The sequence below is a fragment of the Rhodoluna miladensis (SeqCode) genome, assembly GCF_965234705.1.
GTDB lineage: Bacteria > Actinomycetota > Actinomycetes > Actinomycetales > Microbacteriaceae > Rhodoluna > Rhodoluna miladensis.
The window spans coordinates 1,086,750-1,144,420 of the sequence record NZ_OZ248465.1 but is presented as its reverse complement, the minus strand read 5'-3'; the positions used below and the strand labels follow the sequence as shown (position 1 = coordinate 1,144,420).

Sequence of the window (57,671 nt, the reverse complement as noted above, 5' to 3'; positions counted from 1 at the left end):
CATGGAACCGGCGAGCTTTTGGATCTGAGTCAATCTCTGGCTGGTTCTTTCAGCGCTTTCGCGCTCGATGGTAGTAATCCCTACCTCCAGAAGCTTTCTAAGCAGCAAGGTTCGTTGGCCAGCAAGCTCGGGCCAGATCTTCTCGGCCTGAGCTAAAGCTTCAGATAGCTGGTCGGTCTCGGTGATCATGTGTCTTGCTCTGGTGGTTGGCATGGTCTAAGTGTAGCACCTTAGTCTTAGGTGCTACACCGACATTAAGACCCACAAAAATCGGCGAGAATAAAGGTAGCTTTAGAGCAGTCTTGACCAGGAAACCCAAGTCAAATAAGGGAACTTACCTAAGGAGTATCGTGTCGCTAATTGGTGTCATAAAGGAACAACAGGCCGAGTCCAGAGTTTCCGCAACCCCGGAAACAGTCAAGGTTATTGTTTCCCTTGGCTACGAGGTAATTGTTGAATCCGGTGCTGGCCTAAAAGCTTCCTTCCCAGATGCTGCCTACGTATCTGCCGGAGCAAAGATCGGTTCCGCCGAAGCTGCTTGGGGAGCCGACATTGTTCTAACCGTTAGTGCACCTGCAGATGCTGAAATCAAAAAGCTCAAAAAGAGCGCAGTGCTGGTTGGAGTATTGAGCCCAGCCCTAAAACCTGAACTGCTTGATGCACTAGCAGCCCAGGGAGTCACCGCGCTCGCCATGGACGCTGTCCCGAGAATTTCTCGTGCGCAGTCTATGGACGTACTTTCTTCGATGGCTAACATCGCAGGCTACCGAGCAGTTATTGAAGCAGCTCACGAATTCGGCCGCTTCTTCACAGGTCAAGTTACCGCTGCTGGAAAAGTTGCACCTGCCAAAGTTTTGGTTGCAGGAGCCGGTGTTGCCGGCCTTGCTGCAATTGGATCAGCGTCAAGCCTTGGTGCAATTGTTCGCGCCACAGATCCACGACCAGAGGTAGCCGACCAGGTCAAATCAATTGGTGGAGAGTATCTGCTAGTTGAAGTCGAAGAGAAGATGGAATCTAGCGATGGCTACGCCAAGGAAACCGGCAAAGCCTACGACCAAAGGGCCGCTGAGATTTACTCAGAGCAGGCAGCCGATGTTGACATCATTATTACTACCGCCCTTATTCCAGGCCGTCCTGCTCCAAAGCTAATCACCGCAGAAGATGTTGCCCTTATGAAGCCAGGTAGCGTAATCGTTGACATGGCAGCAGCCCAGGGCGGAAACGTTGCAGGCTCGGTAGCTGGACAAAAGATTGTGACCGCCAATGGCGTCACTATCCTTGGCTATACAGATCTTCCTTCCCGCCTGCCAGCTCAGTCTTCCCAGCTTTACGGAACAAACCTTGTGAACCTGCTGAAGCTTCTGACCCCAGCCAAGGACGGCAAGGCCGTTATTGACTTTGAAGACGTAGTTCAGCGCTCGGTGACCGTGGTCCAAGATGGGGCAATTACCTGGCCACCACCACCGGTTCAGGTTTCCGCAGCTCCGGTAGCCAAGGCAGAACCGGTTGCAATGCCTGAGAAAAAGACCATGTCGCTTAGAACTCGTGCGGCTTTGATTGCTGCTGGAATGGCAGCGCTGTTTGCTGTTGTTTCACTGGCGCCGGCTCCTCTGCCTCAGCACTTTTTGGTTTTGATGTTGTCTGTGGTGATTGGTTTCTATGTGATCGGTAAGGTTCACCACGCCCTACACACCCCATTGATGTCGGTGACCAACGCCATCTCGGGAATTGTTGTGGTGGCAGCTATCTTGCAGATCAACGACACTAATTTGCTGGTCCAGATTCTTGCGGCTGTTGGTATTTTGCTTGCAAGCATCAACGTCTTCGGTGGCTTTGCCGTCACCTCTCGAATGCTCAAGATGTTCACGAGAGGAGACAAATAATGACCGCTCAAGCTTTAGCTAACGCCGCTTATGTTGTGGCAGCACTTTTGTTCGTTATGAGCCTTGCAGGCCTTAGCAAGCATGAAACCGGTAGAACCGGTATTCGCTATGGAATTGCAGGAATGACAATCGCCATTGCGGTAACTGTTTGGCTTTCTCTTTCTGGTTCCTGGACCGAGTCAACACTTCTTGGCGTTGGGCTTTTGGTCGCTGCGCTAGCTGTTGGAGCAGTAATTGGTCTATGGCGAGCAAAGGTAGTTGCCATGACTGGCATGCCAGAACTTATTGCCCTCTTCCACAGCTTCGTAGGACTAACTGCTGTTCTAGTTGGTTGGAATGGTGCACTTCACGCCAAGGAACTATCGGCTGAGCTAGCCGGTGTTCACAGCGCTGAAGTGTTTATTGGAGTGTTCATCGGTGCGGTTACCTTCACCGGTTCGATCGTTGCTTACTTGAAGCTCTCAGCCAAGATGAGCTCAAAGCCCTTGATTCTTCCAGGCAGAAACCTATTGAACCTATTTGCTCTGCTGGGCTTTGTGGTTCTAACTGTTGCCTACGTAATCACCCCAGTTCTCGGTCTTCTGATTGCAGTGACCATATTGGCTCTTGCCCTTGGCTGGCACCTAGTTGCCTCCATCGGTGGAGGAGATATGCCAGTAGTTGTCTCGATGCTGAATAGCTACTCAGGTTGGGCGGCAGCGGCAACCGGATTCTTGCTAGGCAATGACCTACTAATCGTGACCGGTGCTCTAGTTGGATCTTCTGGTGCTTACCTTTCTTACATCATGTGCCGCGCGATGAACCGCAGTTTTGTTTCGGTTATCTTCGGAGGCTACGGAATCGAAGCTCCTTCTGAGTCAGACGAAGAAGTCGGCGAGCACACCGAAACTGACGCAGCATCGGTAGCTGAGCTTTTGAGCAACGCTAAGACCGTTGTGATCACACCGGGCTACGGCATGGCGGTAGCTCAGGCACAGTATCCGGTAGCAGAACTTGCCAAGAAGCTTCGCGAAAAGGGTGTCGAGGTTCGCTTCGGTATTCACCCAGTAGCTGGTCGTCTTCCAGGACACATGAACGTACTTCTTGCCGAAGCCAAGGTTCCATACGACATCGTGCTGGAAATGGATGAAATCAACGAAGATCTTGCCAGCACCAATGTGGTCTTGGTTATTGGAGCTAACGACACAGTGAACCCAGCTGCAACTGAAAACCCATCAAGCCCGATTGCCGGTATGCCGGTTCTAAAGGTTTGGGAAGCTGAGAACGTGATTGTCTTCAAGAGATCGATGGCTTCAGGATATGCAGGAGTTGCAAACCCTCTGTTCTATAAGCCAAATGCCAAGATGCTCTTTGGTGATGCCAAAGAAAAGGTCAACGACATTCTCAAGTCGCTGTAGGGCAATTACTCTGGCGGAGAATGGGGGATTCGAACTAACCCAATCCGGTTCCTGAATTGGACACTTCATTTCTCGAGTCTTATCTTGGAGGGGGAGGTTATCGATGAAGATTGCTGTTGCCGGTGGGGCTGGACTAGTGGGTAAGTTCGCGGTCACGGCTGCCGAAAAGCGAGGACACGAAGTTGTCTCGATTTCCCGAAGAAATGGCATTGATTTGATTTCTGGCGAGGGTTTGATAGAGGCTCTCAATGGCGTGGATGTAGTCATCGACGTCACCAATAAAACTACGCTGAGTGCCAAAGCTGCGCGAAAGTTCTTTTCAACTGTCACAGACAACCTCTTAAGCGCAGAGGCGCATACCGGGGTGAAACATCACGTGGCTTTATCAATCGTTGGTATCGATGAGATTGACGACGGTTACTACGCGGGGAAACTCGAGCAAGAGCGAACCATCGAAAGCGGATTAGTCCCGTACACCATTGCTAGGTCCTCCCAATTTCATGAGTTCGTCACCCAGCAACTGCAAAGTATGCCTGGACCAATTGCGCTTCTTCCAAAATGCCTTATGCAACCAGTGGCCGCAAGGGAAGTGGGGCAACACCTAGTGGATATCGCAGAAGGAAAACCACTTAAGCGCGTAACAGATTTGGTTGGTCCAAGAAATGAAGTTTTAGCTGATCTGGCTAGAAGGCAGATCGCTTTCGACGGCTTGAAGAAGTTGGTTCTCGAGTTTCCGCTTCCGGGGATTTTTGGAAGAGGCATGGCTTCAGGCGATTTGCGTGGCAAGGGCGAAACGCTTGTGGGGAAAACCACTTTTGATGACTGGCTAGAAAGTCAGGACCATCAAAATCCCCTCCAATAATTTCCAGGATGACCTTACTTGGTTCTGTCAATTGCACATTCATATGCACGTTAAGCAAAAACTCCCTCAATAAACGCCCCTACTGAGGCTCTAAATCAAGGGAGTTACTGGCGGAGAATGGGGGATTCGAACCCCCGAGGGCTTTCACCCAACACGCTTTCCAAGCGTGCGCCATAGGCCACTAGGCGAATTCTCCAGGTGTTTTTCGGTAGATAACCCTACGAGTTTAGCCCGAAACAAGCCTGCCAGTTTCGGGGGAAAGCGGGCCTAAAGGTCAATGAATCATTGAGGGTTACAAGGAATGTTCACCTTGTGTTAACCAAGGACTCAACTGCCCGACATCCCAAGCCTTCAGTATCGAGGCATGGCCCAAACTCCCACTGATGCACCGTTAAGGCGCGCACTCAGAGTCAAGCCAGCAACCAGAGAAGACAAGATCTTTTTCGGAGTTTCCGCGGCTGCAGGCTACTCATCTTTGGTGTTTATTGTTTTGATCCTGATATTCCTTGGCGTTCAAGCTTGGCCCACTTTTGTTGAACAGGGAGTTTTTGAGTTCGTTTTTGGAACCGGATGGTCAAGCAACGATGTTCAATACAGCATCGGTCCAATGCTTTGGGGTTCGGTGTTAGTTGCAGCCCTTGGAGTTGCTATGGCTGTGCCAATGGCAATTTCGATTGCATATTTTATTGAGTTCATGGCAACCCCGCGTATTGCTAGAGCTGCAACTTTGTTTGTTGATCTTCTAGCTGCGATCCCCTCGGTAATTATCGGCCTCTGGGGATTGACAATTTTTAGCTCGGTGGGCGCCGAATGGGGTGAGATGATTAGCAATACCCTAGGTTTCATTCCCATCTTCTCTAACGAGGCGGGCTCATTCCTTAGAACACCATTTATCGCCGGTGTCGTTATTGCAGTAATGATTGTCCCAATCATCTCTTCGGTGACTCGTGAAATCTTCAGTCAAATTGATGATGACTTAATTAAGGCCTCCATCGCATTGGGGGGTAACAGAGAATCAACCTTTAGGAAAGTTATCCTTCCGGTTTCCGCGAGCGGTATCACCGGCGGTGTCTTGCTTGGACTCGGTCGAGCTCTGGGTGAGACAGTTGCCATCTTCTTCGTTCTGAACTTGATCTACGACCAGTTCAATTGGTTCGCGATTCTCGAGCCAGCCGGTGGTGCGATTGCATCTTTGATTCTTTCAAAATTTGGAGAAGCGAGCCCTTCTGAGGTCAGCGCTCTTCTGGCTGCTGGAGTTGTGTTATTCATACTCACACTGATTATCAACTCAATTGCTGCCTTCATCGTCGCCAAAGCGCAGCCTTGGAACAATCGATGAACCTCGAGCCGGTAGCAAGACCAAAGTCCGCTGAGCCGTGGGCTCGGACAACGAACCGCGCCAGGTCGCTTCAGGTTCTGGGAAGCATAATCCCAATTGCTGTTGCAGCTGCGTCGTGGCTACTCGGTGGCGTGGACCTAATCGTCGCTGTTATTTTCATTCTCCTGCCGCTACTTTTGGTTTCAATCGGGGTCGTGGGCTTTATCCTCAAAGGCAAGCGTGGTGCTCCGGACGCGGCGTTGATTGTCGTGACGATTTTCCTCGGAACTTTTGTAATGGTGCTGTTGATGTCTGTGGTTTGGTCATTGATTGAGGCAGGATTCTCGGCCCTCAGCCCGCACTTTATTTACCAGAACAACCGCTATGTGACTCCAACCGATCCGCTCGAATTCGGTGGAGTTGGACACGCCATCGTCGGAACTTTACTTGTTGTTAGCCTGAGCACACTCATTACCGTTCCACTTGGAGTGGCAACCGGAGTGTATTTGACTGAGACGCGCTCCAAGGGACGCGGGTTTGTCCGAGTAATCATCCAGGCAATGGCTGGCTTGCCATCGGTAGTAGCTGGACTGTTTATCTACTCGATGTTCATTGTTACCGGCGTCTCTCAATATGCCGGGTGGCTGGGTGCCCTGGCCCTAGTGCCGCTTATGCTGCCAACGGTTGCGAGAGTGACCGAGGAGTCTTTGAAGCTCGTTCCGCAGGAACTGCGAAATGGCGCCCTGGGACTAGGGGCGTCATCTTGGAAGGCGTTTTTCCAGGTAACACTCCCCGCGGCTAGATCGGGCGTTGTGACAGCCATCCTGCTGGGTGTAGCCCGCGTTGTCGGAGAAACAGCACCGTTGCTTCTGACTGTTTTCCCAATCGCGGAGACCAACTGGAACGTTTTCAACGGAGGAATGGCAACCCTACCCACATACATCTACAGATTTGTGAACCTTGGATTCGATACAGCTATTGCCAGAGCCTGGGGAGCAGCATTGGTTCTGATGATCTTGGTTGGAATCCTGTTTGGTTTGGCGCGATTTGTTTCAAGACCTAAGTCACTGAAGAAAAAGAAGGTAAAGCGATGAAGAAATTATCTCTAGACACTTTTCACCTAGAGGCCAGAGACATCAACGTCTGGTTTGGTGAAAGGCATGTTCTAAAAGACGTCAATCTTCAGTTCCCAAGCAACCAGGTGACGGCCCTGATCGGCCCTTCCGGTTGCGGCAAATCCACCTTCATCCGCACCCTAAACCGAATGCACGAGCTAATCCCAAGTGCTGGTCTTGCCGGTTCCGTTTTGCTAGATGGTGAAGACATTTACGACGACTCGGTGGACCCAAGCCAGGTACGCCTAAAGGTCGGAATGGTTTTTCAGAAGCCAAACCCTTTCCCAACCATGTCAATTAGGGAAAACGTGATTTCAGGCTTGAAGTTATCTGGCCGTAAGAACCAGATCTCTGATGACCTAGTTGAGGACTCCCTGAAGCGTGCTTCGATGTGGAATGAGGCCAAGGATCGCTTGGACGAGCCAGCGCTATCGCTTTCCGGTGGTCAGCAGCAAAGGCTTTGTATTGCCAGGTCTTTGGCTATGAGCCCAGAAGTAATCCTGATGGATGAGCCATGCTCGGCTCTGGACCCAGGCTCTACCCGTCGTATCGAAGAGACCATTTTGGAATTAAAAGACACCATGAGCATTGTTATTGTGACTCACAATATGCAGCAGGCTCAGCGAGTAGCTGACAAGACTGCCTTCTTCCTAGCCGACGATAATCAGCCAGGCTACGTCGTAGAATTCGGGGACACCGAGCAGATCTTCAACCAGCCTGGGGACTCGCGCACCAACGACTACGTGAACGGACACTTCGGATAACCAATTGTTAACCTTCAATTCTCTTGGAGTTGAGATGGTAAACACCCAAGCTTTACCCCCAATTGCTGTACTTAGGTCATCTCAAGTTGAGAAACTAAACAAATCAAGGAGAAAAATGCGCAAGTTTAGCGGAATCCTGGCAGCCAGCGCGCTGTTAGCGAGCGTCGTGTTTGTGGCACCTGCCGCACACGCAAGCGAAACAATCACAGGCTCTGGTTCATCTTTCATGAACTCTTTCCAGCAGGTCTGTTCAGCTTTGTACACAACCAACAAGGCTAACTACAACTCGACTGGTTCTGGAACTGGCCGTACTCAGTTTGCTGCCGGAACCACAGACTTTGGTGGATCTGACTCCCCATACACTTCTGGTGCCCCAGCGAACTTCACTTACGTTCCGCTAGTTGCGGGAGGAATTGTTGTTGCTTACAACATCCCAGGAGTCACCAACCTACGCTTGACCCCACAGGTTATGAACGAAATCTTCACCGGTAAGGTCAAGACATGGGATGCGGCTTCAATCAAGAAGCTAAACCCGTCAGCCAAGCTTCCAAAGGAGAACATCCAGGTTGTTTACCGTGGAGATTCTTCTGGAACAGTTGAGAACTTCTCTAACTACATGATTCAGAACGTTGGGGGAACCTGGAAGACTAGCGGAACCTGGTCAACAGCTATTGGACAGTCACCTGTCGGCATCAGCGCACCACAGAACACAGGTGTTTCAGCCACAGTGGCACAGACCAAGTTCTCAATTACTATCACAGACCCAGCGGACACCAAGAAAAACAAACTTGCTGTTGCCTCAGTTAGAAACGCGCTTGGAGAGTTCATCAAGCCGACTGCTGCAAGCGCAGGTCGCTTTATGGCAGCTCAGCCAATTGCGGCTAACGGCCTAGTGGAGTTCAACTACAAGGCCAAGGTAAAGGGAGCATACCCAATCGCCCTGGTCGCCTATGGTCTAGCTCCAACAGCTTCACCTGCAACCAAGACAGCAAGGGCTGCAGCTGTAAAGGACTACTTCACCTACATGATCAAGACCTGTGGGCCACAGCAGGCTTCAGCCGGTGACTATGTCCCAATCACCGGAAAGCTACAGCAGGCTGCTCTAAAGGCGATTGCGACAATCAAGTAACACTAAGCATCAAATTGACCTCCAGTCACGAGAGCGCGGCCCTTACGGGGCCGCGCTTTTGTGCTGGAGACTGAACAAAGGGAAGACCAAAATGGTAAACGCCAGGATCTTAAAGTCAGCTGCTGCTGCGCTTTTAGTCAGCCTCTCGCTGACAGCATGCGATCCTCCAATCCCGGCCTCAATTCTTGCCGTGCAGGCAGAGCTAGAAGTTCAGTGCGAAGACGGCGATGTCTCGACAGTGTTCCCAGAGTCAATGACCGACCTGAGTTCCAACTGGTCAGACTCACTTTTGTTTGCTTGCGAAACCATGCCCGTCACTATTTTGGATAACACCGCCATCGACAGCGATATCGTTATCGCCGAGTCCTCTCTGATTGCAGGCCGCTGCACACCTTTCGCCACCGTTCCAGTTGCAATTGACGCAGCTGTTCTGGTTGTGAACATCCCAGACTTCTTTGAAATTTTCCTTTCGGCTCAGCAGATCATCGACATCTTCAACGGAACTATCACAAACTGGTCTGATCCAGCTCTTGCCGAATTCAACGGTGAGTTCCCGCTGCCTGATCTTCCAATTATTTTGCCTACCGAGGCAACTCCTTCAGCCAAGACCGCTCTAAGTGATTGGATCTCTCGACTAGCTGGTGGCGAACTGGACTTGTCAGCTGTTGCAGACACCACAGAATTCAACGAGATCTTCCTGGCGTCCCCGGCCGAACCTGGCTCTATTTCGATTGCAAGCTACGGTGCGGCTATGTATCTTGGCTCATCATTAGTGGCTGTAGTTGCTGACCCTAACGACCCACTTTCTTACGTCAGAGCTGAATACACTTCTTTGCTTTCGGCTACCACTCAGTTGACTTCATCGATTGAGGGAACAACCATGAAGGTAGCCCTTGATCCAAGTATTGAGCCTGAAGCTGAGGCGGGCCTAGACGATGCTGTTATTCCATACCAGGCCGTCTACGCAATGAACATGGCTCTTTGCGGTGAAGACACAACCTTGAAGCGCACAATGGCTCGGTACTTTCTTCGAAAAGACTCCCAAGGCGTGATTTTGTCAGCGACCCTTATGCCACTGCCGGAGGCCCTAAGAGTCGATGCCATCAGCATTGTCGTTGTTGGATTGCCTGTTCCAGCACCTGCCGTAACCGAAGAAACAGACCAGGGCTAGCCTAGGAAGTTGCTGGGAACAGGGGGGTAACGAACCCGGTCCGGCTTTCCTTGAGTTAAAATTGTCCAGGGCCAATAGCTAATTTGCCCCTCTAGGCACCAGCTACCGAAACGGAATTTCCTTTGGCAACCCTGCTCTACAAATTAGGTCTTTTTTCTGCGCGCAACGCTTGGAAAGTAATTGTTGCCTGGATTGTGCTACTGGTCATCACTACCAGCCTCGCACTTACCCTCGGCGGCAAGCTAACTACCTCAATGTCGATCTCAGGTGTTCCATCCCAGGTGGTAGTCGACAAACTTCAAACTACTTTCCCTGATGCCAGCCGCGGTTCCGGCCAGGTTGTGTTTTTCAAAGAGTCTGGTTCGTTTACTGATGCCGACAAAGCTGCAATAACTGCAGCTTTGGAAAAAGTCGAAACTCTGCCTGAAGTATCAGAAGCCGTAAATCCATTTACCGTTCAGGCTGAAATCCGCGATGGCGAAAAAGAACTAATCGACGGCAAGCAAGAACTAGTTGACGCCGAAAAGAAGATAGCTGACGGACAAGTAGAACTTGTTGATGCTGAAGCTGAACTTCTTGACGGTGAAAAGCAAATAGCCGATGGCCTAAAAACTCTTGCCACCACTAAGAAAGACCTTGAAACAAAACTTGCCCAGGTCAACGCAGGTCTCAAGCAAATGCAGGATGCAGGACTTCCAGCATCCGCCCAGGCTGAACTTCTTGGCAGCAAAGCTCAGATTGAAGGCGGTCTTGCCGAAGTTGAGAAACAAACTGCAATTGCACTTGCTTCGAGAGACAAACTAGACGCCGGCAAAATCGAGATTGCAGATGCTCGTGCCGAGCTAGTTACCGGCATCGATGAAATTGCTCAAGCCAAGATTGATCTTGCAATTGGCGAGAAGCTACTAGCTGCGACAAAGAACTACACAGTTGTATCGAGCGATGAGAACACCGCTTTGTCGACAATCAGATTTGATAAGCGTGGAACCGAGCTTGAAGAAGGAACTCGTGATTCAGTTGTTGAGTCGCTTCGCGAAGCAGATCTAAACGGCATTCAGGTTGAGTTTTCTCAGGAGCTAACACAGTCCTTTGGAGAAATTCTTGGTGTTGGTGAAATCGTCGGTTTGATTGCTGCAGCAGTAGTTTTGTTTGTTTTGCTTGGAACCTTTATCGGTATGGCAATTCCGATCTTCTCGGCAGTTGTTGGTGTTGCGATTTCAGCAACGACAGTTTTGGCACTGGCAGCTGAAATTGAAATGACTTCAACCACGCCAGTACTAGGCGTGATGCTTGGTCTTGCCGTGGGTATCGATTACTCGCTGTTTATTGTGAATCGTCACCGCAGGCAGCTTCGCGGTGGAATGAAACTCAAAGAATCTATCGGTTTGGCTAATGGCACCAGCGGTAACGCAGTGCTGTTCGCAGGACTAACTGTTGTTATTGCCCTGGTCGCACTAAACCTAACCGGCATTGGCTTTGTGGGGCTTATGGGATCGATGGGTGCAATTGCAATCGTGATTGCAGTTGCAATCGCCTTGACCGTGACTCCAGCTGCGCTTTCTCTAATTGGCGACCGCATCTTGTCCAAGAAAGAAAAGTCTGAAGTTTCGAAGGCAAAAAAGAAATCTGAAGCTAAGAAGAAGTCCGAAGCTAAGGCCGCAATCAAGCCGGTTTGGGCAACTCGTCAGCCATGGTTGGCAGTTTTTGGAACAGTAATTGTCATGGGAATCATGGCAATTCCACTAACGGATATGCGCCTAGGTCTTCCAGATGGTGGATCAGAACCTACCGACTCAACTGCTTACAAGGCCTACACAATCATCAGCGATGGCTTTGGTCCTGGCTTCAACGGCCAGGTCACAACTGTTTTATCTACCGACAGTGCTGTTTCAGAAGATGACACTCTCGAATTCCAGTCCGAGGTTGCTTCAGCTTTGATGGCACTTGATAACGTCAAGGCCGCTGTTCCTGCGGCTATTGCCGATGATCGAAAGACTTTTATCTTCCAGGTTGTTCCAACCGGTGGTCCATCTTCTGTTGAAACCGAGCAGTTGATTCACGACATCAGAGAAGTTTCTGGTTCGTTCTTGAACGCCTATGGGGCTGAAGTTGGAGTTACCGGTATAACCGCAACCAACATTGATATCTCTGACAAGATCGCCGATGTGCTGCCGCTATACCTTGGAACAGTTATCTTGCTATCGCTGTTCCTGCTCATGCTGGTGTTTAGGTCAATCTTGATTCCAGTTCTGGCAGCAGCTGGATTCTTGCTTACCGTGACTGCAACACTCGGTGCCGTTGTTGCGGTTTACCAGTGGGGCTGGTTGGGTGAACTCTTTGGTGTGACAACACCAGGACCGATCTTGAGCTTCCTGCCGATCTTCCTGATCGGAATCTTGTTTGGTCTTGCGATGGACTACCAGCTGTTCTTAGTTTCTGGAATGCGTGAGGCTTACGCTCACGGTAAAAAGCCTCGGGATGCCATCAACTTTGGTCTGCATTTGTCTAGGGGAGTAGTTGTTGCAGCTGCCCTAATCATGATCACCGTCTTTGGAGGCTTTGCCTTCTCTCACCTTGCAACCATTAGGCCTATCGGCTTTGGGTTGGCAATTGGTGTCCTAATTGATGCCTTCTTGGTAAGGCTCTTGCTGGTCCCAGCAGCAATGACCATCCTGAACAAGTCAGCCTGGTGGATTCCTAAGTGGATCGATAAGGCGATGCCGGATGTTGACGTTGAGGGCACCAAGCTTGAGCGCAAGGTGCTTCACTAGCGCCATAGAAACCAAGCCAATAAAGAGGTAACTGATTAGGGTTTAGAATTGCCAAGGACTCCCCGTGCGGCGTCACCTTGGTGAACTCCCCCAGGATCGAAAGATAGCAAGGGTAGCTGGGCTCTGATGGGTGTGCGGGGGGTCTTATTACTAAATTTGTCCGTTCGAGGAGCTAGGTTGTAATCGTGAATCAAGCCCTCTACCGTCGATACCGACCTGAAACATTTGCGGAGCTAATCGGGCAATCACAAGTCACAGCTCCTTTGATGACAGCCCTAAAAACAGACCGAGTAAATCACGCTTACCTTTTTTCCGGCCCTAGGGGTTGCGGTAAAACAACCTCTGCAAGAATTCTGGCTCGTTGCCTAAATTGCGCCGAAGGCCCAACCGATACCCCTTGCGGAAAGTGCGCAAGCTGCATTGAGCTCTCGCGTGATGGATCAGGATCATTAGACGTAGTTGAAATTGACGCGGCAAGCCACAACGGTGTAGACGATGCAAGAGATTTGCGTGAGCGAGCAATCTTTGCTCCAGCCAGAGATCGCTATAAGATCTTCATCCTCGATGAGGCCCACATGGTCACTCCTCAAGGCTTCAACGCCCTACTAAAGATTGTTGAAGAGCCACCAGCTCATGTGAAGTTCATCTTTGCAACTACCGAACCTGAAAAGGTAATCGGAACTATCCGCTCTCGCACTCACCACTACCCATTCCGCCTGGTTCCTCCAGCTCAGATGCTTGCCTACCTGGAAGAAGTTTGCAAATCAGAAATTGTCACACCGGGAGCTGGAGTATTGACTCTTGTGGTACGCGCCGGTGGTGGCTCGGTTCGTGATTCACTGTCTCTTTTGGATCAGCTCATCGCAGGCTCTGAAGTCAAGGGCGGCAAAGCCGAGATTGAGTACGACCGCGCAGCAGCCCTTCTTGGATACACCCACGCAAGCTTGCTTGATGAAGTTGTGGATGCATTTGCAACGCAGAACTCTTCATTGGTTTTCTCCTCCGTAGATAAGGTCATCCAGTCTGGTCAAGACCCAAGAAGATTCGTTGAAGACCTTCTTGAAAAACTCCGCGATCTGATTGTTGTTCTCTCCGTTGGCGATGACGCCAAAGCTGTGCTTCGAGGCATCGCAGACGACGAACTTGAGAAGATGAAGCTTCAGGCCATGAGCTTTGGCATGAGCGAACTAACTCACGCAGCCAATGCAGTTTCAGCTGCCCTTTCTGAGATGTCGGGGGCTACCAGTCCGAAACTTCAACTTGAGCTGATGTGTGCGAAGGTACTTGTTCCTTCCAGCGACAAAACTGAAGTTGGATCTTTAGCTCGCATCGAAAGACTTGAGCGTCGCGTCGGTGTTGCGCAGAGCCCTGACGCAGCTCCAGTGCAAGCATCGCCAGTTCAGGCTGCTCCAGTGAAAGCACCATCTGCTCCTGCACAACCAGTTGCACCTGTTGCAGCTAAGCCAGCTGCAGCTGCACCGGTTGCAAAACCTGCTGCTCAAGCCGCACCTTCTACTAACGGTGTCTCAACCCAAGCAATGATTGCTGCTTGGCCAGAAATTCTTAGCCAGGTCAAAGCCGAATCAAAGTCTGCTTGGGTAGTTGCATTCACGCTAACCGTGATGGATTTATCCGGTGATGTTTTGACACTCAAGTTCTTAAGTCACAAAGATCTAGATGGCTTCAAAGCTGATAGTCGCTCCACCGATGCACTTAGAAAAGCTATCTTTGCTGTTTTGGGTCTTGCGGTGAAATTCAAGCCACACGTTGAAGAATCCGATGGAGTAGTTGTTGCTGAAGCTGCAGCCGATGCTCACCCTCCAACAACTGCGATTCCAGTTGTGAAAGCCGAAGAGCCTGCCACTCCTGAAGCTAAATCCCGCAACGGAATGGTGAACGAGGAAGCTCGCTACGGTGAGTCATTGCTTCGCGAAATGCTTGGAGCAGAACCAATGCAGGACCCTAAAGCCGGTGGTCGATAGATGTATGAGGGAGTAATCCAAGAGCTTATTGACGAGCTCGGGAGACTTCCTGGAGTTGGACCAAAGTCCGCTCAGCGAATCGCCTTTTATCTGTTGCAGGCCGATGAAGATCAAGCCAAGCGTTTGGCTGAGGTTCTCACGGAAGTAAAAGAACGTGTTCGTTTTTGTGAGAAGTGCGGCAACGTTGCTGAAGCGGAGCTTTGCAATATCTGCCGCGACCCTAGACGATCCAAGGCAAGTATTTGCGTGGTTGAAGAATCCAAGGATGTTCAGGCCATCGAAAGAACTCGCGAGTTCAAAGGTTTGTATCACGTGCTCGGGGGAGCGATTTCTCCGATTGAGGGAATTGGTCCAGATAACCTTCGAATCAAGGAGCTAGTTGCAAGATTGGCTGATCCTGAAATCAAGGAAATCATCATCGCTACCGACCCCAATTTAGAGGGGGAGGCTACCGCCACCTATTTGACCCGAATGCTTTCCCCGATGGGAATTACAATTTCTAGGCTTGCTTCAGGCCTGCCAGTTGGTGGCGATTTGGAATATGCCGACGAGATTACGCTCGGTCGGGCCTTTGAGGGCAGAAGGACAGTCAGCTAGACTTGGGGTTTATCGCCTCAATGATCGAGGCAAATCCCCAAGATTTCTATCCAGGAGCTGGTGTTGGCACTCATCGTTCAGAAGTTCGGCGGTTCATCCGTCGGCGATGCTGAAAAGATCAAGCTAGTCGCCAAGCGCGTAATCGAGACTCACAAAGCCGGAAACCAAGTTGTCGTGGTTGTTTCGGCAATGGGGGACACCACCGACGAACTTCTAGATCTAGCAAACGGTGTTTCTAAAGATCCATATGCCACTCCAAGAGAGCTAGATATGTTGCTCACCGCAGGAGAGCGAATCTCAGTTGCGCTGCTTTCGATGGCGATCAACGACATGGGTGAAAAATCCAGATCATTCTCAGGCCTGCAGGCTGGAATCATTACTGATTCGACTTACGGAAACGCACGAATTGCAGAAGTGACTCCAGATCGAGTCCAAACCGCAATCGATGCCGGTGAAATTGCAATTGTTGCCGGATTCCAGGGTTTTGATCCATCCAGTGGAGACATCACAACACTTGGTCGAGGTGGCTCTGACACCACAGCTGTTGCTTTAGCTGCCGGACTAAATGCTGATCTTTGTGAGATCTACAGCGATGTGGACGGTGTCTACACAGCAGATCCACGCATGATCCCAAGCGCTAGAAAGCTTGCCGCAATCGACATCGAGTCGATGCTGGAGCTGGCTGCTGCTGGGGCGAAGATTTTGTATATCAGAGCAGTGGAGTTTGCAAGAAGACACAAGGTAAATCTTCGGGTTCGTTCAACCTTTAGCGATGATCCCGGAACTATTGTCTATTCGACAGGAGAAAACATGGAAGAGTCCGTAGTTGCAGGCGTAGCCGTAGACAAAGGTCAGTCCAAGATCACCGTGGTAGGTGTTCCGGATGTCCCGGGTACTGCTGCTGAGATCTTCACCGTGGTTGCTAAGGCCGATGTGAACATCGACATGATTGTTCAAAACATCGCCGCCTCCAAGACCCACCTGTCAGATATTTCATTTACTCTTCCAGCCGATGACTTCAAGAAGGCCGTTCAAGCACTAGAAGACGCCAAGGCGAAAATCGGCTTTGAGTCGCTGCAGCTCGATGAGAAAATCGGAAAGCTTTCCATCGTTGGTTCTGGCATGAAAACCCACTCCGGTGTATCGGCTACCTTGTTCGGTGCCCTGGCAAAAGCAGGAGTAAACATCGAGATGATCTCTACCTCTGAGATTCGCATCTCGGTTGTCACAGACATCGCTCAAGTTGATGATGCAGCACGTGTTGTCCACACCGCCTTCGGCCTTGATGGCGATGGCGAAGCAATTATTTACGCAGGAACTGGAAGATAACTTTGTCTAGAAAACCAAACCTTGCTTTAGTTGGAGCTACCGGTGCTGTAGGCACCGTGATGATTGACATCATCAACAACAGAGAAAACATCTGGGGTGAGATCAGACTTATTGCTTCCAAGCGCTCTGCCGGCAAGAAAATTACTGTTCACGGCCAAGAACTAACAGTTGTTGAACTTGCTCCTGAAGCATTCGATGGCATCGACATTGCAATGTTTGATGTTCCTGATGAAGTGTCCGTTGTTTGGGCACCAATTGCAGTCGAGCATGGAGCAGTCGCAGTTGATAACTCTGGAGCTTTTCGAATGAACGACCAGGTTCCACTGGTTGTTCCAGAAGTAAACCCTGAGCAGACCAAGAACCGACCGCTTGGAATCATTTCAAACCCAAACTGCACAACCATGACCATGATGGCTGCCCTTGGTGCACTGCACCGCAAGTGGACTCTAACTGAGTTGGTTGTTGCTAGCTACCAGGCTGTCTCCGGAGCAGGTGCTGCCGGTATCGATCAGCTTCAAAAAGAAACTGCGGCGGTAGCCAAGGATCCAATGGCTGGAACAACTTCAGACAGCGTTTCGCATGCCATCACCTCAGCAGGACTTTCTCAATCAGATTCACTTTGGGCTGTACCAATTGCGCTAAACGTTATTCCTTTCGCGGGGTCCCTAAAAGATGGCGGACATACGTCAGAAGAGATGAAGGTGCGCAACGAGTCGCGCAAGATACTTGGTATTCCGAACCTGAAGGTCGCAGCTAGCTGCGTCCGTGTTCCGGTTCAGGTCTCACACTCTTTGGCTGTTCACGCCACCTTCAAAGATCCGCTAACCGTTGCTGAGGTAAACGCGGTTCTTGAAAAAGAGCCAACAGTGGTTTTGATGGATGATCCTGCCAAGGGCATTTACCCAACCCCTGCTCACGTGGCAGGGCAGGACCCGACATTCGTGGGAAGAGTTAGGCAGTCACTGGATTTTGCCAACAGCATCGAGATGTTCGTAGTTGGCGATAACCTGCGAAAGGGTGCCGCTTTGAACACCTATGAAATCGCTGAGCTAGTTGCTAAAGAGTTTTAGTGATAACTAAGCGTCGATCTCTGGCCAAGTCCATAACCTGGCGACTAATTGCCATTGCGGTGACCTTCATTGTTGGGTTTGTCATGACCGGAAGCTGGCAGTTTGCTGCCTCGTTGTCCTTGATCTCAAACCTGATTAACTTCGTGCTTTACTACATTCACGAACGATTCTGGCTAAAGATCAACTGGGGCAGAAAATAGCCAAAAATCTTTACCCACTTGCAACAAACCTTAGGTGTTGAATCAAGGGTTTCCCAATTCGTCGGAGCTATCATCAAGGTATGAGGAAGTTCTCCCTTGGTTCCAGCGTTCTAATTGCAACTTTGTTGCTAGCTGGCTGCGTAGCGGAAACAGATAGCTCAACTCCGGTTGCCACACCGACTCCAATGATTGCCCCCGAACTAATCCCAACCGCACCTCCCGAAGAGGTTGTCGATGTTATCCCAGAGGGTTTTCTAACTAGCTACGGCGACGTAATTTTCAAAGTTGGCGATGGTCCGACCTGGTGCACCATGAGCGAGTTTGATAACTTCGTGATCTGCGAGCACCGAGAATTCGATGCCAAGTATGAACAGCTTCCACTTCCTGCTGACTGCCAATACACCTACGGCTATCAGCTTCGTCTTCGTGGCGCACCAGTGGAAGGCTCCGAGATGGCCGAGTTCACTTGTGCCAACGCCAACTGGTCAGATCCATCCGCTGCACCAATTCTTGCCAGTGGCGAAAGAATTACAACATTTGGTTTTAGTTGCTTCGTTGAGAAACAAGCTGCTCGTTGCGAAAACTCAATGGGTGACTTTATTGTGCTTGGGCCGGACGCCTGGGCAATGAGTGAGTAGCTTTGTTAGCTAATCTTTTGGTAGCAAAGTAATTAGTCTTACCTCTGGGCGACAGAAAAACCGTACTGGCGCAAAAATAGAGTTTCCCAATCCCGCAACAACGCTCAGCACCGAGGATTTACCTTCAAATTCCCAGCCTGATAAACCGAGGGCAAATTTGTTTGGCATATCTGAATTTGTAGTTAGCGCGCCAAAAAAAGGAACCCTTACTTGACCGCCGTGGGTGTGTCCGGCAAAAATCACTTGGGCTCCAAAGCCTGTTAGCTTCTCGATTGCTTCCATGTACGGAGCATGAGTTAAAGCAATTGAAAAGTGATCGCTTCTAACCAGTAGATCAAACTTGGCGTAGCCGATGTGATAATCATCGATGCCAAGAAATCGGATCCTATTTCCATTTACTTGAACATCAGCGAATCGGTTGTTTAGATTCACCCACCCTGCACCTTCAAATGCCTTGGTCAATTCCTCGGTGTTTAAGCTTTCAGAATTTGGTTTAGCTGAGGAGTGAAAGATGTATCCAAAGGGGTTTTTAGCAACGGGTGCGAAGTAGTCATTTGATCCATGAACGAAGACCCCGGGCTTGGTTAGCAGGGGACCAAGGGCATCAAGCAGTGGCTTGATGGCATTTTTGTGACCTAGGTTATCTCCGGTGTTTACAACCAGGTCAATTTGCTTTTCCCCAAGAGAGCGAAGAAATTTCATCTTGTTCTTCTGCCAGGGGGCTAGGTGAATATCGCCTATCTGAAGAACTCGAATGGCGTTAGTGCCTTGTGGCAAAACCTTTATGGATTGCTTGCGAATCACATATAGCTGTCGCTCGATAACTATTGCCCAGGCAGCCAGCCCAATTAGAACCGCTGCAACCAAAAGGCTAATTAGGGCCCTTACTGATTATCAGCAGGATCGCACCCAAACCTTCGGCTGGTGTTCCAGCCCCAGGACTAGTTCCAACAACGTTGCCCTTAGGAATTGTTGAGGAGTTTACAAAGAAAGTATTTTGGGTGGGCTGAGGCTCACTCACTGCAGAGAATCCTGCAGCTAAAAGTTTTGCTTTAGCGGCTGCAACACTGAGGCCGGAAACATCGGGAACTACAACTTCGCCACCCTTACTGATAAACAGTGTGACCATGGAGCCTCGAATCACTTCAGTTCCAGGTTCGATGTCGGCAAAGGCAATTGTTCCAATTGGGTTCAAGGACAGCACTGGAGTTGTGTCAATCTTTACTGATAGACCTGCAAGCTTGATAAATTCTTCAGCATCGGCTGGAAGCAGCGCATTCACAACAGGCATGATCACCTTGGATGCACCAAGATAAACAGCCGGTGGCTCAGGGAAAGCAGAACCACCATAGATGGAATTTGCTTCCTTCATCACTTTGCGCCAGATTTCGTGGCGAACGCCACCACCAAATAGTCCTCTAACCGAAGTGTTGTCAACCTTGATAGCTCCGGAAACGTTTCCAACCCAAGCAGCTGTTGCAACCTCGGTTGAGAAACCGGTCATCCAAGTTTGAACCGAACCATCAGAGGTTCCGGTCTTTCCAGCAATTGGAACATCATCATTAATTTGTGAACGGGTTCCGGTACCGCCGGTGATTACCTGCTGGAACGCGTAAGTTGCAGCTGCTGCCACTTCTGGGCTCATTGCCTGGGAGCACTGGGAAACTGGCACGCGCATTTGCTGGCTGGTTCCGCGAACCACAACCCTGTCAATAGCGATTGGGGAACAATAGGTGCCCTGGTTGGCAAAGCCAGCCATGGCACCAGCTAAGGAAAGTGCTGAAAGCTCATTGGTTCCAAGCACCGAAGATGGCACATAAGAAAGCTCATTGCCATCGGCTCGCTTAACACCAAGCCTTACTGCCATATCCCTGATATCGCAAAGGTCTAGCTGGGCGGCCATCGAAACGTAGGAGGTGTTGATAGATCTAGTGGTGGAGCGAAGCACGTTTTCATTGACGTACTTCTCATCGTTGGAGTTTTGAGGCTCCCAGACGCCAACCAGTCCGCCACAGCGAGCCGAGAACTCCTCTGCGTTCCATTCGCGCTTTCTGGCATCCACTCGATCCCCGAGTAGGAAACCTCTGGAAAGCCATTCGGCCAGTACAAAGATCTTGTAAGTCGAACCGGTCTGGAATCCGCTAGATCCACCGTAAGCCTTATCGGTTGAGTAGTTCACGCTTGTGGTGGTTGGGTCTTCATCGTCAACTTGACTAAAGCTGCGGTTTTGGCTCATCGCCAAAACTCTTCCGGTTCCAACTTCAACCGAAACGGAGGCCGCTCCAAGCTCCCACTCGTTGTCTACTGGCATCTCGCGCTTGACCACTTTGTCGGTGGTGGTTTGAAGATCGATGTCCATGGTTGAGTAAATCTCAAGTCCACCGCGGCGAAGTAGCGTTTCGCGATCTTCAATCGCTAGACCAAACTCAGGGGAGTTTCTAATAGTCCAAACAACGTAGTCACAAAAGTAAGCGGTTTGCTGGTTGGCTTCGCAACCGGTTGGGGCCTGGGTGATGTTTGGCACAACCGGTTCTGCCTTGTAAGCGTTGGCCTCTGCTGAGGTGATGTAGCCCTCATCGCGCATGTTGTCGATGACGTAGTCACGGCGTTCTTTCGCAATAGGAAGATTTTCTGGCTCGTCAGGCTTGTATTCGTTTGGAGCCTTTAGCATCGCAGCTAGCAGGGCCGCCTGCGGAACGGTTAGTTCCGATGCTTTGACACCGAAGTAGTAGTTGGCGGCAGCTTCGATGCCGTTGATTTGGTTTCCAAAAAATGACAGGTTCAAATAGCCGGCAAGAATTTCCTTCTTGGTTGCTACTCCCTCGAGAGCGATGGCAAGTCTGATTTCGCGAAGCTTACGCTCGATGCTGGTTTCGGTGGCCGCCGCAATTGCTTCCTCGTCCCCGGAAAGGTTCGCTGCCTCAACCAGGGAGTTCTTGACGTACTGCATTGTGATGGTGGAAGCTCCAGGACCTGAAAGACCGGAGGCGGCAACGCCCACGGTGGCTCTGGCTAGGGAGAGAACATCCACTCCACCGTGAAGGAAGAACCTAGGGTCTTCGGTGGCAACTACGGCATTTCTAATGTTTGGGCTCATCTGGTCGTAGTCAACCGAGATGCGGTTCTCGTGGTAGAAAGTGGCCACAAGCACCGGTTCGCCGTCTTTGGTGGCATAAAGGTTGGAGGCTTGGGAGGCGTTTACTGGCTTGATGTAGTCGGGTAGGCCATCAAAGATGGACACCCCAGCTGAGGCTGCGTAGCCACCAACGGCGGCAACCGGGGCCAGTAGTGCCATTGTGAGTAGGCCTGCAATAGCGCTAAGGCCAAAAAGCTTTCCAAATAGTCCGAGCATGGGGTTAGCCACACCTTTCCTTGTGAATAAGCTTTAAGAATACTTGCTAACCCTGAGAGGCACCTGACTATGACTAAGTGGGAGTACATAACCACCCCCCTGATCATCCATAACACCACCCAAATCCTCAATAACTGGGGCTCTGAGGGCTGGGAATTAGTCCAAATAGTCGTGGGCCCAGAAGGTGGCCTGGTGGCCTACTTTAAGCGTCCGGTGGCCTAGATGTCATCCGTCGAGCAAAAGATCAAGGACTTAGGTCTTACCCTTCCTGAAACTTCAAAACCTCTGGCGGCATATATTCCTGCCGTTCAAACCGGCAACTTAGTTTTCACATCCGGTCAGCTTCCAATGGTTGATGGCAAGCTCACTCACACCGGAAAAGTTGGCGCAGAGGTTTCGGCAGAGGATGCCAAGGCGCTCGCAGAAATATGTGCCCTGAATGCACTTGCTGCTATCAAGATGGTCATCGGCGATCTTGAAAAAATCAAGCGCGTAGTGAAAGTCGTTGGCTTTGTTGCTTCGGCTCCAGATTTCACTGGTCAACCAGGTGTTGTCAACGGCGCGAGTGAATTTCTAGGCAAGGTACTTGGCGATAAAGGTATTCACGCTCGAAGCGCAGTTGGGGTAGCGGTACTGCCACTCGATGCTCCGGTGGAAGTAGAACTAATCGTGGAGATTAGTCAGTAGCTCCAGCTTCTAACTTCCCGGTGATAACTGACATCACGGAAGTATCGGCAAGTGTTGTCACATCACCAATTGGTCGATCTTCGGCAACGTCTCTAAGTAGCCTTCGCATGATTTTTCCTGAACGGGTTTTTGGAAGCTCGGCAACGACCATGATCGTTCTTGGTTTTGCAATCGGACCAATTTCTTTGGCAACGTGATCGCGCAAGAGCTTACTGACATCGGAGTCGCTGCCTGCGGCAGCGACCTGGTCTGATCTTAGAATCACAAAAGCAACCACGGCTTGGCCGGTGGTTTCATCCTTTGCTCCAACCACTGCGGCTTCAGCCACGAACGGGTGAGACACCAACGCCGACTCGATTTCAGCTGTTGAGAGCCGGTGGCCAGAGACGTTCATGACGTCGTCAACTCGACCTAGAATCCAGACATCGCCGTCATCGTCGAGCTTGGCGCCATCGCCTGCGAAGTAGCGGCCCTGGTACTGCGACCAGTAGGTTTCCTTGTAGCGATCGTTATCGCCCCAGATTCCTCGAAGCATCGAAGGCCAAGGCTCGGTGAGAGTTAGGTAGCCGCCACCGGAAGTTACCTTTTTGCCTGCGTCATCGACGATTTCCATCGAGATTCCAGGAAGTGGGATCATCGCCGATCCTGGCTTGGCTGCTGTGATTCCAGGAAGTGGGGAGATCATGATGGCTCCGGTTTCGGTTTGCCACCAGGTGTCAACAATTGGAGCTTTGTTGCCACCGATAACGTCGCGATACCAAATCCAAGCCTCTGGGTTGATCGGTTCGCCAACTGAACCTAAGACCCTGATTGAACTTAGGTCGTACTTATCTGGTATCTCGCGACCTAGTTTCATGAAGGTGCGAATGGCGGTTGGGGCGGTGTACAAAATGGTGACCTTGTACTTTTCTACAATCTTCCACCAGCGTCCCCAGTCAGGGGTATCTGGAGTACCTTCGTAAATCACTTGACTTACTCCATTGGCAAGTGGTCCATAGACCACGTAAGTGTGTCCCGTGATCCAACCAACATCCGCTGTGCACCAGTAGATATCTTTTTCTGGATGGATATCGAAAACGTTTTTGTGAGTGAAGGTTGCCTGGGTTAGGTAGCCACCGGAGGTGTGCATTATGCCCTTTGGCTTACCCGTTGTTCCAGAGGTGTAAAGAATAAACAGCGGGTGCTCGGCACCAAATGCTTTGGCCTCGTGCTCACTAGATGCCGAATCAACAACATCAGACCACCAGTGATCAAGGTTTTTGTTCCAGGAAACTTCATTGCCGCCGCGCTTTAGAACAACAACGGACCTCACGCTTGGACAAGCGCCATCGGCAATTGCCTCATCAACAGCGGGCTTTAGGGCCGAAACCTTACCTTTTCTGTAGCCACCGTCAGCGGTGATGATCAACTTAGCCTCGGCGTCGTTGATGCGGCTTCGAAGCGATTCAGCTGAGAAGCCACCAAAGATCACCGAGTGAATCGCTCCTAGGCGAACAGTTGCCAGCATGGCAATGATGGCCTCTGGAACCATGGGCATATAAATCGCAACGCGATCACCGGAAACTAGTCCAAGTGAGGCAAAGGCATTAGCTGCCTTCTTTACTTCAACTAGAAGCTGCGCATAGGTATAGGTAGACGTATCGCCGTTTTCACCCTCGAAGTAAATGGCGATGCGATCGCCTCGACCTTCGATGACATGCCGATCGAGAGTGTTATAGGAAACGTTTAGCTCGCCGTCTTCGAACCAGGTGGCGAAGGGGGCGTTAGAAAAATCTAGGGTTTTGGTGAAGGGCTTGTGCCAGTGCAGGGCGTTGGCCTGTTTAGCCCAGAAGGCTAACCGGTCGGATTTGGCTTCGGAATAAAGCTCTGGCTTGGCGATAGCCTGGGCCATAAACTCAGGACTTGGCGGAAACCGCCTAGTCTCGTGGAGCAGATTTTCGATTCCAGATTGTTCAGGCATGATCATCCTTATCTTTTAAGCTCTTGGCAATAATGGCATAAATCGTAAGCGGGAGCCTAGGGGCCAGACGTAGACTTGGGCTCGTCAGCAATTCGTTGCTGACTAGTGATAGTTAGATTCCCCCAATCGCTATCACCAGGCGGCAGGTTTTCCCCCAAAACCTGCCGCCCCCTAATTTTCCACATCTTTTGTTTTCACCCCCAAACTCTTCGCTGAATCACTCATGGTTATCAGCGTGGAATCGAAAATCCCTGAAGCTCTGCTAGAGCTAATTGATGACCCTTCGGTCACGGACATCTGCCTAGCCAGCGGATCAACCCAAGTCGATTCCGGTTCGGGACTGAAGCCCGCCGAGAAGTTAGCGCTAACAGAGGCCGAGCTCTCGGCACTTGCCAAAGACCTGATTGAACTTGGCGGCCGAAGGCTAGATCAAGCAAATCCATTTGCCGATGTCTGTTTGCCTGGGGGACTTAGAGTCCACGCGGTATTGAAATCGGCTTGTACCGATTCCACACTGGTATCTATTCGCCTGCACTCAACTACGCCCATGTCTCTAGAAGCTCTTCTAGCTGGAGAATTTGCTACCGCTGCTCAAGCTGAGCTCATTCAAGAAATCTGCAGATCGCGCCAAAGCTTTCTGATAGCCGGTGCCACCGGCACTGGAAAGACCACTTTGCTTCGGGCCATGATCCAAGAAAACGATGAGCGGGTAATCGCCGTTGAGGATGTCACTGAGCTTTCCGGAGCAAACATAATTTGCCTGCAAACCAAACCAAAGAACATCGAAGGTCAAGGTGAGATCACACTTGAGGATCTTGTAAGGCAGGCACTTCGAATGCGACCGGATCGAATTTGCATTGGTGAGGTTAGAGGTCAGGAGCTAGTTCCAATGCTGCAGGCTCTGAACACCGGGCATCGGGGTGCAACCACGTTGCATGCAAATTCATTAGAACAGGTGCCCGAGCGGCTGATCTCAATTGCCGCCCAACAGCAAATCAACGAAGTAACGCTTTCTCGATTGGTGGCTTCGGCTTTTGATTGGGTCATTGCCCTAAGCGCCGAGCAAGGGACAAGAAAGATTGCGGGCATTGGAAAGTTTGAAACAGATAACGACAAGCTATTGGTTGTTTCTCAACTTCGCACACGTAAGTTGCAGCTGGCATGAGTGCGAATCTTGCAGTGCTAGAGATCTCAGCACTACTTCGAAGCGGAGCAACTAACCAAGCAGCCATCAAGGCATTCCAGGTTGAATTGCTGAGTGAATTTCAGAAAAAGCAGTTTCAGTTCATCTGGGATGTATCCCGTGACTCCGGAGGCAATCTTGCTCTGGCTCTAGATCGATTAGCCCAGGTGTTTGATTCCCAACATAAGCAATCTGCTGAACTAAAAGTTGCTTTTGCTTCTCCAAGGGCCAGTGCGAATCTGATCTTGATGCTTCCGCTACTTGCAGTTATCTTCGCCGAGCTACTGGGGCTTCCAACTATCTCTTCGGCCTTTGAAACATCCCTTGGGGCGATGGCCGTTGGTGTCGGATTGATCTTGTTGATTATCGCCAGAGTGATTTCGCTTCGGATGCTAGATAAGGCAAAACCCCGCGAAGCAGATCCCGGTGCATTTTTGGATGCGGTGGTAATTGGTCTTTCTGCGGGGCTTTCTCCAAAGGCATCTTCAACGCTTGCCCAGAACAAGTCCGTTTTGAACTTTGGGGAAAAGGTTTCAGGGGAGCAGCTATCTCAGCTGCAGGATGCGGTGAGTGTTTCTGAACAATCGGGAATCGCGCTTTCAGGGATTTTGTCAGCCAGGGCCGATGCCCTTCGGCACCGGCTCTGGAATCGCCGTCGGCAGGATTTGGCAAAGCTCTCAATTTCACTGCTTTTGCCGCTGGGTCTTGCCGCCCTTCCGGCGTTTGTTTTCCTAGCGGTTGTTCCACTTGGAATTGGGCTGTTTAGAGCTGTATAGAAAGGTATAAAAAAATGGAGTGGAAATCAGACACAGGCGCTGCCACGGCTGAGTACGCAATTGCCACAATGGCAGCGGTTGGCTTTGCAGGGCTACTGGTAGTAATCATGAGATCAGATGAGGTCAAAGCGATCTTGTTCGATTTGGTTAGATCGGCACTTAGCCTTGGCGGTAGCTAATAAAGATTCCGGCAGTGTCACTGCCGAATTGGTTTTGACCCTGCCTGCAGTGCTTTTGATATTTGGATTGGCGCTTAGTGCAATGAGTGTTCAGCTGCAACGAATGGAATTGGTTTCAGCTGCATCATCAATTGCTCGAGCGATTGCAAGAGGTGAGCCAATCGCGATTGTTGATGCGCTCGTTTCAGAACTTGGCGAGCAAGTTGGCTTTGAAATTCAAGAAGAGTTGGGAGTTGTGTGTGTGATTTTGCGCAGCGAAATTGGAATTTTTAGTATTGATCTGAGCGGTTTGGAGTTGATTGAGACGCAGTGCGCAAAAGCTCAAGGTCAATAGAAAATGACACGGGAGCTGGAACAATTCTGGCTTTTGGGCTCATAATTGGGATTCTCGGAATATTTTCAGCTACAAGTTTGTATTCCTTGCATTTGCTAGTAAATACAAGGGCTCAAGCCACTACAGAGGCCATCGCACTGGCTGCAACTGATGCACTTCGAGGTGTATCGTCCGGTTATCCGTGTATTGTGGCAAAAGATATCGCCACCAATAGCCAGCTGGTTTTGGAACGATGTCGTATTGTCGGTTTCGAGGTCTTTATTGAGACCAACTTCGAGTCTCTTGGGCTCGTGCACAAAGCACGAGCTCGAGCAGGACCCTGAAGTGAATGTATTAGGAGAAGTATGTCGGGCAACAAGTTAGTAATAGTCGAGTCGCCAGCAAAGGCGAAGACCATTGCTAAGTATCTAGGTGATGACTACACAGTCATGGCCTCGATTGGGCATATCCGAGACCTGATCGACCCGAAGAACTTGCCACCTGAAGAAAAGAAGAAAAAGGGCTCGTTAGCCAAGTTCTCAATTGACATCGAAAATGACTTTGAGCCTTACTACGCCATTTCGGCCGGAAAATCCAAGACTGTCGCCGAGCTCAAAAAGGCCCTGACGCAAGCCGACGAGCTATATCTTGCAACTGATGAGGACCGCGAGGGTGAGGCCATCGCTTGGCACCTACTTCAGGTGCTAAAGCCGAAGGTTCCGGTCAAGCGAATGGTGTTCCATGAAATCACAAAAACTGCCATCCAAGAAGCTTTGGGCAAAACCCGAGATGTTGACCAGAACCTAGTTCAGGCTCAAGAAACCAGGCGAGTAGTTGACCGTCTTTACGGCTACGAAGTTTCTCCGGTTTTGTGGCGCAAGATCAATCGCGGTCTTAGCGCAGGTCGAGTTCAGTCCCCAGCGATGCGATTGGTGGTTGAACGTGAGCGTGAGCGTATGGCTTTTGTTTCCGCGAGCTATCACGATGTAAAGGCACTGTTTACAACTGGCGTTGGTAAAGAACAAGACTTTGAAGCAAAACTTCTTTCCATTGACGGCAAGAGGATCGCTTCGGGAGACGCATTCAACGACAAGGGTGAAATCAAAGACGGCGTATTACTTCTAGATCTAGACGCTGCCGAGAAACTTGCTGTTGCGATGCGCAGCAGTGATATAAAGGTAAAAGTTGAATCGGTGGAGTCAAAGCCTTCAACTCGTCGCCCGGCTGCTCCTTTCACAACTTCTACCTTGCAGCAGGAAGCTTCTAGAAAACTTCGCATGTCTGCTAAGCAGACTATGGATACCGCTCAGTCTTTGTATCAAGACGGTCACATTACATATATGCGTACCGACTCACCGGTTTTATCAACCCAAGCTATTCAGGCTGCAAGAAACCTAGCGGTTGAAATGTTTGGCAAGGACTCGGTTCCTGATTCTCCTCGCGTTTACACCGGAAAGAGCAAAAACGCTCAGGAGGCCCACGAGGCTATTCGCCCAGCTGGCGAAACCTTCTTGCACCCGAGCGATTTACCGATGAGCATGTCTTCAAGGTCTAAAGATCTTTACGAGCTGATCTGGAAAAGAACCATGGCTTCTCAGATGGCTGACGCGAAAGTTTCAACCACCACAGCAAAGATTTCAGTGGGTCCAATCGATGGCGGCAAATCTGCTGAGTTCTCAGCATCGGGAACCGTCGTTTTGTTCAAGGGATTCATGGCCGCCTACGAAGAAGGCCGCGACGTTGAGCGCGAAGAAGAAGAGGACAGCGAAAAAGAGCTAAAGCTTCCAGCTTTGGAAGTTGGCCAGGCACTGTCCGTAGTTGAGGTCACCGCCAAAGATCACACCACCTTGCCACCTCCTCGCTACACAGAAGCTTCTCTTGTGAAGGCCCTGGAAGAAGATGGCATCGGAAGACCTTCTACCTACGCTGCCATTTTGTCCACCATCATCAACAAGGGTTATGTCGTAAAGCGCGGCCAGGCCCTAGTTCCAGAATGGATTGCCTTTACTGTGACCCGCTTCCTGGAAGAGAACTTCGTAAAGCTAGTTGATTATGCCTTCACCGCTCAAATGGAAGAAAACCTGGACCAGATTGCAGCAGGAGAGCTTGATCGAAGCGACTGGCTAAAGAAGTTCTACTTCGGAACCGAAACCGAAGATGGACTTCACGACACCGTGCAAAACGTTGGCGAGCACGACCCTAAGGCCGTGAACTCTATTTTCCTTGCGGAGAACATCACACTTAGAACCGGTAAGTTCGGGCCATACATCGAGACAATGGTTGAGCCTGGAAGCGAAGGCGCTGATGAAAACGGCCGTCGCATCGTAAACATTCCTGAAGGACTTGCCCCCGACGAACTAACTGTTGCCAAAGCACAGGAGCTTATCGATGCGCCGATTATCACTGACCGCAAGATGGGTCAGGATCCAGTTACCGGCTACGACATTTTGTTCAAGGATGGACGCTTCGGTCCTTACGTCTTATTGGAAGACCCAAACGCCGAGAAGCCAAAGACTGCCTCGCTGTTTAAGTCAATGACTCCAGATACCTTCACCTTTGAGCAAGCGGTTATGCTGCTTTCTCTACCAAGGACAATTGGTCTTGACCCAGAAACTGAAACTCCAATCACCGCACAAAATGGAAAGTTTGGTCCGTACCTAAAGAAGGGCACAGACTCGAGGTCTTTGGCTACCGAAGATCAAATCTTCTCGCTGACTCTGGAAGAAACTCTCGAGCTATACAAGCAGCCAAAATACGGTGGCCGCCGAACTGCCGCGACACCGCTGCGCGAATTCGGCGAAGACCCAGCCAGCGGCTTGCCGGTGTTTGCCAAGACTGGGCAGTTCGGTGATTACGTCACCGATGGAGCTATCAACGCCACCATCCCTAAGGATGAAAAGCTTGAGGAACTAAGCCCTGACCAGGCCTTTGAACTTTTGGCCATCAGGCGTGAGAAACTAGGGTTAGAGCCAGGCCAAGCTGCCCCCAAGGCAGGTCGAGTCTCCAGAAAGGCCGCAGCCCCTAAAAAGACTGTGAAGGCTGGCACCGCTAGAAAGAAGAAGTAATTTGAGCCACGGACTGTTCATCTCCTTTGAGGGAATCGACGGCGTTGGCAAGTCCACTCAAGCTGACTTGATGGAAAACTACCTTGCTTCAAAGGGACTACAGGTAGTCCGAACTCTAGAACCCGGTGGCACAGAGCTTGGTCAAGAGATCAGACATCTTTTATTGCACCGCAAAGGTGAAGTCTCTGCTCGTTCAGAAGCACTTCTATATGCAGCCGATAGAGCTCATCATGTGGCAAGCAAAATCTTGCCAGCACTGGAAAAAGGCCAAGTTGTCATCACTGACCGCTACCTGGATTCATCTGTTGCCTACCAAGGCGCCGGGAGAGAACTAGATCTAACCGAGGTTAGAAACCTCTCGCTTTGGGCAGTGAATAATCTCTTACCCGATCTAACTGTGCTGCTTGATTTGGATGCGGAGCTTGCAGCTAAGCGTCGCGGTCAAACCGGGGAAGCTCCAGATCGCTTAGAGCGAGAGAAGATTGAGTTTTTTGAAGCGGCCAGAAATTCCTATCTTGATTTAGCAAAAGCTGAACCAAACAGAATTTTTGTTGTGGATGCCAACCAAGCTCCGGAGAAAATCTGGGAAGCAATTGTGGTTCGGCTTGATCAAGTTCTAGAAAGCAAAGGACTTTGAGTACCGTTCTAGATTTCGAGCCAATTTGGTCTGAGCTACTCGGTCAACCAGAAGCGGTTGGTCAACTGCGACAAGCAGTTGCAACCAAAGACGAAGGACTACACCACGCGTGGCTTCTCACTGGCCCTCCGGGATCAGGTCGATCAAATGCTGCGATGGCATTTGCAGCATCTCTGCTTTGTGAAAAGGCTGGTTGCGGTGAATGTAAGAGCTGCCGCATGGTTCAATCAGGATCTCATCCGGATGTCTCAGTTTTGGCTACTGAGAAGGTAATCATCTCTATCGAAGAAATCAGGCAACTGGTTTCAGCTTCGCACTTTGGCGGATCGCTGAGCAAATACCAAATCATGATTATCGAAGATGCCGATCGAATGGCTGAGCGCTCCTCGAACGTATTATTGAAGGCCCTTGAAGAACCGCCGGCTGGAACCATCTGGTTGCTTTGTGCTCCAAGTGAAGCCGACATGCTTCCAACCATTCGCTCGCGCGTTAGACGAGTTGCCCTAAAGCAACCTTCAACTCAGACTGTTGCTGATTTACTTGTCGCTCGCGATGGTATTGAGCCAAGCCTCGCTCTGCAGGTGGCAGCTGAAGCCCAGGGTCATATCGGTATGGCCCTAAGACTTGCCACCAGCACCGATGCCAGAGCACGTCGCAAAGAAACTTTGGTTTCGGCTTTGCAGATCGATTCAATTCCTAAAGCTATGTCCACCGCTGAGCGCTGGCTAGAACTTGCCAAAAAGGATGCCGATGCACTGACAACTGAAAAAGACGGCGAAGAGCGGGCGAATCTTTTGGCAACCCTTGGTATCCCCGAAGGCGGAACAATTCCACCAGCCCTCAGGTCGGATATCAAAGCCTTGGAAGAGGCTCAAAAAAGACGTGCGACCAGAAGCCTGCGCGATGGCATCGATCGAATCTTGGTTGATCTGATGTCGCTCTATAGAGATGTAATGACTATCCAGCTGGCGGCTAAGGCCGAGCTTGTGAATCAAGATCTTGCAAGTTCCTTAGAAGAGGTAGCCTCTACTTCTTCGCCTGCGCAAACCATTGCAAAGCTTGAAGCCATGGCGCAGGCAAGAATACGGATTGGTTCAAACGTTCGAGACCTGATGGTTTTAGAATCACTTGCTATTTCACTTAGAAGGAAGATTTGAAAAACAAACTAGGCCATATGGCCATCTTGGCTTCTTCCGTTCTCGTTCTAACCGGTTGTGTTGCGGTGAGCGATTCTTCTACGCCTGAACCAATCAGCCCGGTTGCAACTGGAGCTCCAGCAGGTTTTGAGAAGTACTACGAGCAGGTAGTTGAATTCGTGAATTGCGGCGAGGGACTATTCTGTGCCGATGTTCAAATGCCGATGAACTGGGATGATCCAGCCAGTGAGCCAATTGAAATTGCAACTTCTTATCGTCAGGCCGATAAGAAAGAGCCATTGGGTTTTGTCCTTTTCAATCCTGGAGGACCAGGAGCATCCGGTTATGACTGGGTTCTAGAATCTAGTGATTTTTTGGGCACCAAGAAACTTCGTGAGAACTTCAACATTTTGGGTTTTGATCCAAGGGGTGTTGGGCGAAGCTCAGCAGTTTCCTGCCTGACTGATGCCGAGACCGATGAGTTTTTATACAACGTCACCGGCTTTGAACTCGGAAGCGATGAGGATCTTGAGTTCTCGAGAGCAGCTATAAAGGACTTTGGTGCCAAGTGTCTTGACGGAACAGGGGATTTGCTAGCCCACGTTGACACCGTCTCAGCTGCGAAGGACATGGATGTATTGCGCGCTGTGCTGGGGCAGGAAAAACTTCACTACCTCGGATACTCCTACGGATCCCTACTTGGAACTACCTACGCGACACTGTTTCCTGACCGAGTAGGTCAGTTTGTTCTGGATGGAGCAATAGACCCAACTGTCTCGGATGAGCAACAGACACTGTTCCAGATTGAAGCATTCGAAAAGGCACTGATGGCTTTCCTTGAAGCTTGTGAGCAATACACGGATTGTCCATTCACTGGATTTGTTGATGGCGATCTAGAAACCATCAGAGAGTTTTTCCTGGAGCTTGAAAGCAAACCACTGCCAACTCAGTCTGGTCGTGAGCTAACAATTTGGGCAGCCGTGACCGGATTGATAATGCCGCTGTACTCAGAGAGCTATTGGCCATACCTTGCAACAGCATTTGATATGGCTTTGAATAAGGGCCAAGGGGATGTCTTTATGCTCCTTGCTGATCAATACAACGACCGCAGTGATGATGGAACTTACTCCACCAACATCCTGTCTGCTAACTATGCCATTAGCTGCCTTGATTCACGAGCGAGCACAAACATCTTCAGCATGCGAAGACAAAACAGCGCACTTTTGGAAGCGGCTCCAACACTTGGTCGTTACTGGCAGTTCGGTGCGCTTCGGTGCGAGAGTTGGCCTTTTGAAGTCAAGCCATCACCGGTTTCATACAAAGCAACAGGTGCGCCAACAATTTTGGTTGTTGGAACTACCGGTGATCCGGCAACTCCTTATTCACAGGCTCAGGCACTGGCAGGACAAATTCTTGATGATGCATTCTTGCTCACCTACAACGGCGAGGGGCACACCATCTATGGGCAGCAAGTTGACTGCGTCGACGATGTAGTTGATGAGTTTTTCCTGACGGCCAAATTGCCAGAGACAGACCCTAACTGCCAGGCACCCTAAGAACTAAATCTTTGGAACAGGCGGGTGACTTTAGCGCTACCGGCAGTAGGAATGTTCTTATAGGGCAGTTACGTAAGCGCCGGAAATTCCACCATCAACGAGGAAGGTTGATCCAGTTATGAAAGAGCTGTCATCGGATGCCAAGAATGCAACCGCTGCAGCTAGTTCTTCAGGTTTTGCGAATCGTCCAATTGGAATGTGAATGAGTCTTCTTGCAGCACGCTCTGGATCTTTAGCAAATAGTTCCTGAAGCAAGGGAGTATTTACCGGTCCTGGGCAAAGCGCGTTTACGCGAATTCCCTGTCTAGCAAACTGAACTCCAAGCTCGCGGCTCATAGCCAACACTCCACCTTTGGATGCGGTGTAAGAGATTTGGCTGGTGGCACTGCCCATAACCGCTACAAACGAGGCGGTGTTGATGATCGAGCCAGAGCCCTGCTTGGTCATGTGCCGAAGTGCTGCGCGGCAGCAAAGGTAAACGCTTTTTAGGTTTACATCTTGAACTTTTTGCCACGCTGGCAACTCGGTAGTTTCGATTGAGTCATCATCCGGAGGTGAAATACCCGCATTGTTGAATGCAATATCTACCTGGCCGTACATCTTGACTGTTGAGTCAAATAAGTTGTTGACTTCGGCTTCGTCGGCAACGTTGACCTTGATGAAGCTGCCACCAACCTCAGCCGCTGCTGCTTCTCCAGTTACCGAGTCCATGTCACCGATTACAACTTTGGCGCCCTCGGCGGCAAAGCGCCTGGCGGTGGCAAGTCCGATGCCGGATGCGCCTCCTGTGATTACCGCTACTTTTCCAGCAAGACGCTGGGTTAGGTCCATTTTTGTGATTGTCATTTTTTGTGCTCCTAGTCAGCTGGGTAGTAAACGGTTTTTTCTTCTGTGAAGTGCAGTGGTGCATCTGGTCCAAGCTCGCGGCCAAGACCGGACTGCTTGAAGCCACCAAACGGGGTGTTGTATCTAACGGAGGAGTGGGAGTTCACCGAAAGGTTTCCACTCTCCAGAGCTCTTGATACTCGAATACCTCTTCCGAGATCGCGGGTCCAAATCGAACCACTAAGTCCGTACTCAGAACTGTTTGCAATCTCCAAAGCCTCTGCTTCATCTTTGAAGCGGTAAACCGAAACAACGGGACCGAAGATTTCTTCGGTCATGCAGCGATCGGTTAGCTTGCCAGGGGTAAGCACCGCTGGTGCCATGAAGTATCCCTTGCCGGTTGGCGCGTTGCCTCTAAAGGCAACATTTCCATCGGATAGGTACTGCTCTACGTTTTCGAAATGCTTTTTGGAAACCAGCGGACCCATTTCGGTTGCTTCGTTTGTTGGGTCACCAACTTTGTAAGCCTTGACTGATTTTTCTAGACCTTCCATGAAGCGGTCATAGACCGAGGCTTCAACCAGGATTCGACTTCTTGCGCAGCAGTCTTGGCCGGCGTTTTCGAAAACCGAGCTTGGAGCAGCTGCCGCTGCCTTATCAACATCAGCATCAGCAAAAACAATGTTCGCACTTTTTCCACCGAGCTCTAGAGTCACTCGCTTGACTTGATCCGCGGCCTTGCGCATGACTTGCTTGCCAACTTCGGTTGAACCGGTGAAGACAATCTTTCCGACTTTTGGATTGGTCAAGAATCGATCTCCAACAACTGATCCCTTTCCCGGTATGACTTGGAACAGCCCCTCTGGTAAGCCGGCTTCCAAAGCAAATTCACCGATGCGGATGCTTGAAAGCGGAGTCCACTCGGCAGGCTTCAATACAACTGCGTTTCCAGCAGCAAGAGCCGGGGCAAATCCCCAGCTTGCAATTGTCATTGGGAAATTCCAAGGTGTGATGATTCCAACGACACCAATTGGTTCGTTGAAAGTCACGGCAATTCCTCCAGCAACCGGGATCTGCTTTCCGATTAGTCGCTCGGGTCCTGCCGAGTAATATTCCAAAACGTTTCTTACGTGGGTAGCTTCCCAGCGAGCTTGGGAGATCGGGTGACCGGAGTTTCTAACCTCCAGCTGGGCAAGCTGCTCGATGTTTTGGTCGACGGTAGAGGCAAATCTGTGAAGGAGCAAGGCGCGATCGGCTGGGTTTAGACCAGCCCACTTCTTCTGAGCCTTGGAGGCTAGTTCAATCGCAGCATCGGTTTGCGCAACATCGGCGTGAGCAATTGTTTCCATCTGCTCTTCGGTTGCAGGATTGATTAGGGTGTAGCTCATTTAGCTCCTCGATACTTTCTTGCAGCTTCGATTAGACCTTCAAAAATTCTTAGATCATCCAGAGTTTGTTCGGGGTGCCACTGGACTGCCACACCAAATGGGTGATCGGTTAGTTCAACTGCCTCGATAATCCCATCCTCGGATTTGGCTGTGACCTTCAGGCCTTTACCAAGCTCGTCAATTGCCTGGTGGTGGTACAAAGCTGCGTTGGAAACCTTGTCGCCAACTAGAGAGCCAAGAATTGAGCTGGTCTCAACTTCTACATCTGCCGGAGTGAACTGCGCATTTCCTAGCTGGTAGCGATTGTCGCCAACCACATCGGGCAGGTACTGAATCAAAGTTCCACCTCGGTTGATGTTGAGCATCTGCGCCCCACGGCAAATTCCAAGAAACGGTAAGTCGGCAGCAATTGCTGCGGTCAAGATCTTTTCTTCTAAGTCATCTCTTAGCTTGTCTGGCTGCTCGGATTCAGCGTGTGGGCTTTGGCCGTAGCGAGAAGAATCGATGTCTCTTCCACCGCAAAGCATTAATCCATCTAGGGATGAAACTATGTCTTTGGCTTCAGCATCCGAAAGCTTCTGAGGAGGAAGCATGATTGCCAATCCTCCGGCTCTAGTGATGCCTTCTATGTACCACGCCGGGATCATTGCCATCTCGGTATCCCAGACGCCGGTTTTGCCTTGCTGGCGGTAAGTGGTCAGACCAATACGGGGTTTAGGTCCGCTCAAAGCCGCGCACCCGCTCCCAGTCAGTGACTGAACTATTGAAGGCCTGGATCTCGGTCCTGGCGTAGTGAAGGTAGTGATCAACTACCGCATCGCCAAAGCTAGCCCTGGCAACCTTGGAGTTTTTGAACAGCTCCATGGCTTCTTGCATGGTGGCTGGAACGTGGGGCTTATTCGAGGCGTAACCGTTTCCGGTTGTTATTTCGTCTAAGGAAAGCTTGTTCTCGATGCCGTAGATTCCGGCTGCGATCATTGCCGCTGTAGCCAAGTACTGGTTCACATCTCCTCCAGGAACTCGGTTTTCTACGCGCATACCAAGTCCTTGACCCACAACTCGCAGAGCAACTGTGCGGTTATCGATTCCCCAGGCAACTGCGGTTGGAGCGAAGCTACCCTCGACGAATCTCTTGTAGGAGTTGATCTGAGGCGCGTAGAGCAAAGCGAACTCGCGCATCAGAGCAATCTGACCGGCTAGGAAGTGCTTGAAGGTGTCTGACATTCCAAGAGCGTCAGACTTGTCAGCAAACACTGCCTTGTCATCAAGAGATCTAAATGACATGTGGATGTGGCAGGAGTTTCCCTCACGCTCGTTGTATTTGGCCATGAAGGTAAGTGACTTGCCGTGTTTTTCAGCAATCATCTTGGCACCGGATTTGTAAACGCCGTGGTTATCGCAAGTGGTCATTACTTCGTCATACAAAAACGCAATTTCTTGCTGGCCTAAGTTACATTCGCCCTTTACGCCTTCGCAGTACATTCCCGCATCGTCCATAGAGTTTCGAATTTCACGAAGCATCGGCTCGACCCTAGTTGAGGCAAGTAGGTCGTAGTCGACGTTGTAATCGGTGGATGGCTTTATGTCTTTGTAACCCTTGGCCCAGGCTTCTCTGAAGGTGTCATCAAAAACGATGAACTCAAGTTCAGTTCCCACCATGGCCTTCATGCCGAGTTTTTCTAACTTGTCGGTCTGGGCCTTAAGAATTGAACGAGGGGATTGAGGAATAACTACGTGCGAGGTGGTGTGAAGGTCGGTTGTGACAATTACGCTTCCTGGAAGCCAAGGAGCCATCCGCATGGCTTTCATGTCCGGAACCATTGCCATGTCGGAATAGCCGGTATCCCACGACGAGATCTCGTAGCCCTGGATGGTGTTGTTTTCAATGTCAACAGCAAGAAGGTAGTTGCAACACTCGGCAGCATGGCCGGCGATGTTGTCTAGGAAATGTCGGGCGGCAACTCTTTTCCCGATGAGCCGTCCCTGCATGTCGGTGAAGGCCATTATGACGGTGTCGATTTCACCAGCCTTATAAAGAGATTTGAGCTGATCCATCGAAATGTAGCCTTTGGTGGCCATAAGTTATTTCCTCTTCTTTGAGGTTGGTTTTCCAACCCTTAGATTACTTTAGAGCCGATGGCTCCCCTTATGTGAGCCCAGAACTGGGGGCTAGGGCCCATAAAGGCAGGCTAGCTTGTTCAGAAAGTAAACAAAACTCTTTTGGCCAAAGGTTGCTCCTAGCCCCCCGAAGGGGTCTAAAGTTCGTAGGGAAACAACCAATCACAATGCCGTGATGGAAGCGCCTCGATCCTCGAGGCGAAATTCTGAAGCGGCGGATAGGAAACCGAATGGCTTCGGAACACATGAAGGTCTCAGGCGTCACATATAAAAAGCCTGAAGATGGATATTTTGAAAAACGCCAGCTGACTCGCGCCGCTGGCCTTTTGGGTCTCTGGGGACTTGCAATTGCTGCAGTTATCTCAGGGGATTTCTCTGGCTGGAACTTTGGTCTAGACGTTGGTGGATTCGGCGGTCTTTTGGTCGCCTTTGGAATCTTGGTAATCATGTACTACGGTCTGATGTTCTCGATCGGAGAAATGGCTGCCGCTATGCCTCACACCGGTGGAGCTTACTCGTTTGCTAGAACTGCAATTGGTCCTTGGGGTGGTTTCATCACTGGACTTGCAGAGACTATTACTTATGTGGCAACGACTGCAGTTGTAGTTTTCTTCTCGGCAAGTTATGCCGATGGAATTGCATCCGCTCTCATTGGTGTTTCACTGCCGATGTGGGTTTGGTGGATCATTCTTTACGTGGTCTTCATTGCGCTAAATGCCGCTGGTTCACACACAGCATTTAGATTTGCAATTATCGTGGCGATTATTTCTCTTGCAATCATCGTTATCTTCTCTCTGATGGCTGCATTCTCAGGACTGTTCAGTGTTGACAAACTATTCAACATCGCACCAGAACCTGGCCAAACCGCATTCCTACCATTTGGTGTTGAAGGAATTCTTTGGGCCATTCCTTTTGCAGTTTGGTTCTTCCTAGGCATCGAGGAACTTCCTCTTGCTGCTGAAGAAGCCAAGAACCCAGCAAGAGATATTCCAAAGGCGGGACTATGGGCACGTACCACTTTGATTGCAACCGGTTTGTTGATTCTGTTCCTGAACACTGGAATCGTTGGCGCAGAAGAGCTACGAGTTGCCGGAGAGCCTCTACTTGATGGATTCCGTTTGATGGTTGGCGATCAGCTAGCTGCCCTGCTGGGTCTAATCGCGTTGATTGGTCTTCTAGCTTCCCTACAGGGAATCATGTTTGCTTACGCAAGAAACATGTTCTCCCTTTCCAGGGCTGGTTACTACCCTCGCGGCCTATCGGTCACCAACAGCAAGAACGTCCCATTGGTTGCGCTTGTTGTAGGTGCGCTAATCGGCTTTGCTGCACTTCTATCCATCGAGATCTTGACTGCGGTGGATGCTGAGGGTGCCGGAGCAGTTGCCGGAGCTATCGTGCTAAACATCGCTGTTTGGGGAGCCATGCTCGCCTACATGATGCAGGCCGTTAGCTTCCTAATCCTGCGCCGCAAGCTACCAAAGCTAAAGCGCCCATACGTTTCACCGTGGGGTGTTCCAGGAGCTTGGGCTGCGGCGATAATCGCCGGTATCTCATTCGTTGGATACCTAATCAACCCAGCGTTCCAAACCGCTATCGCAGGTATCGCCGTGATTTACCTAATCATGTTGATCATCTTCGCGGTCTATGGAAGACACAACCTGGTCCTCGCTCCTGAAGAGGAATATGCAGTAAACAACTCTAAGAAGTAAAACAAGTGATGTGAAACGGGCCGGCAACTTGCCGGCCCGTTTTCACGGATGGATTGAAATGGCTTACGTAGGAACCCTGGATCTATTCACAATTGGAATTGGTCCTTCTTCTTCCCACACCGTGGGTCCGATGCCGGAACTGCGGTAGCGGCAATGAGACTTGCATTGCTGGGTGATGGTGAGCACAAGATCTCACTCGATACCGTTATTGAAACGATGCGTCAGACCGGAGTGGACATGTCCACCAAATACAAAGAGACCTCTATGGGTGGTCTTGCTGTGAATGTTGTGGAGTGCTAGCGGCTAGGCGATTATAAGGAGACTTAAAACGATAAACCCCGCTCGAAGGCGGGGTTTATCGTTTCTGTAATCTAAAACAGAAGAGCAATTCCTAAGAATACATAGATTCCGACGAATATTGTTGGTGTGACATACCGAATTACATCAATCCAATTTGCAAACCGAATCAGCTGCATCGACAGCTTTGATTTGGTCTTGAGTGCTCTGATCTCAGCTAACACTGCACGAGCCTCAGTTGCAGTTGAATACTGGGCTAGATAGCCGAATATTCCAGATGCCAACAGGATTCCCATGGTTGCAATACGCACCTCTATGGCCGAATCTGACAGTCCATCGTTGATAAGAGCGATTGTGACAATTAGCAAAAAGGTTGGGGCAAGCTGGGAGAAAATCACCTGATTGCGGAGTTTGTTCCATATTTGGATCAGTTCGAGTTCAGTCATTGTTTCCCCTTCATTGATATTCGCCTCTAGATTATCTGCCTCAAGGCTGGTTGCCGGAATCACAATCGCAAGTCGCGAGCTTCCTCGATAAAATCGCAATGTCTTGGCAATTGGCCACCTTAGCTCAGTTGGTAGAGCAGCTCCCTCGTAAAGAGCAGGTCAGGAGTTCAATTCTCCTAGGTGGCTCCAAAATGCAACACAGAAGCTGATTTAGTTGAATTCGAATTTCACCACGCTGAACCCGAAAAAGGAACCTCCGGTTCTAAATTCTAAGAATTGTGTGTTTGACTTTCTTTTTAGGAGAGATTTTTTAGTGTCAGACAAGACAAATAACGCAGTGCAGGAATACCTATCCCTGCGCTTTCGAAAGCTACTCTCCGGAGATCCAGGCGGAATACCACCCTGGCTTGGAGTTGTTGCAGAAGGTGAAGAAGCTGGGTATTTCGTTCCCACCGATGCTCCTTGGGTAGTTCACGCGGACTTTGGAACTCTAGTTGGTGGAATCAGAGCGTTGCTCATGCAGGCTCTACACCCAGGATCTCTTACTGGAGTGAAGAACCATTCCAGGTATGAATCTGATCCACTGGGGCGACTTGCCGGAACTATTCGTTGGCTCACGGTCACAACCTTTGGATCTAAGACTGCTGTAGCTAATGAGGCTTCGAGGGTGAATCGTTTGCATGAGCGAGTAAAGGGCGAATACAAGAAAGGAACCGGCGAAAGAGTTCCCTACAAGGCCGCCGATAAAGACCTTTTACTTTGGGTCCACATCGCCTTCATGGAGTCTTTCTTGGTGTCTCACCAGATGTATTCCAGCCGCGCAATTCCAAAGGGCAACGCGGCTACGGGAGCGGATAACTACATCGCTCAGTGGAGTGTTTCAGTTGCCCCGCTCGGTTTAGAAAAATGCCCTATGAACCTGCTCGAGCTAGATAGAGAGATTACAAATCTTTACAAGGCCGGTCTTTTAGTTTCAACTCCGGATACCGAAAAAGTAGTTGCGTTTATCAAGAACCCACCACTTCCAGCTACCTCCAAGCCAATCTACGGATTGTTGTTTGACGCCGCCGTTGTTTCTCTCAGACCAGAATTTAGAGCACTACTTGGTCTTCATGCCAAGCCACGTTGGATTATTCAGCCAATTACTCGCCTTGTTCTGAAGTTCATGAGATTGGCAATTGGACCTGAGTCCCCAATTGAGGACGGGGCCATTGCAAGACTCAAGAAAATAGGCGTCCTCAACTAAGCACGCCAGTCCTTCAGGCCTAAAGTCTGCTTGGCTATTGACCTGCAGCCCGCACTCGTGACTAGTTTCAAGGGCAGGAGTATAGTTTTATTGAAATGCCAAAACTATCCAGGCTGTCTTCAACGCAGTTGATTGCAGCAGCCTTTACAGCTCTTATTCTTCTTGGCACATTCCTACTCATGTTGCCGGCGGCATCTAAAGCCGGCACAGGCACAAACTTTCTAGACGCCCTATTCACTTCTACTTCTGCAGTGACGGTGACAGGTCTAACAACTGTTGATTCAGCTACTCATTGGTCGACTACAGGGCATGTGATTCTTGCCTTCCTAATTCAAATTGGTGGATTTGGAATCATCGGATTTGCGACCCTTGTTGGTTATCTAATTGAAGGTCGAATCTCACTAAAGAATCGAATCTCTGCAACCTCAGAGTCATCCGCCACAAAACAGCCTGATGTAAAGACTTTGCTTAAGAACATCGCAAAGTTGATGCTGTTTTTCCAGCTGGTTTTATTCTTGTTTCTGGTTGTTCGCTTCTTCTTCGAATACGGCTATTCGTTCGAGAAATCTCTTGCCCACGGAGGATTTCACGCCATCTCGGCATTTAACCAAGCTGGTTTTGCTCTTTATACCGACAGCCTGATGGGGTTTGCTGGAGACATCGGGATTATTGGCCCAGTCTTCCTGATTTCAACACTGGCCGGTTTTGGATTCCCAGTCATGGCCGAATTGCGTGATCGCCTCAAGTTACGAATTTATGCACTCGTTGGCAAAGCTGCCGATTACACCATGCCCGCCCAGTGGTCTTTGAACTCGAGAATCGTTCTCTACTCCAGCTTGGTGCTCTTGATAATTGGTGCAATTGGTATTGCGGTGTCTGAGTGGTACAACCCGCGCACGTTAGGTGCCATGGATCCACTGCAGAAAATAATCTCAAGCCTCTTTGCATCTTCAATGCCTCGCTCTACCGGGTTAAACACAATCGATACCGGTTCCATGTACACAAGCACCTGGCTCGGCATTGACATCTTGATGTTTATCGGTGGAGCCAGCGCTTCAACTGCCGGTGGTATCAAGATTGGTACAGCGGTTGTATTGCTTTACATCGTCTACACCGAAATTCGTGGAGAGTCTGCGGTCAACGTTGGAAACCGACGCCTACCTCGCTCTATGCAGAGGCAAGCGTTGACCATCGTAACTTTGTATGTATTCATTATCATTGGCGCAATTTTCCTACTTAGATTTACAACCAACTTCACACTCGATGAGTTGTTGTTTGAAGTTATCTCTGCTGCAGGAACTGTTGGACTTAGCACTGGAATTACTCCTGATCTACCAGATCACGCCAAGTTCCTGCTGTCTCTTCTGATGCTCTTTGGTCGATTGGGACCAATCGTGGTTGCCACATCTTTGGCTCTAAGAAAGACCAAGCGTCACTATGAGTTCCCTAAAGAAGGGCCACTAATTGGTTAGGTCTAGGGTAGAAAACGGCTCGGGAGTTATTGTTAGAAGTGTTGATTCAAGCCCAAAGGCTCTGAATCACTTGAATGGAGAAAAAGTTGGCTAATCGTCTAAAGCTTCGTGCAGGAAAAAAGCATGGAGCATCAACCATTGCAGTTATCGGTCTAGGCCGATTTGGAACCGCACTTGCTCTTGAGCTTGTAAAAACAGGCAGAGAAGTTTTAGGTATTGACTCCGATGAGCGTCTAGTTCAGGCCAATGCGGAAGCTCTAACCCATGTTGTTCAGGCAGACACCACCGATGAGGCCACGCTAAGAGAACTTGGTATCCAGGACTTTGACTCAGCAGTAGTTGCGATTGGTTCAGATCTAGAAGCCTCAATTCTTACTGCTTCACTACTGCTTCAGCTAGGTGTTCCAGAAGTCTGGGCTAAAGCCACAAGTGTTTCTCACGGACGAATTCTTGAGCAGCTGGGCGTGCAACACGTTATCTTCCCTGAAATGGACATGGGTAAGCGAGTAGCTCACATGGTTAGCGGTGAGTCATTGGATTACATCCAGCTCGACGAGGATTTCGTGATGGCTAAGACTGAAGTGCCAGAAAGCTTTAATGGAAAAACTCTGTCGGAAATGAAATTCCGCTCCAATCACGGAGTCACAGTGGTTGCTACACGTAAGGAAGGCGAAAACTACCTGCCATCTTTTCCTGAGACTGTATTGAACACTGGTGACGTGATGATTGTCTCGGGAAGAACCTCTCAGGTAGAAGATTTCTGCCGCATGGGTTGGTAGTACCAACATTTTTCGCCTGAGAATTTCCTGAAGCTCTGAGTGGGAACCCAAAGAAACAAGCGCTTGAGCTTAGCCTTGGCTAATGCACAAAATTTCCGTGAAGCTTGTTCTGGCCGCTGTTCTAGCCGTGGCGATGAGCGCAACGTTTGCTCCAGTCAGCTTCGCAAACCCTGACGATGCGGCAGTTGATACTTCAACTGAAGCGGCCCCCTGCACGGCCAACAAGGCAATGGAGCAAAAAACTCTAGGAAAATTTCACGCCTATGTCATCAACGTCGATACCGGTGAAGTCTTGGTGGATGTTTTGGGTAAAGAGCTAACCCCTTCGGCATCGGTTATCAAGACTTTGACCGCTGTGGCTGCCCTGCAAAAACTTCCGCTCGAATACAGAGCTGTGACTCAGGTGCTTGCAACCCCAAGCGAGCCATCAACGCTTGTTCTAAAAGGTGGCGGTGACTTTACTCTTTCTCGCCTCGGTCCTGGTGAATCAAGTGTTTACTCCAAGCCGCCAAGGATAAGAAACCTTGCCAAGGAGGCTCTGGAAAAGATACCAGTCGATGTTCCAATAACAAAGATCATCCTGGACGATAGCTTCTTTAGTGGCGAAGCGTGGAATCCGGACTGGCCTGCGAAATACCGAACTCTTGGCTACGTTTCAAACATCACCGCTATCCAGGCCGATGGCGATCGAGTGCAACCCGATCGCTTGATCTCCTCATACAGTTTCCGGAGAGGCAAAGATCCGGTGATTACAGTGGGTGAGGCCCTGCGTGCATCGCTGGGGGATCGGGCAGTCAATGCTGAGTTAGTGGTTGGAAAAACTCCAGCGGATGCATACGTTGTTAGTGAAGTCCAATCTCAGGATATGAGACTAAGTTGGCTCGGGCACATGCTTACCCATTCCGACAACACTGCCGCCGAGTTCATCGCTAGACACGCTGCTAAGGCCGCCGGTCTCGAGGGAAGTATTGCTGGAGCAAACAAAGTTATAAAACAATCTTTACGACAGCTTGGGTTGAAGCCCAAACCTCTAGTGATTCGCGATGCTTCTGGATTATCAGATGAGAACAGGGTGCATTCCAAACTGCTAGCCGAACTTATGGTTAAAGTTGCCAAGGCAGAAAACGGACTTGGGGTTTTGACGGAGTGGATGCCAATCGCTGGAGAAACTGGAACTTTGAGATATAGATTCCAAGGAAAATCGGCCATTGCTAGAGGAAACGTAATTGCAAAAACCGGATACATTCCAGGTCTTTATGGCTTGAGTGGAATCGTAAATGCATCAGATGGCTCACGTCTTGCATTTGCTGTCTTTGCAAGAGCTGATAGTGAAAACGGTATTTCGGTAACCTACACGGCTCAAGGCGCTATAGACCGCGTAGTGACAAGGTTCTATAGCTGTGGAGCGTCACTGACCCAGTAGGTTTAGTGGCAGACTTAACACATGTCATCAACAAGGCTTGAGCATGATTTGCTCGGTGATTATCAAGTTCCAATAAATGCTTACTGGGGTGTACATACCGCTAGAGCAGTAGATAACTTCCCTATCTCAGGCGTACCTATCGGTCACTACCGATCGCTAATTAGAGCGTTGGCAATCGTCAAGCAGGCAGCCGCCCAAGCAAACTTTGAGCTCGGCGAAATATCCGCTGAAACCAACGATGCTATTTCTAAGGCATGCCAAGAAGTTGCCGCTGGGAAATTCGACAGCGAATTTGTGGTGGACGCGATTCAGGGTGGTGCCGGTACATCAACCAACATGAACGCCAACGAGGTTATTGCCAACCGGGCAATCGAGATCTTGGGCGGAACTAAAGGTGACTACGACATAGTTCACCCGCTGAATGATGTGAATAAATCCCAGTCGACCAATGACGTTTATCCAACCGCCCTGAAACTCGCCCTAATTCTCGAAATAAACGAGCTGCTAAAGGCAATGGCTCATCTTCAGGCCGCCTTCCAAGGCAAAGCCGATGAGTTTAAAGACGTCATCAAAATGGGCCGCACTCAAATGCAAGACGCCGTTCCAATGACTCTTGGTCAGGAGTTTGCAACTTTCTCTCGAATGACCATGGAGGATATCCAAAGACTTCAGGAAACTGTTCCACTGCTTCGGGAGATCAATCTCGGTGGAACAGCAATTGGTACCGGACTCAACGCACCAGCTGGATACGCCCAGAAAGCATGCTCAATTCTTTCTAAGCTGTCAGGGTTTGACTTCATGGTTGCCGAGGACATGGTTGAGGCCACGCAAGACGCCGGAGTGTTTGTGATGGTTTCTGGTGTTCTAAAGCGAATTGCGGTGAAGCTTTCAAAGACTTCAAACGATCTTCGATTGCTTTCCAGTGGGCCAAGAGCTGGCCTTGATGAGATCAACTTACCTCCAAGGCAAGCTGGCTCTTCAATAATGCCCGGCAAGGTAAACCCGGTTATCCCTGAGGTCGTGAATCAAATTGCCTTTGCAGTAATTGGCAACGACGTGACTGTAACCATGGCGGCAGAAGCCGGGCAGTTGCAGTTGAACGCCTTCGAGCCGATTATGTGCCGCGCACTAATGATGAGCATCACTCAACTTCGTCAGGGATGCTACGTTCTTGCCGATGCCTGCGTATCTGGAATTACAGCCAATGTTGAAAAACTCCGCAAGAGCGTTGAACACTCCATCGGACTGGTGACAGTTATATCGCCATTACTTGGCTATGAGAATGCCACCATTGTTGCGCAGAAGGCATTAGCCGACGGAACTAGTGTGCGTGAGGTTGTATTGGAGCTAAAGCTTATGACTGCTGCTGAATTTGATGAGCTTCTAGGAAACATAGATGCCCTAGTTAGGCCTAGGACTTCCTAGCTCGTCTTCTAATCATCAGGCCAATAGGCGCAAAGATAACACCGAGTATCACCATGGCAAGTCCGATGTAAAAACCAATCATTGAATCACCCGAGCCTTGTTCTTGGATCGGAGCGGGGGCAATCAGTATTGGCGATTCCGTGTCCTGCGGCTGAGAAGCCTCAAGCTCCAGGGTAAAAGTTGACTCACCGCTGATCGGGTGCCCATCTGAAGAAACTACTTTCCAGCGCAGGTCGTAATCCCCAGCCTCGCTCAAATTGATTTGAGCAGTCAAAACCGAATCCATAACCACTATCTCGTGACTTACCCACTCATCAGAACCAACGGGCTTAGTTGAAAGTTCTGCGTTGGTTTCGCCCTCAACTACTAGTAAGGGGTTGTTAAAGGTGAGTTTCGCCTCGAAGCTTCCCTCGGTGAGAACCGCTTGCGAGGCGGGCTCTATATCAATCAATAGGTCGTGGCCCTTTGCGGGAAACGCGAACATGACCGTTGCAAGCAAGGCTAGGGCGAGGGAGGTTTTTAGGCGCATGCGCCAATTCTAAGCTTTGGAATTACATGGTCTGTCAGAGCTAGCAAACCAAGGACTCACAAAACCGGCATGATCAGGCAATCCTCAGGTTCGAAGGTAATATTGAAGTACTGGGCTGTAAAGCTAAGCCCAATAGATCGAAAGTTGCGCTCGATCAGGACTATGACAGTCCCAAGTCATGAACCATGATCAATCCATAGAAGCTATGGAACTTGTGGATCAGATTATGCAGCGAACCAGTATCGAGCATTCAGGAGATTAGCCAGTTGGCCAAGTTAGCAGATAGGTTTCCTTACCTTCGAGAAGTTCTCATCGGGTCCGGTTCAGGACTCTTGGTTCTGACACTCATCATCGGCGGCTTTGCGGTTACAGGCGGTGGATCAAATATTGTCCCTATTCCAACCGAATCTCCTACTGCTTCGGAATCGGCAAGTCCGTCCGCTTCTCCAACTGCAACAACTCTTCGTTCCTGTTCAGTTGAAGAGCAAGCTTCCAACCCACAGCTAGGAACTTTGCAGGCTGTAGTTCTAAACGCTGAAACCGGTGAGGTGTTATACGACCGCGATTCAAATAAGCCAGCTGCCACCGCATCGGTAATGAAGACCCTTACCGCAGCAGCAGCGCTTATGACTGTTGGCCCAAACTACCGAGCCACCACCAAAGTGATGGCTGACCCGCAGGCAAAAAGCGTTATCTCGCTAGTTGGCGGGGGAGATGTCACACTTTCAAAAACTCCAGTTGGTGCGCAATCGATTTACAAAGACGCACCAAAGCTTGCAACTCTAGCTACCCAAGTTAGAGTCTGGGCCGAGAAAAATGGCGTCACTCAAATTGATGAGATCATCCTTGACTCAACATTGTTTGCAGGATCAGCCTGGGAAAGCTCTTGGCTTCGCCAGGATCAAACAGATGGCTGGATCTCAGAAGTCACCGCTTTGCAAACTGACGGCGATCGCATCCGTCCCGCCCAGTTCACCTCAGCCCGGACTGGCAGGCCAGTTCTTAGTGCAGGAGAGGCATTCAAGAAAGAACTTGGCGATTTTGCCAAGACTGCCCTCCTGGTTGAGAGCGAAACCCCTGCCGGCTTTATCGAGATTGGTTCGGTGCAGTCTCAGCCGATGAGCCGCTGGATCACCTACATTCTTCAAAGATCCGAAAACATCCAGTCCGAGATGATGGCCAAGCTGGTCTCAGTCGATCTCGGCTTTGATGGCTCGTTCGAGTCATTTGACCCAGCCTTTAAGCGAGCACTTGGAACAACAGGTCTTGATTTCACGGGTGTAAGAATCAGGGACGCTTCTGGCTTGTCGCAGCTCAACATGGTTAGCCCAAAGTTCATGGCGGAACTAATGAGGCTGGTGAATTCGGAGTTTGCTGACTTTGGTCAGATCAAGCGATCCCTTTCAATCGCGGGTGAGTCAGGAACTCTGGGTTCTCGATTCAAGGGAGAGATCGCGGATGCCGCCGGAGACATCTTTGCTAAGAACGGTTATATCATCGGAGTTCACACCCTAAATGGAATCATCAACGCCAAAGATGGAACAGTTCTAACATTCGCCATCTACGCGCTCGGCGATACCGGAAGCGATGTTAGAACTGCAATTGACACTCTCGCTACGGCTTTCTACCGCTGCGGCGACGACCTATCAAACGAGTAGGACCCAAAAAATGCCTCGGGCGCTACTGGTAATTGATGTTCAAAACGACTTTTGTGAAGGCGGTGCCTTAGCCGTATCCGGTGGAGCTGCGGTAGCAAGCAAGATTTCCAAGTTTCTTGAAACATCACGCTACGACTTGATTATCGCATCAAGAGATTGGCATAACCCAACTGGAAACAACTCAGGACATTTTGCTGATTCTGGATCAGAACCGAACTACAAAACCACCTGGCCAGTGCACTGCGTTGCCGACACTGAGGGAGCTGCGTACCATCCAAATCTCAACACTGAACTAGTAGGCGAGCACATCTTTAAGGGCCAGGGTCAAAATGGGTACTCGATTTATGAGGGAATTACAAAAAGCGGGCAAACGTTTGATGAGCTATTGAATTCCCACCAAATTGACGAAGTTGATGTTGTTGGAATCGCTACCGATCATTGCGTTTTAGCCTCCGCACTCGATTCCAAAAATCACGGACTCAAGGTGAGAGTGATTAGCTCTTTGACGGCTGGGGTTTCAGAAGTTACCACCGAAGCTGCAATTGATCGGATGATCGATAGCGGTATAGAGGTAGTAGCGAGCCTTTAGGCCTCTGGATTCGAAGGCCGCTTAGACTGCGGTCAAGAAAGCGCTTGCCTGAGCTGCGCTGCGATTGTTTCAGCAGGAATATCTGCGATGAACGCTCCCATTGCAGATTCTGATCCCGCAAGGTACTTGAGCTTGTCAGCGGCTCTTCTTGGTGAGGTTATCTGAAGCTGGAGCCTTAGGTTCTTAGCACCTTCGGCAAGTGGTGCCTGGTGCCAAGCTGCGATGTACGGCGACGGAGTTTCGTAAACAGTCTCGAAGGCTCGAAGCAGACTTGAATACACGCTCGCGAGCTCAGCTCTTTCATCGGAGGAAAGCTCTGTGTGATTGGCGACCTGACGCTTTGGCAAAAGATGAGCCTCCATCGGCCACCTGGCGGCAAATGGGACATAGGCCAAGAATGAATCGGTCTCAATCAGAACTCTTTCCGAGTTTTTTTCGAAGGCAAGAATCTCATCAAACAGATTTGGATTACGTGAAGCCATCTCCAATACCTTTTGAGTTCTTGGTGTGACGTAGGGGTAAGAGTAGATCTGACCGTGTGGGTGATGGAGTGTCACCCCAATTTCTTGTCCACGATTTTCAAAAGGGAAAACCTGCTTGACTCCAGGCAGACGTTGAAGCTCATCGGTTCTATCCGCTAGGGCCTCAAGAACAGTCAGTACTCGACTAACTGGCATCTGCCCGAGTGAGCCTTCGTGTTCCGGGCTAAATACAACAACTTCGCATCTTCCAACTGCAGGCCTTGTTTCACCCAAAGCAATCTTGCTGCTAATCGAAAGATCCGGAACCGAAACGCCAACTGGCAAGTCACCGAAGGAAGGGTTCTTGTTTTCGAAAACTGCTACATCGAAGTTGTCGGGGATCTCGCTTAAGTTATCTGCAGTTGATGGGCAGAGAGGGCACTGGTTACTTGGTGGCAAAAAAGCTCTGGTGTGACGGTGAGCTGCGACAGCAATCCATTCGCCGTTTAGTGGATCTTGTCTAAGCTCTGCAAGTTGTGGACGTTCGGCTGGGTCTCGAAGGTCGGGTTTTCTTGTGTTCGGATGCGTAGATCCGGCGTCATCGAAATAGTGAATGTCGCGACCATCAAATAACTTGGCCGAAACTTTCTTGGTTGAGCTCACTTGTCAAAGTTTACTAACAAGCCTGACTGGCCTCCGTAGGGCCTAGAAGGCGGTTGAGGGAAGGTCTTTCTCGTCCTCAACAATTGCCTTCACGATTCGATCCGCCACTTGGTCAGCGCTCATTCCTTGCGGGAATGCAGGGGCGACACCGCCAATTGCTCGGCCGGCAAGCCCAGTTTCGGTGTGGCCTGGTCTGGCATCGATTACTCGAATGCCGTCTCTTCTTAGCTCTCGAGAAATTGCCTGATCAAATGCGTAAAGAGCCGCTTTGCTGGATGAGTAAGCAGCAAGCCCTGCCATTGGGGATTCGGCAACCACTCCGGAGATGTTAACAATAAAGGGATCATTGCCGGCAGCGGCAGAGACCTTCAGGGCTGGAAGCAATCCTTGGATTAGATTAATCGGACCTGTGGTGTTTACAGCAAATAGTTTCGTCACAACTTCGGCAGTCAAATCAGTAAAGTTTCCAAAGGCAACCACACCGGTTGCATTTACGATGCCATCGATTTTGGCTTCGGATTCAATTAGGTAGTCAATCAGCACTCGAATTGATTCAGGGTTTGTTAGATCAACCAGCAGTCTCGGGTTTCCTGCTTGCGGTACTCGCTCGGCCGATTCAAGAGATGATGAGGTGGCCATCACGGTCGCACCCTGGGCAGCAAGTTTGGTAGACAAGGTCGAGCCCAATACCCCTGAGGCACCTAGAACCAGAATGTTCTTTGACTTTAGATCTGACATGTATTTCTCCTTAAGTCCTACAACCCTAGCGAAGCTTCGGCTATTGTCCAAAAGCCAATAGGCTTTAGCGGTGTCCATAAGATTTATTGATCCTGCAACCGGTGCCGATGTGCGCTCAACCGAGTTTGCCCGCCGCACTCTGGCAGCCGCCGCCAAGGACAACAGTGAGCTGTACCAAAACATCTCTGGGGCACCCGATTGGCGGAAGTGGTATATCCGTCTATTCGCCCAGCTAGCAATTGAAGAAGGGCGCTCTCCGTCTCAGTTAGCCAAGATGGCAACTGCCGGCTTGAACGAGTTTCGCTCTCACCTTCACACCAGTTCGGGTGAGAAGCTATCGACTTCAGTTGCCAAAGGCTTTGATGCAAATCTTGTTGAAACTGTTGTAATTAGGGGCTCGGGCAATAAACGCCCAATTGCCGTTGCCAGGCATTCAGGTCCAATGGCAAATCTTGCTGGTGAGTGGGATTCCAATGGTTGGGCAGAGCCTGGGCTGATTGAGAGCTTTAGGTTTTTGGATCAGAACCCAAACCTTTCCCTTGAAGGCAACCTGCTCTTTGCCGTCGCCGGGGCCGCCGAATTTGCCCCAACCGAGCACTGGCTTGCCTGGGGCGGCCAAGTAGCGGTAGTTGCCAGAAACAACCCAAAGACCTGGGAGCGATTGATTTCCATGGCACGAGCTTCGGCAGGAGTGATGCTGGTGCCGGTAGTTCGCGAAGACAAGAGCGTTCCGCTGGAGAATCTATCTGATCAGCAACTTGCGCAGGTTGCAGGACTAGACATGCTCGAGCACTATGGGGAAATTGCCAGTTGGATGAAGCAGATATCCAACAAGGCAACTTCCAAGTTCATCCTTGGGCTTTACGCATACACACCGAAAACAAATCACATTCGCGTTCAAGCGGTTCAAGAAGCACTTGCTGATTTGGCAATGCAGAAATTCTCCAGTGAAAAACTAGTTCTTAGTTGGCTGGCAACACCATCGGATTCAACTGCGGGACCTGCGTCAATCGGTCATGACCAGCAGGCTCGTTTTTCAAAGCGTTCTTCGATGCATGTTATTAGAGATAGTTTTCTTGGAATCATCAATGCGGCAAGAGCGGCAAAGCCGAAATACTTTGACTCTGAATCTGGTGAAAAGCTAGTACTAATCGACGCTTCGGTTCAGCAGCAGGGACCAAGCTATTCTTTTTCGAAGCGCACTCAGCGCTGGCGAGCTTACCTAGCTCACTATGCAGGCTTCCGAGTTTCCTATCAGGTCTCACCTCCTGCCAGAACTAAATCAGTTCTAAGTCACAAGATTCTTCGGGCTAGCTACCAGGGAGCTCCGCTATTTGGAGTCAAACCTTTCGAGGTTGATGTTGCCAAATCGGCATCAGCTGCTGCACTTGTTCGTGACGTGATGGATCCAAAGGCTTACTCAAACAAGAACACCACTACTGAGCTACAGTGCTTCTCGGCTATCCACGGAGGCCTCTGGCGAATTGCCTATCGCCCGAAAAGTGTTTGGATTGCCGCCACCTTGATTGGGCTGCCGGCTTTGCTAAAGCGCGGCTACTAAGACTTTTTGCCAGAAAGTATCACACGCAAAAGGGCCACCAATAAATTAGTGGCCCTTTTGCTAAGTGACGAACTCTGACGAGACTAAATCGCTGCTGCGAAAGCTGTCTCCAAGTCGGCGATCAAGTCATCTGCAGACTCAAGCCCAATAGAAAGACGAACAAGTCCAGGAGTCACACCGGCTGTTACTTGCTGCTCAGGAGATAGTTGAGAGTGAGTGGTCGATGCTGGGTGAATCACTAGAGATCGGACATCACCAATGTTGGCTACGTGACTAAACAGATTTAGCGAGTCTACGAACTTTGATCCTGAGCTTACGCCGCCCTTGATCTCGAACGAAACTATTGCACCAGCGCCCTTCGGAGCGTACTTCTTGGCTGCTTTGTGCCAAGGCGAACTCTTGAGTCCGGCGTAGTTCACAGATACAACCTGCTTGTGCTTCTCAAGGAAGTTCGCGATCTTTTCTGCGTTCTCAACGTGTCTCTCAATTCGCAGGCTTAGAGTCTCGATTCCTTGAATAAGCTGCCAAGCACTTGCTGGGGCGATTGCTGCACCAAGGTCGCGAAGTAACTGCACGCGTGCCTTGATGATGTAAGCAATTGAATCTCCTAGGGCAGCGCTGTAGTTTACGCCGTGGTAAGAAGGGTCAGGTGTTGTAAGTCCTGGGAATTTATCAGACTTACTCCATTCGAATTTTCCACCGTCAACAATTGCTCCAGCAACAATGGTCCCGTGACCTCCTAGAAACTTGGTAGCAGAGTGCAGCACAATGTCTGCCCCGTGCTCAAGTGGACGAATTAGGTATGGAGTTGCAACGGTGTTGTCCACCATCAGTGGTACGCCGTTCTTGTGTGCAACATCAGAAACACCTTCAATGTCCAAAATCGAAACCTTAGGGTTGCTAATGGTCTCGGCAAAGAAAGCCTTGGTGTTTGGCCTAACTGCCGCAGCCCACTCCTTAAGGTCATCCTGGTTCTCTACAAAAGTAGTTGTGATTCCAAGTTTTGGAAGTGTGTACTTGAATAGGTTGTAGGTTCCACCGTAAACGTTTGATGATGAAACTATATGGTCGCCAGCTTGAGCAATATTCAAGATTGCAAAAGTTTCAGCAGCCTGACCAGAAGCTAGAAGCAAAGCAGCTGTACCGCCCTCAAGGGCCGCAATACGCTTCTCTGCTACATCCTGAGTTGGATTCATGATTCGGGTGTAGATATTTCCAAACTCAGCTAGACCAAAAAGCTTTGCTGCGTGCTCACTCGAATTAAACGTGTAAGCAGTGGTCTGGTAGATAGGTGTAGCTCGTGAGTTGGTGGTTGGGTCTGGCTGTGCGCCTGCGTGAATCTGTGCAGTCTCAAAGCCCCACTTGGCTGGATCTGTGCTCATTTTTTGTCCTTTTTCTTTCGTAGGTGTTGAACTAACAGTTGGAGAGTTACTGGTTGAGTTGATTGGGTTATAGACAATTGAAATCGTCTTTTGAAGTTGAGCTATTTGGTTGAGAGGTTTTTTGCGAGGCTTCACCCTCGCGGCTTAGTTCACCGTTGAAAAAACACGTTAGAGACTAAGCGTCTAGAGCATTCGCTCCATAGACATCATTGACATACCCATAGCAAAACCAGCAGATTGCGAGATTCGCAGTTCTGACATGGCGGTTGCTCCTTGGGTTGAAAGGTGTTGGACAAAACAGTACTGGATAATTCCTTCGGCTGCAACCCCGTCCAAGGGGGCTAGGTGAGGCAGGCCACCCCTCAGGCGGCCGAAAGCCTGGGCAGTCTTTATTGGCCTACAAAATCAGGGCAAAACAAAAGGCGCCGGTTTCCCGACGCCTTTTGTTTTTTAGCTTAGATCTGAGGCTTACTTGCCCTTGAACTCTGAAGCTGCAAATGCCTTGTCGTCCTCGGCGCTCTTCATACGAGCGATCGAGAAGATCATTAGGCCGAATAGACACTTCGCCAAGATGTCAGCGATGGTGTATCCGGTCTCACGAAGTACAAAGCCCTGCTCGTCGAATCCAACGGAGTTCATGTTAGCGATGAACGCGATTGGGTAGACACCCCAGGTAGCTAGAAGAAGAAGGCGTAGTTCCTTCAGTCTTCTCTGAACCTGCTTGCTCTGCTTGGTTAGGTTCTTACCTAGCTCAACGAACAAGATGTACAGGATGTAAAGGAATGGGATTGTTGAAAGTAGACCCCACATTGGAGCAGAGATGCCACCGATGTCTAGGCCTGCGTCTCCTGGGTAACCAAGAGCAATCATCAAGGCTGCAGCAGGTACTAGGCGAACTAGTAGTGCAGTCTGAGCTGACTTAGCTAGTGCAAGAACCGCAATGGTCTCGACTAGTAGTAGTGGCACAGTTAGTAGCCAGTCAACGTAGCGGTAGCCAACGTTGTACACGGCACCTTCAATTGCCTCTGGGCCAAATACGTGGTTGAAGCTGTCAAACATTCTGAAGTAGTGATAGGCAGCGATACCGGTCACTGTTGCAGAAACCAAAACCGCCATGCGGTAGCGAGGCAATACGCGCTCGCGAGCCACAATTAGGAAAATGGTGGTGAATAGCATGCTCGCGATACCTAGCGAGAAGCCGTTATAAACGATCAGGAATCCTGATTCACTCATAATTTTTGTTCCTTTCAGCTGAGAGAGGCAAGCTGCCAAGGACTCATCGGGGACCAATTTCATCGACGATGCTTCCTCGCATCACTTACACGCCTTTTAACCTAGCACCCGTTATCAGGGTTTTCTAAGCTAAGAACCCCGAATTTGCGCCAAATAAAGGGGTTCAGGGAGGCCGGTCGGGCGTGTCAGATGCTGATATCTCGGGATAAGCTGGTGCCAAGTCAACTAGCAGTATGACCAAGCTCCAAACCCGCCAACCCGCCCCGAGAGGAAGAGCCCAGATGTCTAGAATCAGCATCCTCCAGGCCGAGGTGGACCTAACTACCCCTCTAGTTCTTGAGTTCAATGAGATTACATCTCTTATGGCAATCAGTGGGTTAGGAATAATCACCGTAATGGTGCTTTCGGTTGTGGTTGCCGCCCTAGCCTTTTTTGGCTCTAAAGGCCAAGACCTGTCGCAAGATCATTTTGCAAGACGCTAGGCCCTCTACTGGCAGGTCTTTGCCAGAGCACCCAGTTAGACTCGCACAATGACCATGTTGGCAACCAAATCAACCACCCACTTCAACCAGATATTGGCTCAAGTTCGTGACGCTGGTTTGTTGTCCAAAAAGCCAAGTTTTTACATCATTCGCCTAATTGTTTTGACCATTGCTGCCGCTGGTTTTTGGACCTTGAGCGGATATCTTTCAGTTTTGACCGAGCAGAACAAACTCTGGCTAATTGCTGCCTTCGTACTTGTTGCAGGACTCGGAGTGCTGAGCGCACAGTATGGGTTTATCGCTCACGAAGCCTCACACCGACAGGTGTTTAGAAACAATAAAGCCAACGACTGGACCGGCCTACTGCTAGCCAACTTGTTCGCAGGTCTAAGCTACGGGTTCTGGCTTCGCAAGCACAACAAGCACCACCAGCGTCCAAACCAGATTGGCGAAGACCCGGACATCGCTATTCGCGTACTTAGCTTCACCACCGAGTCAAAAGAGTCAAAGCGCGGCATTGAACGCTGGTTCTCTGACCGCCAGGGATACCTTTTCCCACTACTACTTCTATTCACCGGCTTTGATCTACTGGTTGACTCATTTGCTGGCCTGGTCCGCAAAGACCGGAAGCTCTCCATTCGACTACTCGAGTTCTCGCTGATGATGATTCGTCAGCTAACTCCATACGTGGTCTTTGCAATCCTGTTTGGCCCGATCTGGGGTCTGGCGCTGTGGTTTGTGATGATGATGGCCTTTGGCTTTTTCATGGGAGCTGCCTTTGCTCCAAACCACAAGGGCATGCCTTTGGTTCCCGAGGACGCCAAGCTTGACTTCTTTTCAAGACAGGTACTTACCTCGAGAAACATTAGAGGCTCTTGGCTCAAAGACAACCTTATGGGCGGCTTGAACTACCAGGTCGAGCACCACCTGTTCCCCTCGATGGCAAGGCCAAACCTTCGCAAGGCTCACGAAATCGTCGTTGAGTACTGCCGCAAGCACGAGGTCACACTGGTTGAGATGAACCTGCTGGCAAGCTATGTCGCCATCATGAAGCACCTAAACAAGGTGGGTCTTAGCAATAACGCCGATCCTTTTGTTTGCCCAATGGTGGCTGAACTTCGCCCTAGAAGCTAGTAAAGGCCCCAGCTTCAGCCCTCGGGCACTCTCTTGCGGTAAATTTAGAGAGGGAACACCCCACAAACTCAACTAGGAGACAAATGTCTATTTCTTCTGTCAAAAAAGCAGCGCTCGCAATTGCGACTTCGGCTGCTCTTGCATTCACACTTTCAGGTTGCGCAGCTACCGCAACACCTGAAGCAGCACCTAACGAACTTCAGACCATTACCGCTGGCAAACTAACCATCGGAACAGGCCTACCGGCTTATGAGCCATGGGTTGTTGGCGACGCTCCAGAAAACGCCGAAGGCTTTGAGGCTGCAGTTGCTTATGCAGTAGCTGCTGAACTTGGCTTTGCTCCAGAAGATGTTGTATGGGTTCGCACAACTTTCGATGAGGCAATTGCTCCAGGAGCTAAGAACTTCGACTTCAACTTGCAGCAGTACTCAATCACCCCTGAGCGCCAAGAGGCAGTGGACTTCTCATCCCCTTACTACTCAACAGCTCAGACTGTAATCACCGTTGCTGGATCTAAAGCTGCAGAGGCTACATCCCTTGCAGACCTAAAGGGTCTGTTGATTGGTGCAGCTACCGGAACAACAAGTTTTTCTGCAATTGAGACCGTAATCGCACCGACTGCTGGCGCTCAGGCGTTCAACTCGAACGACGACGCCAAGGCAGCACTAGCTAACGGACAGGTTGACGCAATTGTTGTTGACCTACCAACCGCTTTCTACCTAACCGCTGTTGAACTTGACGGAGGAAAAATCCTTGGCCAGCTTGCTGGAGCAGAAGCAGGAGATAGCTTCGGTCTAGTACTAGACAAGGGATCACCTTTGACTGCAGCCGTATCGGCAGCTGTTGACGCTCTTCGCGCAAACGGAAGGCTTGCTGAGCTTGAGACTATTTGGCTCGCAGACTTCGCAGGCGCACCAGTTCTAAAGTAACCAAAAATTGAGAAAATAGGTGGGGCAGCAAATGCCCCACCTATTTCTATTTGGATCGAGCCATGGACCTAAACGAGCAAGAGCTTTCTCAAGCAGAGAAGGATCGACGCGAGC

The 57,671-nt window shown here is 50.1% G+C and carries 51 protein-coding genes, 2 tRNA genes, 1 other RNA gene and 3 pseudogenes (2 of these 57 cut by a window edge); 42 read left to right on the top strand and 15 right to left on the bottom strand.

Features of this window, described 5'->3' with window-relative positions; all coding sequences use genetic code 11:
• Window positions 1-213 carry the 5' portion of a hypothetical protein gene (locus tag AC8GDC_RS05750; protein WP_506557700.1) on the bottom strand. It extends 57 nt beyond the left edge of the window, so the window shows 213 of its 270 coding nt (coding positions 1-213); its start codon is at window positions 211-213; its stop codon lies beyond the left edge, outside the window.
• A gap of 137 nt (window positions 214-350) precedes the next feature.
• On the opposite strand from AC8GDC_RS05750, the gene AC8GDC_RS05745 reads away from it, so the two are divergent.
• From AC8GDC_RS05745 to AC8GDC_RS05735, 3 genes are all read left to right on the top strand, one after another.
• Window positions 351-1,883 carry a Re/Si-specific NAD(P)(+) transhydrogenase subunit alpha gene (locus AC8GDC_RS05745; RefSeq protein WP_506557699.1) on the top strand — a complete coding sequence of 511 codons (1,533 nt, stop codon included), beginning with the start codon at window positions 351-353 and terminating at the stop codon, window positions 1,881-1,883.
• Window positions 1,883-3,280, top strand: a complete 1,398-nt coding sequence (gene pntB / locus AC8GDC_RS05740) for a Re/Si-specific NAD(P)(+) transhydrogenase subunit beta (RefSeq protein WP_506557698.1) — start codon at window positions 1,883-1,885, stop codon at window positions 3,278-3,280. The genes AC8GDC_RS05745 and pntB overlap by 1 nt, the downstream gene beginning before the upstream one ends.
• A gap of 103 nt (window positions 3,281-3,383) precedes the next feature.
• The gene (locus AC8GDC_RS05735) at window positions 3,384-4,142 is read left to right on the top strand and encodes an SDR family oxidoreductase (protein WP_506557697.1); all 759 of its coding nucleotides are present in this window, start codon (window positions 3,384-3,386) and stop codon (window positions 4,140-4,142) included.
• A 108-nt stretch (window positions 4,143-4,250) separates the two neighbouring features.
• Here the strand turns inward: AC8GDC_RS05735 and AC8GDC_RS05730 are convergent.
• A tRNA-Ser gene (locus AC8GDC_RS05730) sits at window positions 4,251-4,338 on the bottom strand.
• 168 nt (window positions 4,339-4,506) lie between these two features.
• On the opposite strand from AC8GDC_RS05730, the gene pstC reads away from it, so the two are divergent.
• The 13 genes and pseudogenes from pstC (at window position 4,507) to AC8GDC_RS05665 (ending at window position 18,226) form a co-directional block, all read left to right on the top strand.
• Entirely contained in the window at window positions 4,507-5,481 is a 975-nt protein-coding gene (gene pstC / locus AC8GDC_RS05725) for a phosphate ABC transporter permease subunit PstC (protein WP_506557696.1), read from the top strand.
• Window positions 5,478-6,554 carry a phosphate ABC transporter permease PstA gene (gene pstA / locus AC8GDC_RS05720; protein ID WP_506557695.1) on the top strand — a complete coding sequence of 359 codons (1,077 nt, stop codon included), beginning with the start codon at window positions 5,478-5,480 and terminating at the stop codon, window positions 6,552-6,554. The genes pstC and pstA overlap by 4 nt, the downstream gene beginning before the upstream one ends.
• Complete coding sequence (gene pstB, locus AC8GDC_RS05715) at window positions 6,551-7,339, top strand: phosphate ABC transporter ATP-binding protein PstB (RefSeq protein ID WP_506557694.1); 789 nt, start codon at window positions 6,551-6,553, stop codon at window positions 7,337-7,339. The genes pstA and pstB overlap by 4 nt, the downstream gene beginning before the upstream one ends.
• 115 nt (window positions 7,340-7,454) lie before the next feature.
• Complete coding sequence (gene pstS, locus AC8GDC_RS05710; protein ID WP_506557693.1) at window positions 7,455-8,468, top strand: phosphate ABC transporter substrate-binding protein PstS; 1,014 nt, start codon at window positions 7,455-7,457, stop codon at window positions 8,466-8,468.
• Window positions 8,469-8,559: 91 nt separating this feature from the next.
• Window positions 8,560-9,639, top strand: a complete 1,080-nt coding sequence (locus AC8GDC_RS05705) for a substrate-binding domain-containing protein (protein ID WP_506557692.1) — start codon at window positions 8,560-8,562, stop codon at window positions 9,637-9,639.
• Window positions 9,640-9,761: 122 nt separating this feature from the next.
• The gene (locus AC8GDC_RS05700) at window positions 9,762-12,410 is read left to right on the top strand and encodes an MMPL family transporter (protein WP_506557691.1); all 2,649 of its coding nucleotides are present in this window, start codon (window positions 9,762-9,764) and stop codon (window positions 12,408-12,410) included.
• 53 nt (window positions 12,411-12,463) lie between these two features.
• Window positions 12,464-12,560, top strand: an RNA gene (gene ffs, locus AC8GDC_RS05695) — signal recognition particle sRNA small type.
• Between the two features lie 35 nt (window positions 12,561-12,595).
• Window positions 12,596-14,167 (top strand): annotated as a pseudogene (locus tag AC8GDC_RS05690) (DNA polymerase III subunit gamma and tau); the annotation flags it as partial.
• A 225-nt stretch (window positions 14,168-14,392) separates the two neighbouring features.
• Window positions 14,393-14,989, top strand: coding sequence for a recombination mediator RecR (gene recR / locus AC8GDC_RS05685; protein ID WP_506557690.1), 597 nt, complete (start codon window positions 14,393-14,395; stop codon window positions 14,987-14,989).
• 63 nt (window positions 14,990-15,052) lie between these two features.
• Window positions 15,053-16,318 carry an aspartate kinase gene (locus AC8GDC_RS05680; protein WP_506557689.1) on the top strand — a complete coding sequence of 422 codons (1,266 nt, stop codon included), beginning with the start codon at window positions 15,053-15,055 and terminating at the stop codon, window positions 16,316-16,318.
• Window positions 16,319-16,320: 2 nt separating this feature from the next.
• A complete protein-coding gene (locus AC8GDC_RS05675; protein WP_506557688.1) occupies window positions 16,321-17,388 on the top strand; it encodes an aspartate-semialdehyde dehydrogenase in 1,068 nt (355 codons plus the stop codon).
• Window positions 17,388-17,588 (top strand): DUF2061 domain-containing protein, encoded by a 201-nt coding sequence (locus tag AC8GDC_RS05670; RefSeq protein WP_506557687.1) that lies wholly within the window; start codon window positions 17,388-17,390, stop codon window positions 17,586-17,588. Before AC8GDC_RS05675 ends, AC8GDC_RS05670 begins: the two co-directional genes overlap by 1 nt.
• An 80-nt stretch (window positions 17,589-17,668) precedes the next feature.
• A complete protein-coding gene (locus AC8GDC_RS05665) occupies window positions 17,669-18,226 on the top strand; it encodes a hypothetical protein (RefSeq protein WP_506557686.1) in 558 nt (185 codons plus the stop codon).
• 9 nt (window positions 18,227-18,235) lie between these two features.
• Here the strand turns inward: AC8GDC_RS05665 and AC8GDC_RS05660 are convergent, their stop codons facing one another.
• Together AC8GDC_RS05660 and AC8GDC_RS05655 are read right to left on the bottom strand one after the other, a co-directional pair.
• On the bottom strand, window positions 18,236-19,093 hold the full coding sequence (locus AC8GDC_RS05660) for a metallophosphoesterase (RefSeq protein ID WP_506557685.1): 858 nt from the start codon (window positions 19,091-19,093) through the stop codon (window positions 18,236-18,238).
• Window positions 19,094-19,097: 4 nt separating this feature from the next.
• Window positions 19,098-21,578 carry a transglycosylase domain-containing protein gene (locus AC8GDC_RS05655; RefSeq protein WP_506557684.1) on the bottom strand — a complete coding sequence of 827 codons (2,481 nt, stop codon included), beginning with the start codon at window positions 21,576-21,578 and terminating at the stop codon, window positions 19,098-19,100.
• Window positions 21,579-21,647: 69 nt separating this feature from the next.
• Here AC8GDC_RS05655 and sp36 point away from each other — a divergent pair.
• Together sp36 and AC8GDC_RS05645 are read left to right on the top strand one after the other, a co-directional pair.
• A pseudogene (gene sp36, locus AC8GDC_RS05650) lies at window positions 21,648-21,791 on the top strand (Sp36 family protein); the annotation flags it as partial.
• 9 nt (window positions 21,792-21,800) lie between these two features.
• Window positions 21,801-22,265 carry a RidA family protein gene (locus AC8GDC_RS05645; protein ID WP_506557683.1) on the top strand — a complete coding sequence of 155 codons (465 nt, stop codon included), beginning with the start codon at window positions 21,801-21,803 and terminating at the stop codon, window positions 22,263-22,265.
• On the opposite strand, the gene acs is transcribed toward AC8GDC_RS05645, so the two are convergent.
• The gene (gene acs, locus AC8GDC_RS05640) at window positions 22,255-24,225 is read right to left on the bottom strand and encodes an acetate--CoA ligase (protein ID WP_506557682.1); all 1,971 of its coding nucleotides are present in this window, start codon (window positions 24,223-24,225) and stop codon (window positions 22,255-22,257) included. The two genes, AC8GDC_RS05645 and acs, sit on opposite strands and share 11 nt — an antisense overlap.
• Before the next feature lie 235 nt (window positions 24,226-24,460).
• On the opposite strand from acs, the gene AC8GDC_RS05635 reads away from it, so the two are divergent.
• The 8 genes from AC8GDC_RS05635 (at window position 24,461) to AC8GDC_RS05600 (ending at window position 33,070) form a co-directional block, all read left to right on the top strand.
• Window positions 24,461-25,390: a TadA family conjugal transfer-associated ATPase gene (locus tag AC8GDC_RS05635; protein ID WP_506557681.1), complete on the top strand. Its 930-nt coding sequence runs from the start codon at window positions 24,461-24,463 to the stop codon at window positions 25,388-25,390.
• Window positions 25,387-26,184 carry a type II secretion system F family protein gene (locus AC8GDC_RS05630; RefSeq protein WP_506557680.1) on the top strand — a complete coding sequence of 266 codons (798 nt, stop codon included), beginning with the start codon at window positions 25,387-25,389 and terminating at the stop codon, window positions 26,182-26,184. The genes AC8GDC_RS05635 and AC8GDC_RS05630 overlap by 4 nt, the downstream gene beginning before the upstream one ends.
• Window positions 26,185-26,198: 14 nt before the next feature.
• Window positions 26,199-26,363: a DUF4244 domain-containing protein gene (locus AC8GDC_RS05625; protein WP_506557679.1), complete on the top strand. Its 165-nt coding sequence runs from the start codon at window positions 26,199-26,201 to the stop codon at window positions 26,361-26,363.
• A complete protein-coding gene (locus AC8GDC_RS05620; protein WP_506557678.1) occupies window positions 26,350-26,697 on the top strand; it encodes a hypothetical protein in 348 nt (115 codons plus the stop codon). Before AC8GDC_RS05625 ends, AC8GDC_RS05620 begins: the two co-directional genes overlap by 14 nt.
• A gap of 344 nt (window positions 26,698-27,041) precedes the next feature.
• Window positions 27,042-29,741 carry a type I DNA topoisomerase gene (gene topA / locus AC8GDC_RS05615; RefSeq protein ID WP_506557677.1) on the top strand — a complete coding sequence of 900 codons (2,700 nt, stop codon included), beginning with the start codon at window positions 27,042-27,044 and terminating at the stop codon, window positions 29,739-29,741.
• Window position 29,742: 1 nt separating this feature from the next.
• Window positions 29,743-30,378, top strand: coding sequence for a dTMP kinase (gene tmk, locus AC8GDC_RS05610; RefSeq protein WP_506557676.1), 636 nt, complete (start codon window positions 29,743-29,745; stop codon window positions 30,376-30,378).
• Window positions 30,375-31,535 carry a DNA polymerase III subunit delta' gene (locus tag AC8GDC_RS05605; protein ID WP_506557675.1) on the top strand — a complete coding sequence of 387 codons (1,161 nt, stop codon included), beginning with the start codon at window positions 30,375-30,377 and terminating at the stop codon, window positions 31,533-31,535. The genes tmk and AC8GDC_RS05605 overlap by 4 nt, the downstream gene beginning before the upstream one ends.
• Window positions 31,532-33,070 carry an alpha/beta hydrolase gene (locus AC8GDC_RS05600; protein WP_506557674.1) on the top strand — a complete coding sequence of 513 codons (1,539 nt, stop codon included), beginning with the start codon at window positions 31,532-31,534 and terminating at the stop codon, window positions 33,068-33,070. Before AC8GDC_RS05605 ends, AC8GDC_RS05600 begins: the two co-directional genes overlap by 4 nt.
• A 57-nt stretch (window positions 33,071-33,127) precedes the next feature.
• Here AC8GDC_RS05600 and AC8GDC_RS05595 read toward each other — a convergent pair whose 3' ends face one another.
• From AC8GDC_RS05595 to AC8GDC_RS05580, 4 genes are read right to left on the bottom strand one after another with little or no spacing between them, the layout of a single operon-like run.
• The gene (locus tag AC8GDC_RS05595) at window positions 33,128-33,916 is read right to left on the bottom strand and encodes a 3-oxoacyl-ACP reductase (protein WP_506557673.1); all 789 of its coding nucleotides are present in this window, start codon (window positions 33,914-33,916) and stop codon (window positions 33,128-33,130) included.
• A gap of 11 nt (window positions 33,917-33,927) precedes the next feature.
• Entirely contained in the window at window positions 33,928-35,283 is a 1,356-nt protein-coding gene (locus tag AC8GDC_RS05590) for an aldehyde dehydrogenase family protein (RefSeq protein WP_506557672.1), read from the bottom strand.
• Window positions 35,280-36,011: a gamma-glutamyl-gamma-aminobutyrate hydrolase family protein gene (locus AC8GDC_RS05585; RefSeq protein WP_506557671.1), complete on the bottom strand. Its 732-nt coding sequence runs from the start codon at window positions 36,009-36,011 to the stop codon at window positions 35,280-35,282. The genes AC8GDC_RS05590 and AC8GDC_RS05585 overlap by 4 nt, the downstream gene beginning before the upstream one ends.
• On the bottom strand, window positions 35,998-37,362 hold the full coding sequence (locus AC8GDC_RS05580; protein ID WP_506557670.1) for a glutamine synthetase family protein: 1,365 nt from the start codon (window positions 37,360-37,362) through the stop codon (window positions 35,998-36,000). The genes AC8GDC_RS05585 and AC8GDC_RS05580 overlap by 14 nt, the downstream gene beginning before the upstream one ends.
• 269 nt (window positions 37,363-37,631) lie before the next feature.
• Here AC8GDC_RS05580 and AC8GDC_RS05575 point away from each other — a divergent pair, with 269 nt between their 5' ends.
• From AC8GDC_RS05575 to AC8GDC_RS05565, 3 genes and pseudogenes are all read left to right on the top strand, one after another.
• Entirely contained in the window at window positions 37,632-39,110 is a 1,479-nt protein-coding gene (locus tag AC8GDC_RS05575) for an amino acid permease (protein ID WP_506557669.1), read from the top strand.
• A 58-nt stretch (window positions 39,111-39,168) separates the two neighbouring features.
• Window positions 39,169-39,258 (top strand): serine dehydratase beta chain, encoded by a 90-nt coding sequence (locus tag AC8GDC_RS05570; RefSeq protein ID WP_506557668.1) that lies wholly within the window; start codon window positions 39,169-39,171, stop codon window positions 39,256-39,258.
• A pseudogene (locus tag AC8GDC_RS05565) lies at window positions 39,243-39,410 on the top strand (L-serine ammonia-lyase, iron-sulfur-dependent, subunit alpha); the annotation flags it as partial. The gene AC8GDC_RS05570 and the pseudogene AC8GDC_RS05565, both read left to right, overlap by 16 nt.
• A gap of 71 nt (window positions 39,411-39,481) precedes the next feature.
• On the opposite strand, the gene AC8GDC_RS05560 reads toward AC8GDC_RS05565, so the two are convergent.
• Window positions 39,482-39,853, bottom strand: coding sequence for a hypothetical protein (locus AC8GDC_RS05560; RefSeq protein WP_506557667.1), 372 nt, complete (start codon window positions 39,851-39,853; stop codon window positions 39,482-39,484).
• A gap of 113 nt (window positions 39,854-39,966) precedes the next feature.
• On the opposite strand from AC8GDC_RS05560, the gene AC8GDC_RS05555 reads away from it, so the two are divergent.
• From AC8GDC_RS05555 to AC8GDC_RS05530, 6 genes are all read left to right on the top strand, one after another.
• Window positions 39,967-40,042, top strand: a tRNA-Thr gene (locus tag AC8GDC_RS05555).
• A gap of 124 nt (window positions 40,043-40,166) precedes the next feature.
• Window positions 40,167-41,099, top strand: coding sequence for an oxygenase MpaB family protein (locus AC8GDC_RS05550; RefSeq protein WP_506557666.1), 933 nt, complete (start codon window positions 40,167-40,169; stop codon window positions 41,097-41,099).
• Window positions 41,100-41,194: 95 nt separating this feature from the next.
• Window positions 41,195-42,571, top strand: coding sequence for a TrkH family potassium uptake protein (locus AC8GDC_RS05545; RefSeq protein WP_506557665.1), 1,377 nt, complete (start codon window positions 41,195-41,197; stop codon window positions 42,569-42,571).
• Window positions 42,572-42,645: 74 nt separating this feature from the next.
• Window positions 42,646-43,350, top strand: a complete 705-nt coding sequence (locus AC8GDC_RS05540; RefSeq protein ID WP_506557664.1) for a potassium channel family protein — start codon at window positions 42,646-42,648, stop codon at window positions 43,348-43,350.
• Between the two features lie 82 nt (window positions 43,351-43,432).
• A complete protein-coding gene (gene dacB / locus AC8GDC_RS05535) occupies window positions 43,433-44,773 on the top strand; it encodes a D-alanyl-D-alanine carboxypeptidase/D-alanyl-D-alanine endopeptidase (RefSeq protein WP_506557663.1) in 1,341 nt (446 codons plus the stop codon).
• 21 nt (window positions 44,774-44,794) lie between these two features.
• The gene (locus AC8GDC_RS05530; protein WP_506557662.1) at window positions 44,795-46,198 is read left to right on the top strand and encodes an aspartate ammonia-lyase; all 1,404 of its coding nucleotides are present in this window, start codon (window positions 44,795-44,797) and stop codon (window positions 46,196-46,198) included.
• On the opposite strand, the gene AC8GDC_RS05525 is transcribed toward AC8GDC_RS05530, so the two are convergent.
• On the bottom strand, window positions 46,185-46,727 hold the full coding sequence (locus AC8GDC_RS05525; protein WP_506557661.1) for a copper resistance CopC family protein: 543 nt from the start codon (window positions 46,725-46,727) through the stop codon (window positions 46,185-46,187). The genes AC8GDC_RS05530 and AC8GDC_RS05525 overlap by 14 nt on opposite strands.
• 266 nt (window positions 46,728-46,993) lie before the next feature.
• On the opposite strand from AC8GDC_RS05525, the gene AC8GDC_RS05520 reads away from it, so the two are divergent.
• Window positions 46,994-48,385, top strand: a complete 1,392-nt coding sequence (locus AC8GDC_RS05520) for a D-alanyl-D-alanine carboxypeptidase/D-alanyl-D-alanine-endopeptidase (RefSeq protein WP_506557660.1) — start codon at window positions 46,994-46,996, stop codon at window positions 48,383-48,385.
• A gap of 10 nt (window positions 48,386-48,395) precedes the next feature.
• On the top strand, window positions 48,396-48,974 hold the full coding sequence (locus AC8GDC_RS05515) for an isochorismatase family protein (RefSeq protein WP_506557659.1): 579 nt from the start codon (window positions 48,396-48,398) through the stop codon (window positions 48,972-48,974).
• A 32-nt stretch (window positions 48,975-49,006) separates the two neighbouring features.
• Here the strand turns inward: AC8GDC_RS05515 and galT are convergent, their stop codons facing one another.
• Window positions 49,007-50,098: a galactose-1-phosphate uridylyltransferase gene (gene galT / locus AC8GDC_RS05510; protein WP_506557658.1), complete on the bottom strand. Its 1,092-nt coding sequence runs from the start codon at window positions 50,096-50,098 to the stop codon at window positions 49,007-49,009.
• Window positions 50,099-50,140: 42 nt separating this feature from the next.
• Window positions 50,141-50,836: an SDR family NAD(P)-dependent oxidoreductase gene (locus AC8GDC_RS05505; protein ID WP_506557657.1), complete on the bottom strand. Its 696-nt coding sequence runs from the start codon at window positions 50,834-50,836 to the stop codon at window positions 50,141-50,143.
• 70 nt (window positions 50,837-50,906) lie between these two features.
• Between AC8GDC_RS05505 and AC8GDC_RS05500 the strand changes: the two genes are divergently transcribed.
• The gene (locus AC8GDC_RS05500; protein WP_506557656.1) at window positions 50,907-52,397 is read left to right on the top strand and encodes a hypothetical protein; all 1,491 of its coding nucleotides are present in this window, start codon (window positions 50,907-50,909) and stop codon (window positions 52,395-52,397) included.
• Window positions 52,398-52,480: 83 nt separating this feature from the next.
• Here the strand turns inward: AC8GDC_RS05500 and AC8GDC_RS05495 are convergent, their stop codons facing one another.
• Complete coding sequence (locus tag AC8GDC_RS05495) at window positions 52,481-53,779, bottom strand: bifunctional o-acetylhomoserine/o-acetylserine sulfhydrylase (protein WP_506557655.1); 1,299 nt, start codon at window positions 53,777-53,779, stop codon at window positions 52,481-52,483.
• Window positions 53,780-54,247: 468 nt separating this feature from the next.
• Complete coding sequence (locus AC8GDC_RS05490) at window positions 54,248-55,012, bottom strand: bacteriorhodopsin-like (RefSeq protein ID WP_506557654.1); 765 nt, start codon at window positions 55,010-55,012, stop codon at window positions 54,248-54,250.
• Window positions 55,013-55,293: 281 nt separating this feature from the next.
• Between AC8GDC_RS05490 and AC8GDC_RS05485 the strand changes: the two genes are divergently transcribed.
• The 4 genes from AC8GDC_RS05485 to AC8GDC_RS05470 form a co-directional block, all read left to right on the top strand.
• Window positions 55,294-55,494: a hypothetical protein gene (locus AC8GDC_RS05485; protein WP_506557653.1), complete on the top strand. Its 201-nt coding sequence runs from the start codon at window positions 55,294-55,296 to the stop codon at window positions 55,492-55,494.
• Window positions 55,495-55,542: 48 nt separating this feature from the next.
• A complete protein-coding gene (locus AC8GDC_RS05480) occupies window positions 55,543-56,628 on the top strand; it encodes a fatty acid desaturase family protein (RefSeq protein ID WP_506557652.1) in 1,086 nt (361 codons plus the stop codon).
• 83 nt (window positions 56,629-56,711) lie between these two features.
• Window positions 56,712-57,557, top strand: coding sequence for an ABC transporter substrate-binding protein (locus AC8GDC_RS05475; protein WP_506557651.1), 846 nt, complete (start codon window positions 56,712-56,714; stop codon window positions 57,555-57,557).
• 62 nt (window positions 57,558-57,619) lie between these two features.
• Window positions 57,620-57,671, top strand: partial view of an amino acid ABC transporter permease gene (locus AC8GDC_RS05470; RefSeq protein ID WP_506557650.1) — the beginning only. Its footprint extends 809 nt past the window's final position; 52 of the gene's 861 nt are visible here — the first part of the coding sequence; the start codon lies at window positions 57,620-57,622; the stop codon falls past the right edge of the window.

Excerpts from the sequence above, each read along its gene's own strand:
- pntB (WP_506557698.1), top strand. The coding sequence starts at position 1,883 with ATGACCGCTCAAGCTTTAGCTAACGCCGCTTATGTTGTGGCAGCACTT.
- AC8GDC_RS05735 (WP_506557697.1), top strand. The coding sequence starts at position 3,384 with ATGAAGATTGCTGTTGCCGGTGGGGCTGGACTAGTGGGTAAGTTCGCG.
- pstC (WP_506557696.1), top strand. The coding sequence starts at position 4,507 with ATGGCCCAAACTCCCACTGATGCACCGTTAAGGCGCGCACTCAGAGTC.
- pstA (WP_506557695.1), top strand. The coding sequence starts at position 5,478 with ATGAACCTCGAGCCGGTAGCAAGACCAAAGTCCGCTGAGCCGTGGGCT.
- pstB (WP_506557694.1), top strand. The coding sequence starts at position 6,551 with ATGAAGAAATTATCTCTAGACACTTTTCACCTAGAGGCCAGAGACATC.
- pstS (WP_506557693.1), top strand. The coding sequence starts at position 7,455 with ATGCGCAAGTTTAGCGGAATCCTGGCAGCCAGCGCGCTGTTAGCGAGC.
- AC8GDC_RS05705 (WP_506557692.1), top strand. The coding sequence starts at position 8,560 with ATGGTAAACGCCAGGATCTTAAAGTCAGCTGCTGCTGCGCTTTTAGTC.
- recR (WP_506557690.1), top strand. The coding sequence starts at position 14,393 with ATGTATGAGGGAGTAATCCAAGAGCTTATTGACGAGCTCGGGAGACTT.
- AC8GDC_RS05665 (WP_506557686.1), top strand. The coding sequence starts at position 17,669 with ATGAGGAAGTTCTCCCTTGGTTCCAGCGTTCTAATTGCAACTTTGTTG.
- AC8GDC_RS05655 (WP_506557684.1), bottom strand. The coding sequence starts at position 21,578 with ATGCTCGGACTATTTGGAAAGCTTTTTGGCCTTAGCGCTATTGCAGGC.
- AC8GDC_RS05645 (WP_506557683.1), top strand. The coding sequence starts at position 21,801 with ATGTCATCCGTCGAGCAAAAGATCAAGGACTTAGGTCTTACCCTTCCT.
- acs (WP_506557682.1), bottom strand. The coding sequence starts at position 24,225 with ATGCCTGAACAATCTGGAATCGAAAATCTGCTCCACGAGACTAGGCGG.
- AC8GDC_RS05630 (WP_506557680.1), top strand. The coding sequence starts at position 25,387 with ATGAGTGCGAATCTTGCAGTGCTAGAGATCTCAGCACTACTTCGAAGC.
- AC8GDC_RS05625 (WP_506557679.1), top strand. The coding sequence starts at position 26,199 with ATGGAGTGGAAATCAGACACAGGCGCTGCCACGGCTGAGTACGCAATT.
- topA (WP_506557677.1), top strand. The coding sequence starts at position 27,042 with ATGTCGGGCAACAAGTTAGTAATAGTCGAGTCGCCAGCAAAGGCGAAG.
- AC8GDC_RS05595 (WP_506557673.1), bottom strand. The coding sequence starts at position 33,916 with ATGACAATCACAAAAATGGACCTAACCCAGCGTCTTGCTGGAAAAGTA.
- AC8GDC_RS05590 (WP_506557672.1), bottom strand. The coding sequence starts at position 35,283 with ATGAGCTACACCCTAATCAATCCTGCAACCGAAGAGCAGATGGAAACA.
- AC8GDC_RS05580 (WP_506557670.1), bottom strand. The coding sequence starts at position 37,362 with ATGGCCACCAAAGGCTACATTTCGATGGATCAGCTCAAATCTCTTTAT.
- AC8GDC_RS05575 (WP_506557669.1), top strand. The coding sequence starts at position 37,632 with ATGGCTTCGGAACACATGAAGGTCTCAGGCGTCACATATAAAAAGCCT.
- AC8GDC_RS05570 (WP_506557668.1), top strand. The coding sequence starts at position 39,169 with ATGGCTTACGTAGGAACCCTGGATCTATTCACAATTGGAATTGGTCCT.
- AC8GDC_RS05560 (WP_506557667.1), bottom strand. The coding sequence starts at position 39,853 with ATGACTGAACTCGAACTGATCCAAATATGGAACAAACTCCGCAATCAG.
- AC8GDC_RS05545 (WP_506557665.1), top strand. The coding sequence starts at position 41,195 with ATGCCAAAACTATCCAGGCTGTCTTCAACGCAGTTGATTGCAGCAGCC.
- AC8GDC_RS05540 (WP_506557664.1), top strand. The coding sequence starts at position 42,646 with ATGGAGAAAAAGTTGGCTAATCGTCTAAAGCTTCGTGCAGGAAAAAAG.
- dacB (WP_506557663.1), top strand. The coding sequence starts at position 43,433 with ATGCACAAAATTTCCGTGAAGCTTGTTCTGGCCGCTGTTCTAGCCGTG.
- AC8GDC_RS05530 (WP_506557662.1), top strand. The coding sequence starts at position 44,795 with ATGTCATCAACAAGGCTTGAGCATGATTTGCTCGGTGATTATCAAGTT.
- AC8GDC_RS05525 (WP_506557661.1), bottom strand. The coding sequence starts at position 46,727 with ATGCGCCTAAAAACCTCCCTCGCCCTAGCCTTGCTTGCAACGGTCATG.
- AC8GDC_RS05515 (WP_506557659.1), top strand. The coding sequence starts at position 48,396 with ATGCCTCGGGCGCTACTGGTAATTGATGTTCAAAACGACTTTTGTGAA.
- AC8GDC_RS05505 (WP_506557657.1), bottom strand. The coding sequence starts at position 50,836 with ATGTCAGATCTAAAGTCAAAGAACATTCTGGTTCTAGGTGCCTCAGGG.
- AC8GDC_RS05495 (WP_506557655.1), bottom strand. The coding sequence starts at position 53,779 with ATGAGCACAGATCCAGCCAAGTGGGGCTTTGAGACTGCACAGATTCAC.
- AC8GDC_RS05490 (WP_506557654.1), bottom strand. The coding sequence starts at position 55,012 with ATGAGTGAATCAGGATTCCTGATCGTTTATAACGGCTTCTCGCTAGGT.
- AC8GDC_RS05485 (WP_506557653.1), top strand. The coding sequence starts at position 55,294 with ATGTCTAGAATCAGCATCCTCCAGGCCGAGGTGGACCTAACTACCCCT.
- AC8GDC_RS05480 (WP_506557652.1), top strand. The coding sequence starts at position 55,543 with ATGACCATGTTGGCAACCAAATCAACCACCCACTTCAACCAGATATTG.
- AC8GDC_RS05475 (WP_506557651.1), top strand. The coding sequence starts at position 56,712 with ATGTCTATTTCTTCTGTCAAAAAAGCAGCGCTCGCAATTGCGACTTCG.